The organism is Shewanella schlegeliana, assembly GCF_016765635.1.
In the GTDB taxonomy this organism is placed as follows: Bacteria; Pseudomonadota; Gammaproteobacteria; order Enterobacterales; family Shewanellaceae; genus Shewanella; species Shewanella schlegeliana.
On record NZ_JAESVD010000009.1, the window covers coordinates 1 to 57671 of the forward strand.

A 57671-nucleotide genomic window follows, 5' to 3' on the forward strand; every position below is an offset into this window, starting at 1 on the left:
TCACCCGTCCGCCGCTCGTCACCTCAGGAGCAAGCTCCCTTGTGTTACCGCTCGACTTGCATGTGTTAGGCCTGCCGCCAGCGTTCAATCTGAGCCATGATCAAACTCTTCAATTAAAGTTTTTTTGCTTCACCTCGAAAGGGTCAGCGGCTCAACGAATTCTGTATTACATATTGCTATGAACACTCATTCATTAAGTAAATTTTTGATTGCTTCGTTAGAAGCAATTTCGAATAACTTAATCTCTGTGAGTGTCCACACAGATTTGCTTGTCATATTGTTAAAGAGCGTGAAGTCATCTTTCAGACTTCGCCTTAGACGCTTAGGTCGTTTGGCTGAGGAGGCGTATTCTACACTTCCCGTTGTTGGCGTCAAGCGTTTATTTTAAGAAGTTTTTCAAGCGTTGAATTCTTAATCAGAAGTCTTCACCGAAGGTCCTTAAACCGCTTGTCACGAGAGTTATCTTTCCGAAGAAGGTTAACTTACTAACTCTGCTTGCTAGGCGTGTTGCCTGCTGCGCCGTGTCAGTGGGGTCGCATTATAGGGAGATTCAAAAAGAGCGCAAGCGCTTTTTCCTATAATTTCAGACTTTTTTTAAGGTATTTAGTTAGGCACAATTTAGTCACTAGTTACCCTCAGAGTTATCCACAACCAGCTTCAAAGTTGTCGTTTTTTCGCACTCCTAAGCGATTCTAGCCCTGCATCTAAATAGTACGAACACTCGATAAGGTACAGACTCTGGCAACACTTAGAGCATATTGGCCACTTTAATCTAGCCAGTATATATAGCTTAACTTACTCTAAACCGCCAATGCGCTCTGTAACAGCTCACTTTGCTGAATATAGATAAGAGTAATAAAAAAGGGGGACTTATATTAAGTCCCCCTTCTATCTATACCATTGTAGTGCGATTATTAGCTTAGCTTACCATGGCACTGTTTATACTTTTTACCAGAACCACATGGGCATGGATCGTTACGGCCAACTTTCTCACCATCACGAACAACGGGTTGAGTCGCTGCGAGTGCCGCACTCTCTTCTGCACCAACCAAAGCTTCAGCTTCGGCATGCTGGTAGTCACGACGGATCTTTGCATCTTCTTGACGACGACGCTCTTCCATCTCTTCTACATCAGATTGTGCCTGCACTTGTACTTTAGACAAGATACTAATGACATCGTGCTTTAATGACTCAAGCATTTGCTGGAATAGCTCGAACGACTCGCGCTTATACTCCTGCTTTGGATTCTTCTGTGCATAGCCACGCAAGTGGATGCCTTGACGCAGGTGATCCATCGCTGAAAGGTGTTCCTTCCAAAGACCATCTAAGGTTTGTAGCATTACCGCTTTTTCGAATTGACGTAGTACTTGCTCGCCTACCATCTCTTCTTTAGCTTTATATGCATTAACCCACGTCTCAACAATACGCTCACGCAATGTCTCTTCGTGTAGGTCGTCTTCCTTATCTAACCACTCTTGAATAGGCAAATTCATTGCATATTCTTGCTGAAGACGCTTCTCTAGACCTTCTACGTCCCAAAGTTCTTCTACAGACTGGCGCGGAATATATTGATCGACTAGACCATTAACCACATCTTCCTGAATATTGGTAATTGTATCTTGGATGCTATCAGCATCCATCAACTCGTTACGCTGTGCGTAAACAACTTGACGCTGGTCATTAGCCACATCATCGAATTCAAGTAGCTGCTTACGGATATCGAAGTTACGAGCCTCAACTTTACGTTGTGCGTTTTCGATAGCACGTGACACCCATGGATGCTCAATCGCTTCACCTTGTTCCATACCCAACTTCTTCATCATTGAAGAAACACGGTCAGAAGCAAAGATACGCATTAAGCTATCTTCCATAGACAGATAGAAACGAGATGAACCCGCATCACCCTGACGGCCAGAACGACCACGTAACTGATTATCGATACGGCGAGACTCGTGACGCTCAGTGCCTAGGATATGTAGACCACCCGCCTCAACCACTTCATCATGACGAATCTTCCAGTCAGCCTTAATCTTAGCCTTCTGTTCATCAGTAGGGTTGGTTAGTGCTTCGATCTCCATGTTCCAGTTACCACCTAACACGATATCGGTACCACGACCTGCCATGTTAGTTGCTACCGTTACCGCACCAGTACGACCCGCTTGAGCAACGATGTCCGCTTCACGCTCATGGAACTTAGCGTTCAAGATCTCGTGAGGGATCTTTTCCTTCTTCAATAAGCTGTGTAGTAGTTCTGACTGCTCAATCGAAACGGTACCAACCAATACTGGCTGGCCACGTTCACGACAACCAACGATATCTTTTACGATAGCGGCATACTTCTCTTCAGCTGTAAGATAAACCAGATCCGCATGATCCTTACGAACCATAGGGCGGTTAGTCGGAACAACTACCGTATCAAGACCGTAGATGTGTTGGAATTCGAATGCTTCGGTATCAGCAGTACCCGTCATACCGGCAAGCTTTTCATACTGACGGAAGAAGTTCTGGAAGGTAATCGATGCCAAAGTTTGGTTTTCATTCTGAATATGAACGCCTTCTTTCGCCTCAACCGCTTGATGTAGACCTTCAGACCAGCGACGACCCGGCATAGTACGGCCAGTGTGCTCATCGACAATAATAACTTCGTTGTCTTGAACGATATAGTCGACATCTTTTTCAAATAATGTGTGTGCACGTAGTGCTGCATTCACATGGTGAAGTAGAGAGATGTTGGCTGCCGAATACAGTGAGTCACCTTCTGCAAGCATACCGCGTTCAGTCAGTAAGACTTCAACCTTCTCTTGACCACGTTCAGTCATGTGCACTTGCTTTGACTTCTCATCAACTGAGTAATCGCCTTCACCAATATACTCTTCAGTATCTTCTTTCTCTTGAGCAATAAGGTTAGGGATCAGTGTGTTGATCTTGATGTACAGCTCAGAGCTATCTTCAGCGGCACCAGAAATAATTAACGGCGTACGTGCTTCATCGATAAGGATCGAGTCGACTTCGTCGATTAGAGCGTAATGAAGCGGACGTTGTACACGCTCTGCAGGTGAGAACGCCATGTTGTCACGTAGGTAATCGAAACCGAATTCGTTGTTTGTGCCGTAGGTGATATCAGCATCATAAGCAGCTTTCTTTTCAACCTGTCCAAGACCCGCTACGTTAACACCAACTGTTAGGCCTAGGAATTCAAAAAGAGGGCGGTTATTTTCAGCATCACGTCCAGCAAGGTAATCGTTCACTGTAATAACGTGTACGCCTTTACCTGTTAGACCATTTAGATAGGCTGGCAGAGTTGCCGTTAAGGTTTTACCTTCACCGGTACGCATTTCTGCGATACGGTTACTATCCAAAATCATACCACCGATAAGCTGTACATCGAAGTGACGCATCTCAAAGACACGCTTCGACGCTTCACGTACCGTAGCAAATGCTTCTGGTAAAACACCATCTAATGATTCACCACCGTCTAAACGCTCGCGGAAGTGGGCGGTTTTTGCTTTTAATTCTTCATCCGATAGCTTTTCATACTCAGCTTCTAGTGCGTTAATCTTGTTAACGACTTTACCAAACGCTTTAAGTGTACGATCGTTGCGACTACCAAATACTTTTGTCAGTAATTTACCAAACATCTGAACCACTTCTATGTTATTGGCCAAGTCCCTTTTAGAGCCTGAAAGCCGATTTTACGATTACCCTGCCTTGCGGTAGACATATTTTTGCGGATCTATCTGTTGTCCACCGCGCAACACTTCATAGTGTACATGAGGCCCTGTTGAGCGCCCAGTACTCCCCATAACAGCGATTTTATCGCCTTTAGCGACCACATCACCCACATTTACTGACAAAGCTTTATTGTGCCCATAGCGAGTACTGAGACCATTTCCATGATCAATTTCGACTAACTCACCATAACCAAACATCTTGTCCGCCCATGTAACCACGCCACCTGCTGTTGCGATTACATCGACGCCCTCTTTTCCGGCAAAGTCGATGCCTTTGTGCATCGTGCGTTTACCGTTAAAAGGATCATTACGTAAACCGTAGGGCGAAGATAACCAACCTTTTTGAATTGGTCGCCCAGATATATAACGTTCTTCATCTATATGGAGATTAGATGCTACCGTTTCAAGTAGTGAAAGCTGAACATTATTATTATCTATTCGAGATACCAGCTTATCCATATCGGCGATAAGCTGATCGAGTTCGATGTTAGTACCTAATTCACTGATACCACCAACACCGACTTCTGAAGAGAAATCAAATTGATCTTCTAATTGATTATTTACTGCAACTTGCTGACCCAAAGCTTCTAAACGCGTGAGTTTAGCCTGCATACGGGCGACATGAGCCACCAACATCGAGAGTTGAGTTTCCGTTGCACTCTTCAGCGCGATTAACTCATCCTTTTGTTCTTCACGAGCCGTACGCTCGCTATCGACATTAGCTTGTTGCTGTGTAAGTTGCTTAGCATTGTGCTGATAAAGGCCCGCACCTGCTGCAATGAGCAGTATAGGCAATAGCAGCCAACGCTTTCCTGGTTGCCAGCGGGTGGCACCATTTCGACCTTGAATAAAAACTGTTACACTCATAGCCTAATTAAGCCATTTTATTATCATATGAAAAAGCCCCCTCAGGATCTCAGTCAATTACTGCATCAGCAAGGCACTATGCCCAATTTAGCTGAAAAGGCAGAACTGTTATTACACTTAGATCACTACGTGAAACAAGTGCTAACTGGTCCAGTGACAGAGCAACTAAAGGTTGCCAATTTACGTCAAGGGATCTTGGTTATTGAAACAACTACGGCTGCATGGGCGGCGAGAATTAACTTCCAAAAACCCAAAATACTACAATTGCTACAAGCCGAAACGCTACCCATGCTTACCGCAATCGAGGTTAAAGTCAACCCAAGCTTGTTAATGTATGAAACAAAACCCAAGGCCGCTCACAACCTTATTAGTGAAAATGCCGCCGCTCATATTGAGGCATTAGCTGAACATACTGAGGGGACATTAGCGGTAAAACTAAAACGGCTGGCTGCATTAGCCAGCCGTTCAAGGCAATCTTAATTCGCCGTTAAGCGAATACAGCACCTGCTGGTACTGAGAAGCTGACGGGAGCGTCGGCTTCTTTTTCAAAACTCACGATTTCCCATGCATCTTGCTGTGCAAGCATGGCACGTACCAACTGGTTGTTTAGTGCGTGCCCTGTTTTGTATGCGCAGAATTCGCCAACAATGGCGTGACCTGCGACATACAGATCACCAAAAGCATCAAGGATCTTGTGCTTAACGAACTCGTCCTCATAACGCAGGCCATCGGGGTTGAGGACGCGATATTCGTCAAGTACAACAGCATTTTCCATGCTGCCGCCTAGTGCAAGATTATTGGCTCTTAGATACTCGATATCTCGCATAAAACCAAAGGTTCTTGCGCGGCTGATATCTTTAACAAAAGCTGATGATGAAAAATCCATAACCATATGCTGTTGGCTACGAGCGATCTCTGGGTGATTAAAGTCAATTGCAAAATCGACTCTGAAACCTTTAAATGGTTTCAACTCAGCCCACTTATCACCGTCTTCAACACGAATTGGTTTAGTGATTTTGATATATTTCTTAGCTGCGCTCTGCTCTTGAATACCAACTGATTGCAGTAGGAATACAAACGGACTCGCACTGCCATCCATAATTGGAATTTCAGGCGCGTCAACTTCGATAACGGCGTTATCAATACCTAATCCGGCTAGCGCTGCAAATAGATGCTCAATTGTTGAGATACGAACACCATCGTCATTTACCAAAGCTGTACACATAGTCGTCTCACGCACTTGCTCGGCAACAGCGGGAATTTCCACTGCTGGCGTCAAATCGGTACGAACTAGCTTAATGCCGGTATTAACTGGTGCGGGCTTAATGATCAAAGTCACCTTGTTGCCGGAATGCAATCCAACACCAGTAGTCTTAACCATTTCTTTGACAGTTCTTTGAAAAATCATGTATTTACCCGTTTATAATCTCAACAAAAAAGCACTAACCACACACTTTTTAGACGTGTGTAGGCTATGCTGGTCGGATATCTTAGCATATCTTTGCAAATTCACCAAAATTCACTCAGCTTTTCGACAACACTTTAGTATTGCCTTATATTTCTTAACTATTTATTAACACTTAAGTTAATCAGCTTGCTTACGCAAAAATGCTGGAATATCTAAGTAGTCAAGTTCGTTCTTTTTCTCTGTCACAGGTGTCGCCACTTGTGCTTGAGCTGCCGGTGCCGTATTACCATGAGATATAGTTGGTGCAATCGTATCTTCTGGTTCAATGCGAGTCTCGACCGGTACGATTGGCTCTGGACGCGGAGCTGGCTTAGAGACAAGCTGAATATCAGGCTTTTTCTCTGCACCGATACCCGTTGCAACAACGGTTACACGTAGCTCGTCAGACATCTCTGGATCGATAACCGCACCCACAACGACTGTCGCGTTATCAGACGCATAAGCCTTAACATGGTTACCTACAGTTTCGAATTCTTCGATACTCATATCCATACCAGCAGTAATATTAACCAGTACGCCGCGAGCACCAGCAAGATCGATATCTTCTAGTAGCGGACTAGCCACAGCAGCTTCTGCCGCTTCTTCTGCGCGATCTTCACCACTTGCTACACCTGTGCCCATCATGGCATTACCCATTTCTGACATCACGGTTTTTACGTCGGCGAAATCGACGTTGATTAGGCCTGGACGAGTAATTAGCTCTGCAATACCTTGAACAGCGCCAAGTAGTACGTTGTTAGCAGCAGCAAACGCATCTAATAACGAGGTTCCACGGCCTAGCACTTTAAGTAGCTTTTCGTTTGGAATAGTAATTAACGAGTCCACATGCTTAGCTAGCTGCTCAATACCTTGATCAGCATAAGTCATGCGCTTCTTGCCTTCGAATGGGAAAGGCTTAGTTACTACTGCAACGGTCAGAATACCTTCTTCACGTGCAATCTCTGCAACCACTGGTGCAGCACCGGTACCAGTACCACCGCCCATACCCGCAGCGATAAAGATCATGTCCGATCCTTTAATCGCATTACGAATGCTTTCTTTGTCTTCTTCTGCCGCTAGACGACCGATTTCAGGGTTTGCGCCAGCCCCTAAACCTTTAGTTACATCGCGACCCAATTGAATTGTGGTTGATGCAGCAGACTTACGCAGCGCTTGTGCGTCAGTATTTGTTGCCACAAACTCAACACCTTCGATGTTGTGTTTAACCATATGCTCGACAGCGTTACCGCCACCGCCACCGACACCGATGACCTTAATCACCGCTTCGTCTGAATGACTATCCATGATCTCAAACATGGTCTTTTCTCCGTTCTGCCTGCGTTATTAACTAAAACTCGCCTTTAAACCAACTTTGGACCCGATTCCAAAGACTGGTGACCCCTTGTCGCTCAGGACGCTCGAACTGACGCTCGATCACTCTGCGCGCACCATAGTGAAGCAGCCCTACTCCGGTAGAGTAAATTGGCTGATCCACATATTCATGCAAACCTTTAACTGGCAACGGCTGCGCCATTCTTACTGGCATGCCAAACGTTGCCTCGGCAATATCTACCGCACCTTCAATCGATGCCGTACCACCGGTAATAACAATGCCTGCCGCAACTTGATCTTCGAGTCCGCTGTCACGTAACTGCTTTAAGATCAGTTCAAATAACTCTTGGTATCTCGGCTCAACCACTTCCGCCAGCGTGTGACGTGACATGCTACGTGAAGGGCGACCACCAACTGAAGGCACTTCAATGCTGTCTTCACGGCTCACCATAGCGCTACGAGCGCTGGCGTGCTGTACCTTAATCTGTTCTGCGTGAGATAAAGGTGTACGGAATATCTTGGCGATATCGTTAGTCACCTGATTACCCGCAACCGGCACCACTGCGCAATGACGCAATGCACCATTGGTATAAACTGCAATATCCGTTGTTCCGCCGCCCATATCGACCAAGCAGACACCTAAGTCTTTCTCATCATCAGTTAGCACAGAGTCGGCCGAAGCAATTGCTGAAAACACGAGGTCATCGACTTTTAAGCCACAGCGCTCAACGCTCTTAGTGATGTTCTTAGCCATATCATTGGCACAAGTCACAATATGTACCTTAGCTTCCATACGCATGCCTGACATGCCAATAGGGCTCTTAATGCCGTCTTGCACATCGATTGCGTACTCTTGCGGCAGCACATGCAAGATACGACGTTCCGTTGGGATCTTAACCGAGCGCGCCGTATGGATCACATTGTCAACGTCTTCCTGAGTCACCTCTTCGTCGTTGATAGATACCATGCCGTTTTCATTCTGACACTCGATATGCTTACCAGAAATACTCAAGTAAACCGAAGAGACTTGGCAATCTGCCATTAACTCGGCTTGATCCAGTGCTCTTTGCACACTGCGGACGATAGAGTCGAGATCGTTAACGCCACCTTTATCCATGCCTCTTGAAGGATGGTTTCCCAGGCCGACAATACTAATCTCACCGTCAGGCAACACTTCACCAATGATCACAGCGACCTTTGATGTCCCTATGTCCAATCCCACGATCAGATTTCTATCTAGATTCTTGGTCATTAATTAACGGCTCTCTTTCTTTGCATCATCCCAACCTACGGCCAAACCTGTGTCGTAGCGCAAATCCACAATCGCTACCTGTTTATCTTGCTTAGCAAGTTGCGGGTAGACGTGGATAAATCTTTGTATCCTTGCCATCTTGTCTTCGCGACCCAACTCCAACTTAATACCGTTATTGAGTTGTGCGTGCCAAGCATGTCTCGGGCTCAAACTTAAACTCTGTAAGTTAAAGCCATTAATTCTTAATAGTTCACCTAACTGCTGGTAAGTAGTTAGCACCGACTTACTTTGCTCTTCAGGCCCGGTCAACAAAGGTAAGTTAGGTATACCTTCTTTTGCTGGTGCATCAAACACTTCGCCATAAATATTGAGCCAATCATCACCATTCCAATGTGCAACTGGCTTTTGTTCCACCAGGTAGACCTTCAATTTAGCAGGCCACTCTCGTCTTACTGAGGCTTGATACACCCAAGGCAAGGCTTCTAACGCATCTTGCACTTGATTAACGTCGGCGGAGAAAAAGCTTCGCTGCATTAAATCCTGCAGTGCAACTTGGATCTCCTTGTCATCGGTGTATAACCGCTCTCCGCTAATCGCAACTGCTTCAATAGGTAGCGCATCGGCATCGTTTAGCACGGAATCTAGTTTCATTACTGCCATCGATAAACCTACCAATACACACAGTAAAAACCCCACCCCGAAACACAGATACCAATCGGCTTGCGAAAGCAAAACTCGAACACGCTGACCTTTCTCGCGCCAAGACACCTTTAGGCTTCCTTTTGCAACCGTAACCTCGGAAAACCGGCCATTATATAGCCCTTATTCCAAGCGTCAAAATTTGATGTGTAACTAAAGCTATATTGCTCAAAATTACGCATTTTTTTCATCTGTTGCCGCACTATCAAAACCTAGATTTGACTCGGCAAGACTACGTGACAACAATCCAATACTACCTGCCCCTTGAGTCAGCAGTAGGTCACCATCTTGTAAGATCTCTGGCAATACCGTTTCTAACTGCTCGGTGCTGGCAACGAACACAGGCTCAACCTGACCACGCACTCGAATAGAGCGACATAGAGCACGGCTATCGGCACCTGGAATTGGCGCTTCACCCGCTGCATAAACATCAAGCATCAACAAGCAGTCGACTTGCGATAAGACTTCAACAAAGTCTTCATACAGATCGCGAGTACGGCTATAACGATGTGGCTGATAAATCATTACTAAGCGGCGCTCTGGCCAACCTAGTCTTGCAGCCTTAATGGTTGCTGCAACTTCGCTTGGGTGATGGCCATAGTCATCAACCAACTTAATCTCGCCCTTGCTTGTCGCGAACTCACCGATCTGCTGAAAGCGACGGCCGATACCTTGAAACTCAGCCAGAGCAGCAATAATCGCTTCATCTTCAATGTCATCTTCAGTCGCAACCGCAATCGCAGCCAGCGAATTCAATACGTTGTGCTCACCCGGCAGGTTAACCGATAACTGCAGATCTTCGAGACCTGCACGTCTAACGGTAAACTCGCAGCTATAGCCTGTCTGCTTGAAATCTAACGCACGAACATCTGCATCTTCACTAAAGCCGTAAGTCACGATACGACGACCAATACGCGGAATAAGCTCACGCACGATAGGATCATCGATACAAACAACCGCAACACCATAGAAAGGCAGGTTATGCAGGAAGTCGACAAACGTCGTTTTAAGCTTCTCTAGATCGCCTTCATAAGTGTCCATATGATCGGCTTCGATATTGGTTACTACGCTAACCATCGGCTGCAGATGCAAGAAACTCGCATCGCTCTCATCCGCTTCGGCGATAAGATAACGACTGTGACCTAATCTGGCGTTGGTGCCCGCACTATTAAGCAAGCCACCGATCACAAATGTTGGATCGCGCTCAGCTTGGCCGTAAACACTAGCGATCAAACTGGTCGTGGTCGTTTTACCGTGAGTACCCGCAACGGCAACACCGTGACGGTAACGCATCAGCTCCGCTAGCATCTCAGCGCGGCGTACCACAGGGATCCTTAGCTCTTTTGCTGCCACTAGCTCTGGGTTATCAGCACTAATCGCCGTAGAAACAACGACGACATCGACATCTTTTACCTGACTGGCATCATGGCCAATATAGATAGTCGCGCCAAGTTGAGTTAATCGCTCAGTTACCGCGCTCGGTGCGATATCAGAACCACTTAACTTGTAACCTTCATTAACAAGCACTTCCGCTATGCCGCCCATACCTGCACCACCTATTCCAACGAAATAGATGTGCTTAACCCTGCGCATTTCAGGGATCATGGATCTTAGCTGCGAATACTTCTCTGCTTTGTTACTCATCTCAACCCTTTTGTGCTAATCGAATACAGACGTTTGCGACTCTTTGCGTTGCATCTAAGATCGCGACGTCTCGAGCACGTCGGCCCATATTGCATAATTCTTGTTTATCAGAAGCCAGCATCGACAATTTTGTCATCAGCTTGCTAGTATCTACTATCGGCTGTGGCAACAGGAAAGCGGCCCCAGCGTTGACTAAAACTTTGGCATTCTTGGTTTGATGATCATCTACCGCATGTGGGTAAGGCACCAATAAGCTCGGTAAGCCTACGGCCGCCAACTCAGATACGGTTAATGCGCCAGAGCGACATACCACCACATCAGCCCAACGGTAAGCCGCTTCCATATCATCGATAAACTCGGCAACACTGACACTGCCATCTTGGCCAAGTCGCTGGTATTCCGCCTTCACTGATGCGAGGTTATCACGGCCAACTTGATGCCAAACCGTCATAGAGTGAGTCTTGCTAACCCCCTCTAACACACTCGGCATCACATCGTTAAAAATCTTCGCCCCTAAGCTACCGCCAACAACGAGTACCTTTAATGAGTCATCGTCACAGGAGTATTCACGCTGCTCCCCTAAGGCGATCAGCTCTTTACGGATGGGGTTACCAACGGTTTCCGCCTTAACATCGGTAAAGGTGCCTTCAAAGGCACACAAAACCTCTGATGCAATGCGCGAGAGCAGTTTATTGGTCATGCCTGGGATAGCATTTTGCTCATGTAACACCAGTGGGATACCGCACAGTTTTGCCGCTACACCACCAGGACCACTGGCAAAGCCGCCCATGCCCATCACCACATCGGGTTTAAAGTCTTTGATCACCGCACGCGCTTGCATCACCGAACGCAGTATCTTAAAAGGCGCCGCCAACTTACGCATTAAGCCATTACCACGCACACCCTTAATATCGATAAAGTTGATATCAAAGCCATGTTGAGGCACAAGCCTCGCTTCCATTCGCTCAGCCGTGCCTAACCAACGTACTTTCCAGCCTTGCTGGCTTAAATACTTAGCTACTGCTAACGCAGGAAACACATGACCGCCGGTACCACCAGCCATGATTAAAATGCGTTTTTCTTCAGCTTGGTTAGTCATCATTTCACTCATTATTTGCTTGTCCGGCCTTCGATGGCCTGGATAACACTCAATCTTCTTTCATGGTCAATTCGGATAAGCATCATCGCTGCCGCCGTCATCACCCATAAACTACTACCGCCATAACTGATAAATGGCAGGGTTAACCCTTTGGTTGGCAACATACCGATACTGGCACCGACGTTAACCACCGTCTGGAAACAGATCCAGATCCCGATGCCATAGGCTAAATAGCCTTCAAATGCACGCTCCAGTGCCAAACACATGTTGCCCAGTTTGATAGCCCGTAGTGCCACAAACAGCAACACAGATAACACGGCAATAATGCCGATAAAACCAAGCTCTTCGCCAATTACCGCGAAGATAAAGTCGGTATGCGCCTCTGGCAGATACTCCAACTTCTGAATACTGTTACCTAGGCCCTGACCAAACCAATCGCCGCGCCCATAGGCCATCAGTGACTGTGTAAGCTGGTAACCGCTACCAAACGGATCCTGCCATGGGTCAAGAAACGAGGTAACTCGTCGCATACGATATGGCTCGAGTAACACCAGAGCTACGAATGCCAAGATCCCCGTAAGAATCAAGGCAAAGAAATCCAGTAATCGTGCTCCAGCTAAAAACAGCAAACCAACTGTGCCAACAAACAGCACCACAACCGTCCCTAAGTCAGGCTGCATCAAAATCAAAAACGCATACACGGCAAAAACGGCAATCGGCTTATAGAAACCTTTAGCATTTTCCCTGATCTCTTGGTGGCGTCTTACTAAATAACCTGCCATATAGATGGCAAAAGCAAACTTAGCTATCTCGGCCACCTGAATACGGATTGGCCCGATAGACAGCCAACGGGTCGCCCCGTTTACCGTAGTACCGACAATCAGTACAGCCACCAGCATGATGCCCACGACCAGCAACAGCAGGGGGCTAAAATTTTGCCAATGGCGCATCTCAACCTGCAATACCACTGCGGCAATGATTACACAGCCCACAAGGTAGGCGCCATGACGCCAAACAAAATGAAACGGGTTTCCCGTTAAAGTCTGCGCCTCTGGCATGGAGGCTGACATCACCATAACAAAGCCAAAACAGATCAACGACAATACAGCAAATAACAATGCTCTATCGTACAACTGCATCCCTGGCGCAGAGTTATCACTAAACAGATTCGGCAACGACCATTTCAGCCGATTGCCAAACAGGCTTAATTGCTTCTCACTACTCGCCATGGAGCGCATCAACTAAGCTGCGGAACTCATCTCCACGAGCCATAAAGTTGGGGTACATATCTAAGCTTGAGCAAGCGGGTGACAAAATAACAATATCACCAGCCGTAGCTAACTCATTGGCCTTTGTCACGGCCTCAGCCAAGGTGGTAACTTTTATCGCCCCAGGTTTTAATGCTGCGATTTTGTCACCGTCTTTACCTAAAACGATTAGCTGGCTCACCTTCTCTAGCACCGGCTCTAGCGGTTTAAAGTCTGCGCCTTTACCATCGCCGCCAGCGATTAAAATTAATTCGCCTAAGTGCTCGCTTAAGCCGTCAATGGCCGCAACCGTAGCACCGACGTTCGTCGCCTTAGAGTCATTGACATAAGTCACACCGGCAATATCAGCAACCACTTCGCAGCGATGAGCAAGGCCTAAAAATGACTTGGCAACCTCTATCTGAAAATCACGCTCAATCCCCGCAGCAGTGGCTAACGCCATCGCAGCGATGATATTGGCATGGTTATGGCTACCAACCAGTGAAACATCGCTGACAGGCATTATCTGGCTACTACCTTGCACTATCATGCCGCCAGCAATCCCCCAATCATCAACCTCTGGAGCATCTAAACCGAAGCTTTGTTGATTGGTTGGGTTGTTCGGTATCGTTAGCGCATCTTCACGATTAAATAGCACCATTTTGCTCTGCTTATAGAGCTTAAGCTTGGCCTGACGATATGACTCAAGATCGCTATAGCGATCCATATGGTCTTCGCTAATATTCAGACAAGTTGCCGCAACGCACTGCAAGCTATGGGTCGTTTCTAACTGGAAACTCGATAGCTCTAGGATATATAGATCTTTAGGCTCGAGGAGTAGATCCAGTGCTGGCACACCGATATTGCCACCAACGGCATAGGAGCAGCCACTGGCTTTAGCCATCTCACCCACTAAGGTGGTGACTGTGGTTTTGCCGTTAGAGCCAGTGATACCGATAACCTTGGCTGATGTTTCGGCCACCGCACGAGCAAACAGCTCGACATCACCGATCACCTCAATTCCCATATCAAATGCAACCCTAACCTCTGGGGTTTCGCACGCAATACCTGGGCTAATGATGATCTGCTGTGCCTGCACCAAGTAACGACAGTCAAAGCCACCAGTGACTAACTCAACCTGAGGAAACTCTGCTGCCAAGCTATCAGCGCCTGGCGGTTGAGTTCGACTATCCATGACTAAAGGAACAATCCCTTGCCCACACAGGTAACGCACAACAGACAAACCTGTTGCACCCAAACCTAAAACTATGTGTGAATATTGCTGCGCCATATCAGACCTATCTAATCCCGTTATTTAAATTAAAATCTGTAATCTAATTTAAGTCAGTTATCTCAATTTCAAGGTTGCTAGTCCAAGTAGAACTAGGAACAAAGAGATAATCCAAAAACGAACAATGACTCGTGGCTCCGGCCAGCCCTTCAACTCATAATGATGATGAATAGGTGCCATACGGAAGATGCGCTGGCCGCGTAACTTGTACGAACCCACCTGCAAGATCACCGACACCGTCTCCATCACAAAGACGCCGCCCATAATCACCAATAAGATCTCTTGACGTACTAGTACTGCGATAGCACCTAGTGCCGCGCCTAAAGATAGTGAGCCTACGTCACCCATAAATACTTGTGCTGGGTAGGTGTTAAACCATAAGAAGCCTAAGCCTGCGCCCACAATCGCCGTACATACAATCACGAGTTCACCCGCTCCCGGCAGATAAGGCAGGTGCAAGTAGTTAGCAAACTGAACGTGACCAGAAAGGTAGGCAATCAAGGCAAATGCTGCTGCAACCATAACCGTTGGCATAATAGCCAAGCCGTCTAAGCCATCGGTTAAGTTCACCGCATTACTTGAGCCGACAATCGTGAAGTAAACCAGTACGATAAAGAATCCGCCAAGCTGTGGCATCACATCTTTAAAGAATGGCACCACTAATTGGGTCTCTCCTGGGCTTTGCGCCGATGCGTAAAGGTAAACAGCAATCACCAGAGCAGCCAAAGACTGCAGCAGATACTTCCACTTAGCGATCAGTCCCTTGGTGTCCTTTCTAACAACTTTACGGTAATCATCGATAAAGCCAATTAGGCCGAAAGTTGCCAAAACGAATAGCACAACCCACACATAGCGGCTACCAAGATCGCCCCAAAGCAATACACTGATAAACACACCAGCAAGGATCAGTAACCCCCCCATAGTCGGCGTGCCACGCTTACTGAAATGCGATTCAGGGCCATCGTTACGTACGACCTGACCAATCTGCATCAGCTGCAAACGTTCGATCATCTTTGGTCCCCACCAAAGACTAAACACCATTGCCGTCATCAAGCCTAAAATGGCTCGAAAGGTCACATATGAAAATACATTAAACCCTGTGTAAAATTGGGTTAAATACTCAGCCAGGTAAACCAGCATTAAACAAACTCCCCGCGACCATAGGCCGTTGTTAAAGCTTCTACTACACGTTCCATTCTCGCACTACGAGAACCTTTCACTAACACGGTAATTTCGGCAGGTAATTCGTTAATGTATTGAATTAAGCCTGCAACTAAATCGTCTATATCGTGGTAATGGTTGGAACCAAAAGCATGACTCGCACCCTCGCTTAGCGTGCCGACACAAAATAGCGCATTAACGCCTTTCGCTTTGGCTAACTCCCCAAGCTCACGATGCAAAAGGGCGGCATTGTCGCCTAATTCGCCCAAATCGCCCAGTACTAAACAGCGATTTCCTTTAATTTCTTGAAGCCAGTCAATTGCTGCCCCCACCGATGCAGGATTTGCGTTATAGCTATCATCAATCACGGTCACTCGACCAAGAGCGTTTGGTAACATACGCCCCTTGACCGGTTTTAGCTGGCTAAGTCCTTGGCAAATTTGGGACAAAGACAAACCTAATGCCAGACAGATACTGGTTGCCGCTAGTGCATTTGAAACCTGATGACGCCCAGCTAAAGGCAACGAAACCTGCTGCGCCTCGTTATGATGATTAATGGTAAAGCTGTAGCGACCATAGTTGTCACTGCTCAGCTCACTCGCCCAAATATCAAGCTCTCGACTAAACTCATTCTCTACGCCAAAGCGCAGCTGCTTGAGATGAGCCGATGCCGCTAACATCACATCGGCAAATGGATCATCGGCATTGATCACCGCAGTACCACCACTTGCGACATGGTTAAAAATTTCAGATTTCGCCTTGGCAACACCTTGCAGCGAACCAAAACCTTCAAGATGAGCCGAAGCGACGTTATTCACCATGGCCACACAAGGCTTTACTAGGCTAGAGGTGTAATCAATTTCGCCTGCATGGTTAGCACCAAGCTCGAATACACCAAACTCATCACCTTGTTGTAATCTCAACAGGGTTAATGGCACCCCTATTTCATTATTAAAGTTGCCCGCGGTATAGAGCACTTGATGCTTTTGCGACAAGATTGTCGCTATCATCTCTTTAACGCTGGTTTTACCATTAGAACCCGTTAGTGCCACACAAATGGGCTCAAGTTGTTCACGTACATAGGCGCCAATTTCACCCATAGCGCGCTGACTATTAGCCACGACAATTTGTGCAGCCTCTATCGGTAACGCCCTTTCCACCAACAATGCATTTGCACCGGCATCGACCGCCGCTTGTGCAAAGTTATGGCCGTCAAAATTCTCACCCTTCAACGCAACGAAAAGCGTTTTGCTATCTACCGCTCGACTGTCGCTAGAAACATTATCGATTGGCAGATCGTCGCCAATCAGCTGGCCATTTAGGCGCGCCGCTAACTCGGCTAAAGAAACCCTGATCATGCATCACCTTCGGCAAGCGCTTTTGCGAATGCCCTTTCATCGTAATTCAATTTTTTACCATTAACTTCTTGGTAGGTTTCATGGCCCTTGCCTGCAAGCAACACCATATCGCCAGCACTCGCCTGCTCGACAAGCTCTTTAATCGCTAGCTGACGATCTACCTGAGACAAAGCTACCTCGGGGCGCTGTAATCCAGTAAAAATATCGGCAATAATTGCGTTAGGATCTTCACTTCTGCAGTTATCGCTGGTCACCATGACGCGGTCGGCAAACTGTTCGGCACTCGCCGCCATCATTGGGCGCTTACCTTTATCTCTGTCGCCACCACAACCGAACAAACACCAAAGCTGGCCTTTGCAATGAACACGCAGCGCTTTTAATGCCTGTTCGATAGCATCTGGGGTATGGGCGTAGTCAACCACAAGTGTGACCCCCTGTTTGCTAGTGAAACGCTCCATTCGTCCTGCAACAGGCTCAAGCTTGGCCGCAAGCGCAACAAGGGTGTGCATGTCTTCACCTAGTAGATAAAGTGCACCGAGTGCGGCAACCAAATTGGAAAGGTTAAAATCACCGAGTAATGGCGAGTTCAGCTGAGCTTCACCTGTTGGCCACACTAAAGTGCAAGACACGCCGCCATCATGAAAATGACAACCTTTGGTATAAATCGCAGCAGTAGCGTCACCTTTAACACTAAAACCTAATAACTTGTCAGACGCCAAATCGGCCAACCATTCACGGCCCACAACGTCATCGACATTGATTAAACCACCACCTAGATTAACGAACTGGAATAAACGCTTCTTGGCGATACCATAAGCTTCCATCGTATGATGATAATCGAGGTGATCACGGCTTAAGTTAGTAAACACCGCTACATCAAACGGAACGGCTTCCACTCGACCTTGCACTAGGCCGTGGCTAGAGACTTCCATCGCACAGGTATCTGCACCCCTTTGCTCAAATTCCTGCAACTGCTTGATAAGGGTGATGGGATCGGCGGTAGTGTTGCCGCTATCGACAAGTTCACCCCATAGGCCATTGCCTAGGGTACCCATTACCGCGGTTTGCTTACCCTGCAGTAACTGCAGCTGAGCAATCAGCTGTGTCACCGAAGTTTTACCATTGGTCCCAGTCACGCCAACAATCTGCGGCCGCGCTTGAGACAGTGGGTAAGCCTGTGCCGCTAAAGCTGAAATTTGTCGATTAAGCTGGAAAAACAGGATCTGTAATCCACCATCGTTAATCACGGTACCGTGCTTTTCGGGTGAATCTGTGTGCACAAGCGCTGCTTTCGCGCCGCGCTCCAATGCACCTGCAATAAACTGCCTGCCATCGACTTGATAGCCAGGAATCGCGACGAATAGATCGCCCTCTCTTACTGCGCGACTATCCAAGGTAATATCCAAGAAATCTTCAGATCCTGAATAGTGAAACCATGGCGCCAACAGATCGCGGATCAGCATTATTCTACACTCCTAGAATGTGCCGCTAAACGCACCTTCTCTCGATTTGAAATCGGTTCTACATTGAGCATCTGCAATGCACCAGACATTACAGAGGCGAATACTGGTGCCGCCACATCACCACCATAATAGCGATCGCCTTTAGGCTCATTCACTACCACAGCAATGGCTAACTTTGGATTATGTACTGGCGCAACGCCGGCAAATAACGCAACGTAATCTTCACCATAGCCACCCGCAACGGCTTTACGTGCTGTACCTGTCTTACCCGCTACGGGATAACCTTCGATATGCGCCTTGCGTGCGGTGCCACCTTTCTCGGTAACGCCCACCAGCATCTCCATCACGCCTTGCGCCACTTCAGGTGAGAGCACCTGGGTGCCTTGCGGTTCTTGCTTAAGCTTTAAAATTGAAACCGGGTAGAGTACGCCCTTGTTTCCTAAAATTGAGTACATTCTGGCAAGCTGCAGTGGCGTGGCCATCAAGCCATAACCAAATGATAAGGTAGCACGCTCAAACTCAGACCAGCGACGTCGGTCATGGATAAGCCCCGCGCTTTCACCTTCTAAGTTGATGCCAGAATAGTTACCTAACCCCATAGTCTGGTAGGCACCTAATAGCTCTTGCACTGGCATAGATAGTGCGATCTTGGTCATACCGACGTTACTGGAGTGCACCAAGATACCGCTAAGGGACAGATCGCCATAGTTGCGACCATCACGGACAATTTTACCACCGATACGCATACGACCAGGGTTGGTCTTAATAATCTGATCCGCTTTAATGGTGCCAGCTTCAAGTGCGGCAGCCACCACAAACGGCTTAATGGTTGAGCCGGGTTCGTAAGAGTCGGTTAACGCACGATTTCGCATGCGGTAGCTCTGCAGACCTTCACGAGAATTAGGGTTATAGGAGGGCGTATTTGCCATCGCTAACACTTCGCCCGTGTGCACATCTAACACCACAATCGAACCGGACGTTGCTTGGTTGATCTCAGTGGCCTTCTTCAGTTCACGATAGGCAAGCTGCTGAATACGTTGATCAATACTCAACACTAAATCATTCGGGCTTTCGCCCTCTTGCACCATATCTAGACGTTCAACCACATGACCGTCTCGAGATTTACGCACTTTCTGCTTAGTTGGCGTTCCGGTGAGCCAATCGTTATAGGTGTTTTCTATCCCTTCGATGCCTTTGTCATCGATATTGGTAATACCGACTAACTGCGCCGAGATCTCACCGGTTGGGTAGTAACGACGAGACTCGGATTTAAGGTAGACACCGGGCAGCTTTAGTTGCTTGATATAGTCGGCAACAGCCGGGGTCACTTGACGCTTAAGGTAGGTAAAACGCTTACGCGGATTAGACTGAACACGCTCGAGGATCTCATCTTTTGGCTCGTGCAAAACATCTGCCAGCGCTTGCCAGCGACGCATATCGGCAAAACCATTTTTATCATGCACCACTTTAGGGTCGGCGTAGACAGCCTTTACTGGTACGCTAACCGCCAGCATCTCGCCATTGCGGTCGGTAATAAGTCCCCGCTGCACTTCACGACTGGTGGTACGCAGGGTACGCATATCGCTTTCGTGACGGAGTTTTTCAGGCTCTATGATCTGAATATAAGCCGCGCGCCCCACCAAGCTGGTAAACATCAGGCAGACAAAAGCCACAACGACGTATAGACGCCATTGGATCAACTGTGGTTTTTGTTTACGCTTCGCCTGTTTACTCATGGTATTCTTACCACAACCTCATCTTTTGGTAATGGACGATTCATGTTGAGCTCTTTAGTCGCTATCCGGGTTATCCGGCTATGCTCTGAACGAGACTGCTCCTCTAAAAGCAAGTTACGCCACTCAATATCTAGCCTGTCCCGCTCTTGTAATAACTGCTCCCATTGACTGGTGTACCTTCTGCCTTCATAGCTGGTATACACCACCGCAATCGCATTCATCATGACCAGCAGTGCTAGCATCATGATCCATTTGTGATGCCACAGATCGAGCAGCACAATGCGGGTTAAATTCAATTGAGCTTTACTCACCTAAGCCTCTTAATCGCTTACGCTTCGTATGGCAAACGCTCGCCGATACGCAGCACTGAGCTGCGCGCTCTTGCATTACGCTCAACCTCTTCTGCCGATGGCTTTATCGCCTTACCCACAGCCTTCAGTTTGCGAGATTTGTTAATTTCAGCTTCAGTAATTGGCAAACCATGAGGCACGCTCTCACCTTGACTATTTCGGCGAATAAATCGCTTCACCATACGATCTTCAAGTGAATGGAAGCTGATCACAGACAAACGCCCTTCTGGCGCTAATACCGTCAATGCACCTTCTAGGGCTTGGTCGATCTGCTCTAACTCACTGTTGATATAAATACGGATCGCCTGGAATACACGAGTCGCAGGATGCTTATTACGCTCCTTGCTCTTAGTGATCCGAGCGATTAAGTCTGCCAGCTCTTTGGTGCGCAGAAATGGAGTCTTATCACGATCGGCTGCGATACAACGAGCAATATGACGAGCATTTTTCTCCTCGCCATAGGTCTTAAATACCCATGCCATATCTTCAATTTCTGCGCGAGCAAGCCACTGTGCAGCGGTCTCACCTTGAGAGTTGTCCATACGCATATCCAGTGGACCATCACGCAAGAAACTAAAACCACGCTCGGCATCGTCTAACTGCGGCGATGACACGCCAAAATCAAGCAGTACACCATCGATTTGGCCTTTCAAGCCTAAATCTTCAACATACTCAGCTAACTGGCCGAAACCACCATGAACGATCTGAAAGCGACTATCGTCTTTAAACTGCTCTGCCGCGGCAATAGCCTGCGGATCGCGATCGATAGCAATCAGCCTTCCATTCGGTCCAAGCTCTTCAAGAACTTTTCGAGAATGACCACCGCGACCGAATGTACCATCGATATAGATACCATCGGGTCTTATGTTTAAGCCTGCAACGGTTTCCGTTAACAGCACTGATAGGTGTTCAAATTCTTGTGTCATGGTTTTCTTCTACTTTTAAGTATCACTCGTTAAAGTGAAAAATCTGCTAAACGTGCGTTAGCAGCCAAGTCTTCATTAAGAATCGCTTCGCGACTCTGCTCAATCTGTTGCTGCCATGCAGCTTCGTCCCACAACTCAAATTTATTGAGCTGACCGACTAACATTGCCCGCTTATCCAAATTGGCATATTTGCGCAATGGGGTCGGTAGCAACATGCGACCATTACCATCGAGTTCACACTCATGGGCATATCCGAGCAATAATCTTTTCATCGCTCGTTCGGTAGGCTGTGTATCGGAAAGGGATGCGAGTTTAGCAGCTACCTTCTCCCATTCATGAATGGGATATAGCAGTAAACAAGAGGATTGAATATCTACAGTGATCACAAGTTGATTATTATGGCGGGCATGCAAGGTCTCACGGTATCGCTTAGGTATAGCGATCCGGCCTTTTGCATCTAGATTAATAGCGCTTGCCCCTGAAAACACCTTATATCATCCCTGTTGCTCTATAAAATATCCCACAAATATCCACATTTCCCCACAACAGCTAAGTTTAGGGATAGAACGCAAGGCTTGTCAAGGAAAGGCGCTTATTTAAAAATCCAGTAACCAAGCGGGCTAGCAGCCAATTTTGTTTCATTTCAACCAAAGCTGATAAAAGGGATTTATGTGGAGAATCGCAGCCTCTTGCGACTTAAAAAGTAGCAAAAACAGGCAGAAGAGTGGTGTAAAGTATGACAACTGAGACCATGTAGTGGACTTTTTACCCATAACGCTTGTGCTAGTAAAGGAAAGAATTAACTCAATAAACCACTCACCTCATAGAAGCTGCGCTAGAAATACAGAAAATATTAAACATAATTAATTAACTAACTAACTAACTAACTAAATTCATTTCCAGTTCTCGCTCACGACCTCCACACACAACAAACGGCTAAATTTTAACCGCGAGCTGCCGATATATAGGTAACCCCATTGAAAATGAGGAGCACTGAATGATTAGCTTAGATAGTGTTTACGCTATGCTTGCGAGGCCCGTCTCACCGAAGGTGAAGTCAAAGAAAAAAGTTAAAAAAATTGATAATAGTGCCCAGATAGCAGCGGATAGTCATGAGTCGCCACAGTCACAGCTACCACCACACTTAGAGAGGCGTACCTCTACTGACGATAGGCGTAAGAATCAGCAAATTGCTTATCAACTGGATCCTAGCCTCGAGCGAAGAAAAGGCTCAAGGCGGGATAAGTGCGTCCAAGAAGAGCAAGATCAAAAGTTAGAGCAAGAGCCATCACAGTCGAGCAAAGTCAGAGAGGATTCGGAGTCGACTCATACTCGAATAGACATCGATGTCTAACTTAGATCTCGCTGCAGTATTAACGAGTTCTGGCCACCGCACTAAGCCAACCTTGATACAGAGTTTCTCGTTTTTGCACACTGATCTGCGGTGTGAAGTTACGCTCGATTCCCGCCTTATTCTTTAGCTCATCGGTCGAATTCCAAAACCCTACCGCGAGACCCGCAAGGAACGCGGCTCCCAGCGCAGTGGTTTCAGTCAATTCCGGACGCATCACCTCAACATTGGTAATGTCCGCCTGAAACTGCATTAAGAAATCATTCGCCACCGCACCGCCATCGACCTTAATCTGCTTAAGCTCGACACAACTATCTTTAGACATGGCATCTAATAGATCGCGGCTCTGATAGGCTATCGCCTCAAGCGCCGCTCGGATAATGTGGTTACGATTAGCACCTCGGGTTAACCCCACTAACGCCCCTCTCGCCTCAGGATCCCAATAGGGTGCTCCCAACCCAACAAACGCAGGGATCAGGTACACGCCATTGGTATCTTCCACCTTTTTAGCGAAGTATTCGGTATCTTGCGCATCACGGATCAGCCCCAGCTCATCTCTAAGCCACTGCACCGTTGCGCCGCCCATAAATACCGAGCCCTCTAGCGCGTAGTTAACTCCGCCATCGGCACCGATCGCTATGGTGGTTAATAGTCCATGCTGAGATATAACGGCTTCAACACCAGTATTCATCAGCAGGAAGCAGCCAGTGCCATAGGTATTTTTCGCCATGCCCTCTTCGATACAGAGCTGACCAAACAGTGCCGACTGCTGATCGCCTGCTATTCCCGCAATCGCAATATGACTGCCTTCACCTGCGATTCGGGTATAACCATAAATGGCAGATGAGGGCTTAACTTCAGGAAGAAGTGACCGGGGAATATCAAACGCCTGCAATAGCTTTTCATCCCACTCTTGGGTATGAATATTAAATAACAGTGTACGTGAAGCATTAGTCGGGTCAGTGACATGCACCTTTCCCTCGGTAAGCTTCCACACGAGCCAAGTATCTATGGTGCCAAACAACAGCTCACCTTTTTCTGCTCGCTCACGCACACCTTCGACGTTATCTAAAATCCACTTTATTTTTGTGCCAGAGAAATAGGGATCGAGCAATAATCCCGTGGTTTGCTTAACGTAATCCTCAAGCCCCTGAGCCTTAAGTTCATCACAAATCCCACTGCTGCGACGGCACTGCCATACAATCGCGTTATAGACAGGCTTACCTGTTAGCTTGTCCCAAACAACCGTGGTTTCTCGCTGGTTGGTAATACCAATAGCCGCCACATCTTCACTGTGAATGTCAGCCCGAGCTAAGGCTTCGATAAGTGTCGAGCTTTGAGATGCCCAGATCTCCATAGCATCATGTTCTACCCAACCTGGTTGGGGATACATTTGACTAAACTCACGCTGTGAGCTGGCAACCATCTTGGTATCGTGATCGAACACGATCGCTCTAGAGCTCGTTGTCCCTTGGTCGAGTGCTATGATGTATTTCTTTGACACTGATGCTTTTCCTTATTGGCGGGTTTCTTTCAATAAGCCAATCTCTGGCTGAACGATTTCAGGGCTTACCACTTCTACCCAAGGCGTCTCATCACAGACATGGCTCGGATAGAACCATACTGCGTTAATTTTATCACCGCTTAACTGATAAATACCGAGACTACATTGGCTATGTAGCTCACCATCATGACGCCAAGTCACTTCCTCAACCGTACTCACGTAGTTCGCCGAAACCAAGATCTGCCTTAAGCTAGCCTTAGCATCTGTGAGGCTAGCAAAGTAATCGGTCATCGCTGCGCCAAGCTCCTGCTGAGTGGATGTTTCGATGTCCATCTTAGTTCCAGATAGATTAAACCAGTGCACATTTGGTGTCGTATGTTGTAGCAACTGCTCTACGCTATGGTTATTAAAGCCTTGGATAAACTGCTTTACTACCTGCACTGACTTAGGCTGCTTCTCTGCTGATTGCTGCTCTACAGCATTCGCCAGCGGTGATAGCGTCATAAATACAGAGCCTACGGCGAGTAACCAAATTTTGGGTTTCATGGTGAACCTCTTGTTTATTTCGATACGTTAGGAATAGGTATTAATAGCACAGCCAGGACATATAGACAGTGAAGCATCTTTCCAGCCAGGCCTTATCTTTTTACCATGAAACCGGACAACCAATCCAACTCAAGCGTAGCTTCGCCAAAGAGCAGGTACAAACCCTCTCCTATGCCGTCCATGACATTCGAGGATTCATAAATAGATAAGTACTTCCTGTACAAAAAAGCCCCGCTAATGCGAGGCTTTATTTACAACTTTTGAGTCTGAAACAACTTAGTTTTTATTTACAGCTGCCTCAAATCGTACGCTCAATTAGAAACGGTAAGTCGCTTGAACACCAACAAGGGCAATGCTGCCGCTAGTTGTGCCAGAGAAAGTACCGCCAAATGGCGCAGAAGATAGGTCAGAGTCGATACCTGGGCGCGGCTCAACTACTGGAGATTCATCTGCAAAAATATAGGTAAAGCCTAGATCCATGTCGAAGTTCTCGCTGAAGGCATAACCCATACCAGCACTTAACCATAAACGATCCATTTCTGGGATAGTTAGAGTACGGTTTGCATCAGATACGGCAGACTTATCGTAAGCCACACCACCGCGTAGAGAGACCTTCTCATTTAACTGATAAGTCGTACCCACTGCGAAACGGTAGCTATCTTTCCAGTTTTCCTGCTTAACCAATTGAGTTGGATTTGAAAGCGCAGGGATCTGTGCTTCTAGCTTTTCAAATGAACTCCAATCTGTCCAGTTAACACTAGCGTGAATGGCTAACTTGTCTGTTAACTGATGGAATGACGCTAGCTCAGCCGTTGCAGGTAAAGACAGCTCCATTGAACCATCTAGCTTCATGTTAGGGTCAAAAGGATTAAAGGCTAAACCGTTTGCTTCACCTTCAAGATTTAGATCCACAGCAGAACGATAGTTTAGGCCGATACGGTTGTTAGCATTGATCTGCCAAGCACCGCCTAACTGCCAGCCCCATGCCGTGTCATCACCTTCCATATACTTAAGGGTGGTGCCTTTTGGAAGAATCGCGTTACCTAACTCTGGTGGAAGAGTGACATCTGCAGAACTCTTAGCGCCAATACTACCTTCACCAAGAACGAAGCGAATACCAGCGCCAACACTGAACTGTTCGTTAATGCGGTAAGCCACATTTGGGTTAATTTCAACGGTAGTTACAGACGCTTCGTTACCAAACTGAGTGCCACGGAAACTATCATCTAGCTCAGTCGCCATACCGAAGTTACTACCAATACCTAAACCTAGGAACCACTGCTCATTTAACTGGTGTGAAACGTAGAAGTTAGGTACAACCGCATCACCAGCAATATCTTTTGCAGAAGTCGGGTTAACACCGTCAACGTATGTCACTTCACCGTTGATATCGATGTTTGGCATAACCAAAATCGCACCCGTAGTCATTTGCGTACCTTGAAGGTAAGTCAGCATCGCTGGGTTACGATTTTGCACTGCAGCGTTATCGGCCATCGCAGCTTCACCAGCATACGCACGACCTAATCCTGTTGCAGAGTATTCAGCTAATTGAAAACCAGCCGCTTGAACCTGTGTAACTGTCCCCAAAAGTGCTGTACTAACAGCAAGAGTAATTAAACGCTTATTCATTGGTCATCTCTAATTATGTTAACAAGAAGTAGAGTATTAACTCCACTTTTTAATGGCGGCGATTTTACAACTGCAGAATATCTTTACAAGTACTTTATAAAAAACAGCATAAAACACTACCAAATATAAGATAAAACAGGCTCAAACAGAGATGCGTCACATTTCAATAGAGAAACACGAGGTACAAACTCAGCATTTTCGTCGCTGAACATTGGTGAGACAGCTAAAGCAAATACAAATAATAAGCTTTAAATACAATGAGATAAAAACCAAAAACCACAAGAACAGGTGTACACCTATTTTACAGTCAATTTACAGCACAAATCACTAGCGCATTTCATCAAATCAAATGAAAGTTGAAAACCACAAATAAAAAACAATTAAAACAACAGTTAATACCAAGTCAAAACATAAGATAAGTAAAAGCCATTTAGATAAATATCTAAATGGCTTTTACAAAACACACTACTGGTACAGATGTACGCTAAATTACTACACTAATTATACTCTCCATTGCGGGATGCTTTTTTCATAATTAGCAATTGTATCTGCATGTGACAGGGTCAACCCAATCGCATCCAAACCATTGAGTAGGTTATGCCTTGCAGACTCGGCAATCTCAAAGTTAAATACGCTCCCCGAAGGTGACGTCACCGTCAGTGTCTCAAGATCGACATTGATCTCTGCCCCCTGCTGCGCTTCAACCTCCGCCATAAGCTGCTTTACCTCGGCATCGGTTAATCTAACTGGCAGCAAGCCATTGTTGATTGAATTACCATAAAAGATATCGGCAAAACTCGGCGCGATAATCACTTTTAGACCAAAATCGGCTAAGGCCCACGGTGCATGCTCTCTGCTTGAACCACAGCCAAAGTTTTCCTGAGATACAAGAATTGAAGCACCCTTATAGCGTGGCTTGTTCAGATTAAAATCTGGATTTGGCTTATCACCAGCATCATCTAAATAACGCCAATCATGAAAAAGGTGTATACCAAAACCGTCACGAGTCACCTTAGAGAGAAACTGCTTAGGGATAATCTGATCGGTATCCACGTTTGCACTATCAATAATAACCGCAAGCCCTGTATGTGAGATAAATGGTTGCATGTCCTGCTCCTAGTATGGTTTGCGAATATCAACAAAGTGACCGGCTACCGCAGCAGCGGCGGCCATAGCAGGACTCACCAAGTGAGTACGGCTGCCACGCCCTTGTCTGCCTTCAAAGTTACGATTACTGGTCGATGCACAGCGATCGCCCGCTTCCAACTTATCGTCATTCATCGCCAAACACATTGAGCAGCCCGGTAAGCGCCACTCAAAGCCCGCTTCTAAGAAGATCTTATCCAAACCTTCCGCTTCCGCCTGCTCTTTAACTAGCCCCGAGCCCGGTACCACAATGGCCTTAACGCCAGCAGCAACCTTACGCCCCTTGGCGTGAACTGCTGCAGCACGTAGATCCTCAATACGGGAGTTAGTACAGGAACCAATAAAGACTTTATTGATACTGACATCTGTCATCAAGGTGCCCGCGGTTAAGTCAACGTACTCTAGCGCCTTCTCGATACTGCTACGCACGGTGGCATTTCTGGCGTCTAATGGATTAGGCACTAATTGATCGATCGCAACAACTTGGCCTGGATTCGTTCCCCAAGTCAGCTGCGGCGCAATCTCTTTAGCATCTAGCACCACTGCTGCATCAAATACTGCCCCCTCATCTGTTTTTAGCTGCTCCCAAGCGGCAATGGCTTGGCTCCAGCCTTCACCTTTAGGTGCAAACTCTCGACCTTCTAGGTATTCGGCAGTTGTTGCATCTGGTGCTATCATGCCCGCCTTCGCGCCCATCTCGATGGCCATGTTACAGACTGTCATCCGTCCTTCCATCGACAAGGCTTCTATCGCCTCACCGCAGAACTCGACCACATAGCCTGTGCCACCATCCATACCTATCTTACCTATGATGGCAAGCACGATATCTTTAGCGGTGATCCCTGGAGCAACATGACCACGCACTTCTATCTTCATGGTTTTGGCTTTTAGCTGGCGCAGTGTCTGCGTCGCCATCACATGCTCCACCTCAGAGGTACCAATACCAAATGCTAACGCACCAAAGGCGCCATGAGTGGCTGTATGCGAGTCACCACAAACAATCACAGTCCCGGGTAGAGTAATCCCAAGCTCAGGCCCCATGACATGCACAATACCTTGGTTTTTATGATGAATATCGTAAAGGCGTACACCAAACTCTTTACAGTTTCGCTCTAAGGTTTCAACCTGAGTACGCGCCATTGGGCTTAGCGCCTCTAAACTGGCACTGGTGGTCGAAGTATTGTGATCCATAGTGGCGAAGGTTTTCTCTGGTGCACGTAACTTACGGCCAGCCACTTTTAAGCCACTGAATGCTTGCGGCGAGGTCACCTCATGCACTAAATGCCTATCGACATAGATAATCGGTGCTTCGCCTTCTGCTGCGACAACCACATGACTGTCCCATACCTTCTCATAAAGTGTCTTAGCCATGATTACACTCCCTCTCTTACTAGCCCAGAGATGTAATCCCCCATCTCATTGGTCGATTTGGCATTTTGACGCTCATCACTTGGCAGCAGTTCGCCTGTTAGGTAGCCGTCACTCAAGGCTTTCGCTACGGCATTTTCTATTGCCATTGCAGCCTCTTCCAGTTTAAGACTATGGCGCAGTAGCAAGGCTGCCGACAGGATCTGTGCCACAGGGTTGGCAATACCTTGACCCGCAATGTCTGGTGCGCTGCCGCCAGCGGGCTCATAAAGACCAAAACCTGAACTGTTCATGCTAATTGAAGACAATAAACCCATAGAACCAGTCAGCATGGCGATTTCATCGGAGATAATGTCACCGAAAAGGTTTGAGCACAGCATCACATCGAACTCGTCTGGGCGACGTAACAACTGCATGGTCGCATTATCGATATAAATGTGTTCTAGCTCGACATCAGGGTAATCCTTAGCAACCTCTTCAACTACTTCGCGCCATAGCACAGAGCAGGCCAGTACATTAGCCTTATCTACCGAAGTCACTTTCTTACGACGACCTTGGGCCGTCTCGAAGGCAATTTTTGCGATACGAGTGATCTCTTTGCGACTGTAGCGCATGGTGTCGAAGGCTTCTTCATTCTCACCTTCACCTTGGCGTCCTTTCGGCTTACCAAAATAGATCCCACTTGTCAGTTCACGAACACAGACTACATCGAAACCACGAGAAGAGATATCACTACGCAGCGGGGACATATGCTCAAGCCCGGCATGTAGTTTTGCTGGACGCATATTACAGAAAAGCTCGAAATGACCACGAAGAGGCAACAGCGCACCACGCTCAGGTTGATCATTTGGCGCCAAATGCTCCCACTTTGGTCCGCCCACTGAGCCAAATAAGATCGCATCTGCAGCTTCACAGCCTTTTAGGGTGGCCTCTGGAAGTGGACAACCATGATTATCGATAGCGGCGCCACCTACATCGTACTCAGAATATTCGATAGAAAGCGCAAAGCGCTCCTCTACCGCTTTTAACACCTTACGTGCTTCAGCCATCACCTCTGGCCCAATGCCATCTCCAGCCAGTACTGCAATCTGATAACTCATACTTCGGCTCACTCCTGTGGTTTATTCTTCAATTTTATTCTTTAACTGATATGTATTAGGTCGACTCGCCAGCTTACACGCCGCCGAACTCTTGCTTATTCTGTTTAATACGCTGCTTACAATCGGCAACCTTATCGGCGCGCCAAGTTAGGTTCATCACATGGATTAACGCCTTGGCCGATGCTTCAACCACATCGGTCGCAAGACCGACACCGTGGAAGTTTTGCTGCTGATAGTTAGCGGTAATATCAACCTGACCCAAGGCATTCTGCCCCTCGCCTTTTGCGCTTAATTGGTAACTAGTGATATTGATATCACAGCCACTGGCACGAGCTACAGCCTTATAGGCGGCATCGACAGGCCCATTACCCGTCGCGGCTTCGGTTATGGTTTCACCGTCGATCATGACTTTAACCGTTGCCGTCGCGCTGCCCTCAGTTGAGTCTGAGTGCACCACTAACTGCTGCAGTTTAAAGTGATCGTCCGTTTCAGCCTGCGCCTCCATAAAGGCCAGCGCCTCAAGATCGTAATCAAACACCTGACCCTTCTTATCAGCTAGCGCCAAGAACTCTTCATACAGCACATCCATATCGTAATCTTGCTCAGCATAACCAAGCTCTGTCATACGGTGCTTGATAACATGACGTCCAGAACGTGAAGTCATATTTAAGTTATTACGGTTTAAGCCAATACTTTCAGGCGTCATAATTTCGTAGGTATTTTGCGCTTTTAGCATGCCATCTTGGTGAATACCCGAAGAGTGGGTAAACGCATTAGCGCCAACGATCGCCTTATTAGCCTGAACCGGCATATTGCATAGCTGACTGACTAAGCTTGATGTGCGGTGGAGCTCTTTGGCGTTAATGCCCGTCTCTAGCCCTAACTCGCCTTTACGGGTCGATAAGATCATGGCGATCTCTTCTAGCGAACAGTTACCCGCACGCTCGCCAATGCCATTAACGGTACACTCGATTTGACGAGCACCATGCTGCACAGCGGTAATAGAGTTAGCAACCGACAAGCCTAAGTCATCATGACAATGCACCGAGATCACCGCTTGGTCGATATTGGGTACGCGATTAAACAGCGTCTGAATGATGCCGCCAAATTCACTCGGCACAGTGTAGCCCACTGTGTCGGGGATATTAATGGTGCGTGCGCCAGCCTTAATGGCTTCCTCTACCATACGACACAAATTGTCGATAGGCGTCCGCCCGGCATCTTCACAGGAGAACTCCACATCATCGGTAAAGCGGCGAGCATACTTTACTGCGCCAACCGCCATATCGAGCACCTGATCGAATGAGCGCTTCAATTTACTCTCAACATGAATCGTCGAGGTAGAGATAAAGGTATGAATACGGAACTGCTCGGCTACCGACAAGGCCTGCGCCGCGGCATCGATATCTTTCTCCAATGCCCGCGATAGTGCACATACACGGCTATTTTTAACAGTCTTAGCAATCGTTTGCACCGACTCAAAATCCCCTGGAGAGGAAACAGGAAAACCCACTTCCATCACATCGACACCTAGACGCTCTAACGCGAGTGCAATCTGAAGTTTTTCCTTAACCGTTAAGCTTGCTGCTAATGCTTGTTCACCATCACGTAGGGTGGTATCAAATATAATCACTCGGTTAGACATCTATCTCTCCATTGAACATCACTGTTCCGTTATGTGTTCACTTTGCTTGTTACGATTAAAATACAAAAAACCCCGCTCTATATGCGGGGTTTATTAATGCTGGCTTATTTTAAAGCGTATAGCACTAAGTCCTCCGCGCAGGATCTGCGAGAATGAGAATAAGGAGTCCTAGTAGTGCACTGAAATTATTAATCACTTTTTTATTCAACCTAATTAAATAAATATGCTCAACACCGCCGTTGAGTCGATTAATTTTTAACTTGCTTGGACATCGGTGTCAACCATAAATTCGCTTACTAAAGTTATTTTCAAGCTTATTATTGCTCATAAAAACCACCAAAAAGATAGAAAATGGCGCATAAATAAACTTACACGACTTTTTTCATCAATAGAGCAGGCATTATGCAGATATGTCGCAATATTCTCGCGCCTCAAGCTTTTTATGCATCTTTTATTTAGATTGGTTATAATGCGGCCCAAGTTGGAAAAAGCGGATAAGGATTCCCTACTGAAGCGTTTTAAAATGGACTTTCGCCTCATCACCCTCAGCTTTATGCTGTGGCTTTCGCCTGCGCATTCCTTAACTCTAGAGCAGCTAGACCAACTTAATATCTCAGTATTTCAATATCCCAGTGAAGCGTTAAATAGCATTAATGAGATAGAACAAAGCCTCCATACTAATTTAAATCCTAACGCCACTGCGTTACGCATAAATGCATTTAAGTGCGAAACCTATCTACAACTTGGTGAGAATGCGGCTGCATTAAACTTAGCCCGGCTCAATCAAGCAAAAGCGAAGCAATTAAGACTCGATGAAGCCCGCCCCTATTTTCTCAACTGTATGGCTCAGGCCTATCTGAATTATGGCAACTACCAGCAAGCATTACCGCTAATTCACTCGGCTATCGCCATGTCACGTCGCTTAGAGCAGCCTCAAGCACTCATTAATGGGTTATGGATCAGAAGTCAGCTTGACGCACAGGTACAACACAATAACACCGCAATTGAGGATCTACGCCTAGCGCTGGATCTCTACCCGCAAGTCAGTAAGCAAAATGAGCAGTGGTTGCTAACCCCCATTCCCTATTTAAATATTGCCATGGCGAAATTGATGATAAGGGTGGGAGAACCCAAAGAGGCACGACTCTTCTTAGATAGAGCGCTAACAGATCCACTCTCGGGAGGAAAAATAGCCCTGAACTTGTCGATAGATGCCGCTAAGATCGCTCAACTCAACCAGCAAACCGAGCTCAGAGAGGAGTACATTCAAGCTGCACGTAGCAAGCTAGCCGAGTTGGGCAGCTCATTTGAGCTCGCCAACGCCTATCAACAGATCGCCTTTATCGACTTTAGCAGTGGTAAATACAGCAGTGCAGAGCAGTTATTACGTCTCAGCATCAACACCTTCAAGAAAGAGGCGAATAACAATGCAACCATAGGGGCATTGCGTCTGCTGGCACAAGTCAATCTAGCTCAACACCAAGAGAAGTTAGGTCTTGAACAGATGAACGAAGCGATTGGGATCGCGAAACAGAAGAAGCTATATACAGATCTTAAGCTCTGCTATGCCGTACTGGCAAAATACTTCGCCACAAAGCAGAATTATAAACAGGCCTATGATTATCAGCAGAAGCAGTTTCAAGCGGCTGAAAATGAAACGCTATTTATTCAGAGTATCTGGCTCTCCTATTTAAAATCAGATCTGAGCCGTCAAAAGCAGCTCTCCTACGAACAACAAAAAGTCACTGCAACGGTAATGCCCAACCCGTTTTTACCTGACTCGGTGCTACCCGCTATATTGATTCTGTGTAGCTTTGCTACCTTTATCGCCTGGAGTCGTAAGCGCTCATCTAGAGCTAGCCAAGTAATTGATAAGTCCATTGCGATAAAGCCTAATTCGACAGGAGAGCAGAAGCTCGAAGAGATGCTCAATATCAGTAAGCAAGCGGGCTACCCTCTGTCATTACTGGTTCTCGATACCGGCGCAATGTTAAGTCGCGAGCTGCCAACAATGATTGAGCAGTTAAAGGCAAAGTTGAGAGAGCAGGATCTAGTCCAATTAGGATCTGAAAAACAGCTGCTCATCATGTTGCCTCACACATCAGAAGTGAGGGCTAATAATGTCATTAAGCAGTTATCGGGAACCGTTGCGCTATGGAAAAGTGACTGTAAAATCAATATTGGCCTTGCTAGCATGCAGCAATTTGACAGCTTACAGTCGATGATTAAGCGTGCCCAAATTAGTCAATTAAGAAGGCAAAAGCCTGTCAGCTAGGACTGATAACCGACTAGCCTTCAGCAAGGTAATCGGCAATTTCATCTAAGAACTCACCACCAAAACGCTCGAGCTTTCGTTCACCGACACCATTTACCGCGAGCATCTCCCCCGGACTGGTTGGCAATATAGCTGCCATTTCCGCTAACGTTGCATCGTTAAAGACTAAGTAAGGCGGCACATCTAGCTCCTCAGCCAGTGTACGACGCAACAACTTAAGCCTAGCGAATAGCTTACGATCGTAATTTAGCGGCGCACGAGGATTTGAACCTCGACGCTTAGTGGTTTGAATCACGATTCTCGGCTCGGCAAGCAGTAACTCAACTTCCCCTTTTAGCACCGCCCTTGCCGATGGGTTTAATGTCACCGAAGAACCACGGGTAATATCTTGATTGGCGAGGCCTAAATGGATCAGCTGACGAATAACACTGAGCCAATGCTCATGACTCTTCTCCTTGCCAATTCCCCATGTCGATAACTTGTCGTGGCCACGCTCAATCACGGTCGCCGACTTTGAACCACGCAGCACCTCAATCAAATGATTAATACCAAAGCGCTGACCAATTCGATAAATACAAGACAGCACTTTTTGTGCATCTTGAATCCCATTGTATTTCTTCGGCGGATCTAAACAAATATCGCAGTTACCACAGGCCTTTTGCGCACTCTCATCAAAGTAATGCAGCAACACTTGGCGACGACAGGTCTGCGCCTCGGCAAAAGCAGCCATGGTATTAAGCTTATGAAACTCTACCTGCTGCTGTGGCCCTGGCTCTGATTGCTCAATCAGATGTCTGACCCGGCCAATATCGGCAGGATCAAACAGCATTAATGCCTCAGAATCTAAGCCATCTCGGCCTGCACGACCAGTTTCTTGATAATAGGCCTCTACGCTCTTAGGGATATCGTAGTGCACCACGTAGCGCACATTCGACTTGTTAATCCCCATACCAAACGCCACAGTGGCTACCACTATGTCTAACTGATCTTTAAGAAACTTATCCTGAACTTCCGCACGCTCTTCTTGAGTCTTACCCGCATGATAAGCCTCGGCTTGATAGCCCTGCAGGCGAAGACGCTCGGCGACCTCATCCACTCTGCGGCGACTACTGCAATAAACGATGCCACTACTGCCGTTTTGCGCTGCAATAAACTGACGCAATTGATTAGCAGCATTGAGCTTTTCAGCCACGGTATAGCGGATATTGGGGCGGTCGAAACTGGTCAGTAAAGAGTGTGGCGTAATGGTTAGTCGTTCACAGATATCGGTTCGCGTTGCCTTATCAGCTGTCGCTGTCAGTGCCATAATAGGCACCTGAGGAAACTGCTGCCGTAAACGGCCTAATGCGGCATATTCAGGCCTAAAGTCATGCCCCCACTGGGAGATACAGTGAGCCTCATCGATAGCAAACAGCGAGACATTGAGCTCATGTAGCCTGTCGATAAAACTCGCCTGTAGCAGACGCTCCGGTGACACATACAGCAGCTTAAGCTCGCCATAGCGCATCTTTTGTAGCACCTGCAGACTCTCCTCTCTTGGTTGCGAGGAGTTTAGGTAAGCAGCCGAGACACCAGTCTGGATAAGACTGTCCACCTGATCTTTCATCAAGGAGATCAAGGGAGAAACCACCACTGTCAGGCCCGGCAAGACGAGAGCGGGTAATTGATAACACAGGCTCTTACCGCCACCAGTTGGCATGATCACCAGACAGTCTTGTCCCGCACAGATCTGCTCAATCACCTCCCTCTGACCCTCTCTGAAAGTACGGTAACCAAATACCGACTGAAGGGTGGAAGATAACTGATCGACTGAATTATCGAGCGCGGCCTGATCCATAGTGAACCTGTGTTAAAAATAGGGTCGACTATTCTAATTGAGCGTGAGGCTATTGTCTCTCTAGATTGTCGTTACTGAATAAATTTTGAGCTTGCATCATCCTATCTATTAGCGATAGATTAAATACTCTAATAGGATTACTTATGACATAGGGACGCTAAATGAGTCAGCAAATTCAGCAAGAAACATTACGTAGAGTCGCCGAGATTTTTGACCAGCACGTCCCGTTTCATAACCTATTGGGTATGGATATTAAGCGCTACGATATGGATGGCGTCGAGATTCAAGTGACCATGAAGCCTGAGCTGATTGGTAATATCCACCAGCAGATCCTCCATGGTGGAGTAACGGCAACCGTGCTTGACGTTGTTGGCGGCCTCACCGCTTTTTCTGGCCTAGTTGCCAGTCGAGATGATTGGACAATTGAGGAGCTAGAACAGCGGATTAAAACCTTAGGTACCATAGATCTGCGAGTGGACTATTTACGCCCCGGTCGTGGCGAAATTTTTACAGGCACAGGTACGGTAATCCGTGCTGGCAATCGGGTATCGGTTTCTAGGATGGAGCTTCACAACGAAAAAGGTGACCATATCGCTTTTGGTACAGGCACTTACATGGTGGGCTAATCCATAGTGATTAGCCATCGCTAACCTTTTCAACGGCTGTCAGTATAACTTTCCTCTCTGTCAGTTTGGCATAACAGCAACCAACCCAACGAAAGCACTTGGTCGGCTTGAGTCTGTTGCTCTGGGGGACTACAATCTGCGGCTACTTTCCTATTTAGCACATTCCAATGCAAGAAATTGAATACCGTAAAGGCATAGTCTATGCAATTTGCGCCTATACACTTTGGGGATTTGCCCCCATTTATTTTAAATTGCTTGATAACGTCTCTGCTGCCGAGATCTTGCTACACCGAGTGATCTGGTCATTTTTCTTTGTCACTATTTTAATCGCGCTATTTGGTGGTTTTGCTCGTCTACGTCACCTACTTAAGCAACCCAAGCAGCTTGCGGTACTGTGCGTAACTTCACTGCTTATCGCAGGCAACTGGCTACTATTCATCTGGGCGGTCAACAACGACCATATGCTCGACGCCAGTTTAGGTTACTTCATTAACCCCTTGGTGAATGTTAGCTTAGCGATGATATTCCTCGGCGAACGCTTGCGTAAACTACAATGGGCAGCAGTCGCACTTGCAGCAACTGGCGTCATGATCCAGCTGATCTCTTTTGGCTCTATTCCGCTAGTGTCACTGGGTCTTGCCTGCTCCTTTGCCTTTTATGGTCTGCTACGTAAAAAAGTCAACGTGGATGCCAAGACAGGCCTATTGGTTGAGACTGCAATTTTACTGCCTATCGCACTCGTCTATCTGTTTGCTAACGTCGGTGATTCACTCACCCACTTAATAAACAATGATCTACAGCAGAACCTATTACTTATGGCTGCGGGTGTTGTTACTACGGTACCGTTGATCTGCTTTGCCTCCGCTGCCGTTAGGATCCCATTTTCAATGCTGGGCTTTTTCCAATACATAGGCCCAAGCATCATGTTTATCCTTGCTATCGTCTTGTTCAACGAACCTTTCGATGCAGAAAAAGGCATTACCTTCGCTTTCATCTGGGCGGCACTGTTTCTGTTCACGATCGATATGTTCTATAAACGAAAGCCTAAGCTATAACGCCTAACAAAAAAGCGAACCTTATTTGGGTTCGCTTTTTTATCGCTGTCGACTCAACAACTTATCCGGCTCTTGTAGACTCAAAATGATCCAGTATCCACGTAGTGTTGGGATCATCACCAAATTTTGTTCTTCGCTCATTGCGACAAAGGCTTTTTGTTTATTAGACAATCTAAACCAACCTAATTGATAACCAGCCATCCCGACACCATTTTGGCGAAAATCGAGTTTTAAATCGGGCTCCCGCTGCCAGTCGAGACGTTTAATGCCTTTTATCTCCACCTCAGAAAGTGGCAGAGTCATCGGATAAAAGGGGACATCAAGGGTTAACATCTCCTCGCCAATAATCAGTTTAGAATCATCTGCCTTATAGAACACCCAACTGAACGCAAACAGTGTGAGCATGAGTAAACCAATGCTAATGATTTTACTGATATTGGGGAGCGTACTGAAGTAGATAAAAGTCAACAAGCCGACTAAAATCGCAAACAAAGCAATGAAGCTCCAGTAACCCGTCGACGTGAGTGGTGCCAGTGCATAAACCTGAGACATGGGCGCTCCTAATTATACCAATCAGTATAAATATTTGGTCGCTCAGCGAGAGTTTAGCGGCACTGAGACAAGGTCATTAAGTGCTCCTCGGTAACTGCTCCTGCGTTACTCTACCTCCTATATCCATATAGTCGTGCTTTAATGACATTCACCACATCTGACCTCCATGGATGGAGGAAATGTCTTATGTATGTCTGGAACATACAAGACCATGTGGTTTGCAACGAGTGAAGAGCATAGTTGAACTAGGGTTAAGCTCCCTCTTTGTTTATTAAGAGTCACAGTATCAGAGCCGCTAAAACTCGCCATTCTGGAGCGTTTTTGGCTGCCTACTTCTGCGTTGAACAACTTCACAAGGGAGCAACCATTCTTTCAGTTATTCGCCTTGAATTAGTTTGCCAAAAACGTTCTGAGTAGACCAACTTCTTATACTGATTGGTATTAGCTATGGCATCCAGATTTTTAGATGGCAACACTCTCTGTCAGCCTGTAAACCCTTCCTCCACATGACTTATAAGTCTAGCGCTAATATCTTCGATTTGCGTTGATAGTTATACAGTTGCTTTTTCTTCTCTGGCAGCGCTTCGACCTCGACCATATTAAATCCATGCTCCAAGAACCAGTGAATACTGCGGGTCGTTAACGCAAACAAGCGCGAATAGCCTCTCACTCTTGCCTGACCAATAATATTTTGCAGTAGCAAGCTGCCTCTATCGGCATCGCGATAATCAGGATGCACCACAAGACAAGCAAACTCGCCCGCACTATCCTCTTCAAATGGATAAAATGCCGCGCAGCCAATAACCAAGCTATCGCGCTCAATCAACATAAACTGCTCGATCTCCATCTCTAGCTGCTCGCGTGAACGCCGCACTAAGATCCCTTTCTGCTCTAGCGGACGAATGAGGTCTAATATGCCACCGATATCGCTAATCGTTGCTCTACGCAGGCGTTCGGCGCTTTCGGTCACAATCTGCGTGCCGATACCATCGCGGGAGAAGAGCTCTTGCAACAGCGCACCATCGTCGAGATAGCTAACAAAGTGGCAGCGACTGACCCCATTACGACAGGCATCGATACTGGCCTCCAAGAAAGCCTTAGTGCCAACACATAATGGAGAGACCTCGGGGAATTCATTTAATATTTTTTGCGCTTCGGTGGGCATCAACTCCGGGACAACCTGACCATCGCTATCCAAAATACCTTTCTGAGCGCTAAAGCCTATCATCTTGTCTGCTTTGAGTTTTATTGCAATCTGGGTGGCAACCTCTTCAGCAGTAAGATTAAAGCTCTCACCCGTCACTGAGGCCGCTACAGGGCCAAGTAATACGATACCACCACTGTCGAGCTGACGCTTAAGGCCCTGACTATCGATACGACGCACCTTACCGCTAAGGCAATAGTCGACACCATCCTCGACTCCCAAAGGCTGAGCAATCACAAAATTACCACTGATCACATTGATCTGCGCGCCCTGCATAGGCGTGTTACTTAGGCTCATCGATAGCCGTGCAGTAATATCCAGATGCAAGCCTCCAACCACTTGCTTGATGACTTTAAGCGCATCTTCTTCAGTAACTCTCACGCCATTATAATATTCGGCAGCCAAACTGCGCTCGGCCAACGCTTCATCGATCTGCGGCCTAGCACCATGAACAAGCACTATCTTGATCCCAAGGCTGTGCAGTAGCGCAATATCGTTGATGATGGCGCGAAACTGTTGCTGTGCGATAGCCTCGCCAGCCAACATCACGACGAAAGTTTTCCCCCTATGGGCATTCACATAGGAAGCGGAATGACGAAATCCATCAACAAGTTCTGTGGTACGCACGCTAAATCACCTTAAAATAAATAGATATTCACCCGAACGACTAATCTTCACCGACTCAGTCAGCAACTTCAAGCAATCATATTGCATTTAAATTCACTTAAAAAGCATTTATTTTCACTTCAGGTGTTTTATTGAGTTTTACGCAGGCTGGTTTATCGCTGTGATGTAACAAACAAAGGAGAGAGTACTCATAGATACAGAGCATCAACTTGATGATTATGAGAGGGGAAAGGCGAGAAAACAGTGAATTTCAGACAAAAAAAAGCCTCTATAAATAGAGGCTTTTTCCAGATGCTTAAACAAGTAATTACTTGATTTTAGCTTCTTTGTACATAACGTGCTGACGAACAACTGGATCAAATTTCTTGATTTCCATTTTTTCAGGCATGTTACGCTTGTTTTTTTCAGTCGTGTAGAAGTGACCAGTGTTAGCGCTAGAAACTAGCTTGATCTTCTCACGATTACCTTTAGCTTTAGCCATGGTTTATTACACCTTCTCGCCGCGGGCACGAAGTTCAGCAACAACAACTTCAATACCTTTCTTATCGATGATACGCATACCTTTAGTAGATACACGTAGCTGTACGAAACGCTTCTCGTCTTCTAACCAGAAACGGTGGTTCTGTAGGTTAGGTAAAAAACGACGACGCGTTGCATTCTTCGCGTGCGAACGGTTGTTACCAACCATTGGTCGCTTGCCAGTTACTTGGCATACTCTTGACATGTCAATCTCTCCAAAACAATATTTAACGCTCGAGCATTAATGCACCTCGAACACGGCCGTCGCCTGAGGCACACAACAGAGGGCGCATTTTATACAGGATCTAAAATCAAAGATCAAGGGATAGTTAATCTATCCATCCCCGTTCAGCAAAAGAAACGATCTCTCGATCGCCCACAACCATATGGTCCAACAAGGGAACATCGATGGTTTGTAGGGCTTGTTTCAATCGCTCAGTAATTCGTCTATCGGCTGTACTAGGCTCTGCAATTCCAGAGGGATGGTTGTGACACACGATCACAGCCGCAGCCTTTCTTTCAAGCACCAAGCTCACCACATCACGCGGATAAACCGATGCCGAATTGATGGTCCCCCTAAATAATTCAACGAATTGAATCACTCTATGCTGACTATCTAACAGTAAAATAGCGAACACTTCGTAGGCACGATCAGACAATTGTCTCATTAAATAGTCCCGAGTTAAATCAGGATCAGATAAAATTTTTCCTCTTTGTAGTTTTTCTTGCGAAATTCGCGTGCCTAACTCCACTGCAGCCTGCATTTGCGCGAACTTAACAGGACCTATTCCATCTAGTCGACAAACTTGCGTCTGAGACGCGTTAAGCAAGCCTCTAAGGCCGCCAAACTCATTTATCATGGTTCTCGCCAGCTCTACAGCAGTAAAGCCTTTTAAGCCCACTCTGAGCAAAACTGCTAATAATTCAGCATCAGATAACTGTTTTACCCCTTGGCTCAATAATTTTTCTCGCGGCGCCTCGCCCTCAGGCCAATCCTTTATCGCCATACAACCTCCCTGTTGTTTTTATTATGTTTGAGTATGGTCTAGATTTTCTGAAGTTGTTCATCACCATTTTGCAGTTTGTGATATCTTAGCCCAACCTCTGCTGCGTGATGAAAACCATCATCGCCAACATGATTATGAAAAAGAGTTAAGTATGGGTCTCAATAACAAAAAGGTACTACTGGGTATTGGCGGCGGCATTGCCGCATACAAGTCGGCCGACCTGGTACGTAAGTTAAAAGAACGCGGCGCCGATGTCCGTGTTGTTATGAGTCAAAGTGCGCAGGAGTTTATTACCCCGCTAACTTTGCAGGCGCTATCAGGCCATCCGGTAGCAACCGATCTGCTTGATCCTACTGCCGAAGCCTCGATGGGACATATCGAGCTAGCACGTTGGGCTGACTTAGTCATCATTGCTCCAGCAACGGCCAATCTTATCGCTCGCATTAATGCGGGCATGGCCGATGAGCTAATCACCACCACCTGCTTAGCTACCGAAGCCCCAGTGGTGCTTTGCCCTGCTATGAACCAACAGATGTATCGCAATAGCGCAACGCAAGCCAACTTAAAGCAAGTGGCAGAGCGTGGACTCCACATCTGGGGGCCTGAATCGGGCTCACAAGCTTGTGGCGAAGTGGGCCCTGGCAGAATGCTTGAGCCTGTGACTATCGCAGACAAGGCGGTCGATTTCTTTGGCCCTAAACTTTTGCAAGGCATGTCGCTGCTGCTTACCGCTGGCCCGACCCGCGAAGCTATCGATCCGGTGCGTTATATCTCCAACCATAGCTCTGGCAAGATGGGCTTTGCGCTCGCCAAAGCTGCGGCACAGATGGGCGCAGAGGTCACGCTAGTTGCCGGTCCCGTCAATCTAGCGACCCCTAACGGCGTCAATAGAGTTAACGTTGAGTCGGCTCAAGAGATGCTCGATGCGGTGATGCCACGGGTTGAGAAAAACCAAATATTTATTGGCTGCGCTGCCGTTGCCGATTACCGCATAGCAGAAGTAGCGGAGAGTAAAATTAAGAAATCTGCCGAACAGATGCAACTTGCGCTAGTGCGAAATCCTGATATCTTAGCCAGCGTTGCCAGCCACGCATCTCGACCTTTTACCGTTGGATTTGCAGCTGAAACCAATGATGTAGAGCAATATGCACGCGGAAAGCTGACTCGTAAGAAGCTCGATATGATTGCCGCTAATGACGTATCAAATAGCGCCATTGGCTTTAACAGTGACTCTAACGCACTCAGCGTATTTTGGAGTGATGGTAGCACCGACCTACCCGCTGTCGATAAAGATACTTTAGCCAAGCAATTGCTTACTCTAATAGCGAACAAAATAAAAAACTGATGAAAACACCAATCGAATTAAAGATTTTAGACTCACGTATCGGTACCGAATTCCCACTACCCGCTTATGCCACCCCAGGCAGTGCAGGTATGGATCTTCGTGCCATCACTGATACCAAACTGGTCATTCAGCCGGGTGAAACTGTGCTGATCCCAACAGGTATCGCCATTCATGTGGCAGACCCAAGTCTAGCCGCGGTAATTTTACCGCGTTCGGGTTTAGGCCATAAGCACGGCATCGTTCTCGGTAACTTAGTTGGACTGATCGATTCAGACTACCAAGGACCATTAATGGTCTCTTGCTGGAACCGTGGCAGTGAGCCTTTTACGATCGAAATCGGTGACAGACTCGCGCAGCTGGTATTTGTACCGGTTGTTCAGGCTGAATTTAAACTTGTCGATGAGTTTGATCAGTCAGATCGCGGCGCAGGTGGATTTGGCCACTCAGGAACCAAATAACTGATTGGGTAACTTTTTACCCAATCACTTTTAATGGATAGCATGGAGCAATGTTTCCTTGCCGTCTCGCTCAGTAGTAATCGAGTGAAGGACAGATAAATGGCTGCAAGCCCGAAAATAAATCGTCGTGAGCATATCCTCCAATGCCTAGCGACTATGTTAGAAACAAGCCCCGGACAAAGGATCACCACAGCTAAACTAGCAGCTGAAGTCGGCGTTTCAGAAGCGGCACTCTACCGCCACTTCCCAAGTAAGGCGCGCATGTTTGAAGGACTTATCGAGTTCATCGAAGAGTCTTTACTGTCACGTATCAACCTAATCATGGATGAAGAAAAAGACACCATGAAACGTTGTCAGCAACTGCTGCAGTTACTACTGGTGTTTGCCGAGCGTAACCCGGGGATCTCTCGAGTCTTAAACGGTGATGCACTGCTAGGTGAAAACGAGCGCCTGCGTAGTCGTATTAGCCAGCTGTTCTCGAAAATCGAAACCCACTTAAAGCAGATTTTGCGTGAGAAAAGTCTGCGCGAAGGCAAGGCGTTTAATCTTGACGAAGCCGTATTAGCTAACCTACTACTTGCGGTGGCAGAAGGCCGAATCGCTCAGTTTGTCCGTAGCGAATTCAAGCTAAAGCCAACAAAGCACTTCAATGAGCAGTGGAATTTCATCCAACAGCAATTACTTCAAAGCTAAATAACCTATAAAAATGGCAGCAGACCAAACATGCTGCCTTTTCATACAAAAACTATTGTCTGCCCCCTGCTTTTAGTTTACTTTTCTTGTGACAAATACCAATAAAAAATAACATTTGTTTCCACAAGGAAGTTATATGAAACTCATCAAAGTCATTGGTCTAGCATGCTTTGCTTGGCTAAGTTGTAACGCATCTGCAAAAACAGATGACGCAGCCAATCTGTTCAGCCGCTCCGCTCAATTCTCACAAGTAAAAGTCTCCCCCGGCGGAGATTACCTAAGTGCCATCACCAAGAAAGATGGCAAAAACATGCTAATCATCTTAAATACCTCAGACAAAAAAGCCGTTCACGCAGTGTTTTTTGAAAGTAATGCTCAAGTGGGTCATTACGAATGGGTCAACGATGAACGCCTTGTAATGCAAAAAGAATATCTTAAAGGCTGGAGCGATCATCCTCTGTACTACGGCGAATTGATGGCCGTCAACGCCGATGGATCCAAAGCGACTTACCTTTTTGGTTATCAGGGAGGTGAACAACAAACAGGCTCAAAAATTAAAAAGAATACCCCTATTCGCGCCACCGCCTATATCCTTGACCCAATGCCGGAAGATGATCGCTATATGCTAGTACAAGCACTACCTTGGGCTGGTGGTGGCAGTAACATGGCTGAGAATACTCAAAAAGTTTATCGTGTCGATGTGTATAAAGGCAGGCGGAAAAAAGTCTCGACCTCCCCTATCCCCTATGCAAACTTCTTGACCGACCATGATGGTGATGTGCGTTTTGTCAGTGGAACTCGGGACTACATAAATACCAAGCTATATTACCGAGACGATGGCAAGTGGGTCGATACCGACAAGCTAAACCTTAAATTGGACGATATAAAACCCATTGCCTTTAGCGATAATAAAGACAGCGTTTATGTTATTGGCAGTGAGTCAGGTAAACCTTCAGGTGTTTATCTAGTCAATATTAAAACCGGTGACAAGAAGCTCGTCAGCCAAGATAAAGTGGTTAATCCAAGCAATATTTGGATCAATGAAACAACCAAGAAGCTGTACGCAGTCGAGTACGAGAACGGTTACCCAACCTATGAGTTTGTTGATTCAAAAGACCCTTCAGCAAAATATATCAAACAATTACTCGCATCTCTTCCGGGCCATCAGATCCACTTAGTGAGCCAAACAACTGATGCAGACAAACTCATCATTAAAGCCTTCAATGATCGTAATCCTGGCGACTATTACCTGTTTGACACTAAAACCGTCAAACTCGAATATCTCGTTTCACAAAAGAACTGGCTAGACCCAGAACTGATGGCCGAGATCAAGCCGATCCATTTCACCAGTCGAGATGGTGTCAAGATCCATGGCTATCTCACCCTGCCTCATGGCAAAGAAGCGAAAGACCTTCCTTTAGTGGTTAATCCCCATGGTGGCCCCCATGGTCCACGAGATTGGTGGGGATTCAACTCGCAGAACCAGATGATTGCGAGCCAAGGGGCTGCAGTCCTTCAAGTTAACTTCCGTGGTTCTGGCGGTTACGGTTCAGGGTTTGAAACTGCTGGCCATCAAAAGTGGGGCACAGAGATCCAATATGACATCATTGATGCGACTAAACATGTTATTGAACAGGGAATTGTCGATAAAGATCGGATCTGTATCGTAGGCGGCAGTTTTGGTGGCTACTCAGCCATTCAGAGCTCAACAATTGAGCCCAACCTGTTCAAGTGTGCAATCGGCTTCGCAGGCGTCTACGATTTACCTCTTATGTTTGACGAAGGCGATGTACAAGGCCGTCGTGCGGGTAAACGCTACCTAAAAGAGGTGCTAGGTGAAGATGAAGCGGTACTCAAGGCTATGTCACCGACACAAAATGTCGACAAGCTAAAAGCCAACATCATGTTAGTTCACGGTGGAGAGGACGAGCGAGCTCCTATCGAGCAATTCGAAGCACTCGAAGATGCTTTAAAAAAGCAAAACTATCCCTTTAAAAAGCTGGTAATGGACGATGAAGGCCACGGCTTCTATGATGATGCACACAGGGCAAAATACTATAATGAAATGCTTGGGTTCTTAAAAGAAAACTTGAATCTATAATCGCTCTGCAACCCAAAAAGCCGATAAGACCTATCGGCTTTTTTGCAATCTTACTACCGATTTATGGTGTATATTTACATCAAATAGCGGTATCCTCCCGTCCTCTCTTAATACAATGCGAATAGTTACCGCTCTAATTTTCATTTTTTATGAGATAAGCTAGTCTCTCAGTAAGACTTGTAGCCCTAGTACCAAGGATACGAATATCACCACTCATAGTTATGGTGGAGGAACTTATGACATCAAAACACGCAATCCTCAGTGAATCTGCTCAGATAGTACAATCTGCATTAATTGAGCGTGGCCTCGAGACGCCGATGTTGCCGAGCGAGCTAACTGCTGAAGAACGTAAAGACAAGATTGAGCACCATATGCGTGAGATCTTGACCTTAATGTCACTGGATTTGAGCGATGATAGCCTAGCCGATACGCCGCGCCGTGTCGCCAAGATGTATGTCGATGAAATATTCTCAGGCCTAGACTACGCCAATTTCCCTAAGATTACCGTTATCGAAAACAAGATGGGCTTCGATGAGATGGTAAAGGTTAACGGCATCAGCCTAACCAGTACCTGTGAACATCACTTGGTCACCATCGACGGACTTGCAACTGTGGCTTACTTGCCACGTAAGAACATTATCGGTCTGTCTAAGATTAACCGTATCGTACGTTTCTTTGCCCAGCGCCCACAGGTGCAGGAGCGTCTGACTCAGCAAGTACTCGTTGCGCTGCAAGCCCTGCTTGGCACTAAAGACGTTGCGGTTAAGATGGATGCGGTGCATTACTGTGTTAAATCACGCGGCGTGATGGACTCGACCAGTTCGACTACCACCACGGCACTCGGCGGCATCTTTAAGTCTAACCCAGCGACAAGAGCTGAATTCTTAAGTAACTAGGTTCTAGGTATAAAGCTAAGACGTAACAGCCGGAAAAATCTAAGACGGAAAAGCCAAGAGATAATTCGAAGACAGAACACTCGCAAGCTCGTTCACGGATAACGGAACGGCCTTCGGCCTTACGGTAAAAAGCCATAAAAAATGCCGCGACTATAGTTAACTATAATCGCGGCATTTATCTTTTCCGAGAGCGCAGCGTTCCGTTATCCGTGAGCGCAGCGTTCCGTCATCCTAAAAGCTTTAAATCCCGTACTGGTCACGGTATGCGCTTACCGATGCAAGCTGCTCTTCCATACCTGACTTTTCAGATAGGTAGTTAATCAAGTCTTCAAGCTTGATGATAGATACGATGTCACAGCCAAAGTCGCGCTCAACTTCTTGAATCGCAGACAACTCGCCCTTGCCCTTCTCTTGACGATCCAGTGCAATCAATACGCCTGCTAATGCCGCTTTATGTGCTTCGATGATCTCCATCGATTCACGAATCGCCGTACCCGCAGTGATTACGTCATCAACCAGCATTACGCGGCCTTGAAGCTCACTACCGACCAAGCTGCCACCTTCGCCGTGGTCTTTCTTCTCTTTACGGTTAAAGCAGTAAGGCATATCGATATCGTGGTGATCACACAGGGCTACCGCCGTAGTCGTAGCGATTGGAATACCTTTGTATGCAGGGCCAAATAGCAAGTCATACTCAATACCAGAGTCAACCAATGCCGCTGCGTAGAAACGACCTAAGCGCGCCAAGTCACGGCCAGTGTTAAACAGGCCAGCGTTAAAGAAATAAGGGCTAGTGCGGCCTGACTTTAACGTAAATTCGCCAAATCGAAGTACCTGACGTTCTAGGGCAAATTCAATAAACTCACGTTGATAGGCTTTCACAATCTCTCCTTAAAAAATGTAGGGGTAATACTCTATGTATTATTTCGTATTATTTGGTTTTCTATACTTACAAAAAGGACCCCGTAGGGCCCTAATAACAAAATAGCAATTAACTCAAAGCAGCTTTCTGAGTATCGACGATCTCGCGAATACCATGCTTAGCCAGTTCGAGTAGGCTTAATAGCTCTTCATGGCTGAATGGCTCACCTTCTGCAGTGCCTTGGATCTCGATGATCTTACCAGTCTCAGTCATTACCACGTTCATGTCAGTTTCAGCAGCGCTGTCTTCGATATATTCTAGATCGCAGATTGGCTCGCCTTTATAGATACCCACACTGACCGCAGCAATAAGGAACTTAAGTGGGTTAGTCTTCAAGATACCTTTACCACGAGCCCAGTTAAGCGCATCAACGAGTGCAACACATGCACCGGTAATCGCAGCGGTACGAGTACCACCATCGGCTTGGATCACATCACAATCGATAACGATAGTGTTTTCGCCTAGAAGCTTCATATCTACAGCAGCGCGTAGTGAGCGGCCAATTAGACGTTGAATTTCTTGAGTACGACCAGACTGCTTACCGCGAGCCGCTTCACGCTGCATACGGCTATGAGTCGAACGTGGCAACATACCATATTCAGCAGTTACCCAACCTTGGCCTTGTCCCTTAAGGAAACGTGGTACGCCTTCTTCAAAACTAGCGGTACACAGTACTTTAGTGTCACCAAACTCTACTAAAACCGAACCTTCGGCGTGAGCTGTAAACTGACGAGTGATAGTCACAGGGCGAGACTGTGCTGGAGTTCTGTTGCTTGGACGCATGATGAATTCCTGTATTTTAGGGCATGGGGTAATTTGGCTGCATATTATAGGGATATGTGCGCCACTATGCTATCTGAATCATTAAACTCCCTAGAAAACATCCTACCTATTTTTCTAACCCGTCAGCGCCAGTGAAATTTGCCAATAAAAGCACACCGACAGCGATTCAGCCCTCACTCACATCAAAGCTGCATGAGCAAAATTACCACTAAAGCCTGCACCTTGAATTTGTTTGGGTATATAATCACTGCTCACTTAGACGAACTACACTGGAAATCATCCATGATCCAAAGCATGACAGCCTACGCTCGCATCGAGCACAAAGCAGATTGGGGCACCGCCTCTTGGGAAATCCGTTCAGTTAACCAGCGCTACCTAGAAACTTACCTGCGCCTACCAGAACATTTCCGCAGCTTGGAGCCTGTTCTTAGAGATCGTCTACGTAAACGCCTAAACCGCGGTAAAGTTGAAGTAAACCTTCGCTATGACCTAAACGAAAAGAACGACAGCGAGCTACAACTTAACCAAGAGCTAGCCAAGCAGATCATCAATGCCGCTAACTGGGTTAAGAATGAAGCCGGCCAAGGCGAGCTAAACGTAGTTGATGTACTACGCTGGCCGGGTGTGATGTCAGGCTCAGAGCAAGACATGGATGCACTAGGTAAAGAGTTGTTAGTCGCTTTTGATGCAGCTATCGATCAGTTCATCGAAGCCCGTGGCCGTGAAGGCGATGCCATCAACACCATGCTACAAACCCGCCTTGACCAAATTGTTGAGCAAGTCGCCATTGTACGTGAGCACATGCCACAAGTAATGCAGTGGCAGCGTGACAAGCTAACTAACCGCCTAGCGGAAATCACTGGTGAACTCGACCCTGCTCGTATGGAGCAAGAGATGGTACTACTGGCGCAGAAGATGGATGTTGCCGAAGAGATGGACCGTCTTGACGCTCACGTAGCAGAAACTCGCCGCATTCTTAAGAAAGGTGGCGCACAAGGTCGCCGTCTAGACTTTATGATGCAAGAGTTTAACCGTGAGTCAAACACGCTAGCGTCTAAGTCTATCAGTGCAGAAGTGACCGCAGCAGCGGTAGAGCTTAAAGTGCTTATCGAGCAGATGCGTGAGCAGATCCAGAACGTAGAGTAAGCTATTCAGTGTTTTGAAAAGATATGAAGAGCCCAGCTAAATGCTGGGCTTTTTGTTGTCTGAAAATCAGTATTACAAGTTCAGATGATAAGTTTGAACACAACTACTTATTTCTACTAATCAATTCAGTTATTCTTAGCTAACTTCAAATAATAAAAGCATTTTTCATGAACCAAACCGGCATATACGAGCAACTGATAACTCAATTGGTTGAACAAAAGTTAGATCGAAAAGCTTTCTATGTTGGCGAACGTTCATTAGAAAATGGTGAAGCCGCCTCTTGGCTCTCTCGCTTTCTGACTCGAATAATCGAAATAGCAATAGACTCTGTGCCTAATGGCAATGATCGCGTTTTTGAGCAAATAAGTTTAGCCAATAAAGTCATCGAGTGGCTTAGCGCTAATATTGGTGATCGTGAGCTAATCACCGAAAACTTGATTGATACCCAAGGGAAAATTCTGACAGCATTGCTCAACAAGAAAAATCCAATATCATCAGATTTTCCAAAGTATATTGAAGGCATCATGCCACTAACTGGTCTCACGCAAAGCGAGTTGTTTTGTGGGAGCAATGCTGGTGTATCTCTTGAAACCGAAATAAAACGCGAAATCCAGTCATCCGATAAGATCTATTGGCTAGTCTCATTTATTAAATGGGCTGGGATCAGGATCTTTAAAAAAGAATTAGAAGAGTTTACTCGCAGCGGTAAGCAGTTAAAAGTTATCACTACCTCCTATATGGGGGCAACTGATGCAAAAGCCGTTGAGTTTTTAGCGTCTTTGCCAAACACACAAGTGAAGCTAAGCTACAACACCAATAGAGAACGCTTACACGCAAAATCCTATTTGTTCATGCGTAACTCTAGCTTTCATACTGGTTATATCGGTTCATCTAATCTTTCACACTCAGCTCTAACCAGTGGCTTAGAGTGGAACTTAAAGATCACCTCGCAAGAGATCCCACATATTATTGAAAAATCTCTCAGTACATTTGAAACCTACTGGGAATCACCAGATTTTGAATATTTTGATGGTAATAATCAGAGTAAAGAACGCTTAGTCAAAGCATTACAACTTGCGAAGGGAGCCTACGATACCTCTGCGCCGAGCTTTTATTTTGACATTAATCCCCACTCCCATCAGCAAGCTATTTTAGACAAACTAAAAGTAGAGCGTGAGCTACATGGTAGGTATAGAAACCTAGTTGTTGCAGCGACAGGAACAGGAAAAACTATCATTTCTGCTTTTGATTTCGCAGAGTTTTATGCCACCAATCCTCAAGCTAAGTTTTTGTTTTTAGCCCATAGGGAGGAAATTCTAAAACAAGCGAGGAATGCGTATCGCGGCGTTTTAAAAAATAACCAGTTTGGCGAACTACTCGTAGGACAAAATAAACCACAAAGGTTTAATCAGTTGTTCGCATCAATCCAAAGCTTAAACAATCAACTAGCGACCATTCTATTAACCGAAGATTATTTTGATTACATTGTTATCGATGAAGTCCATCACATAGCTGCAAACAGTTACCGTGCGATTCTGGAACACTTTACACCACACGTTTTACTCGGTTTAACAGCCACACCAGAGCGCCATGATGGAGCCGATATTCTTAAAGACTTTTGTAATGTCATTGCAGCTGAAATCAGATTACCAGAAGCTATTAATCAACGTCATTTATCACCGTTCCAATACTTCGCTGTTGATGATAATACCGATCTCACAAATATTTCATGGGCAAAAGGCCGCTATGATGTCGCTGAACTGACCAAGCTCTACACTTACAATGACCAAAGGGTCTTTCGAATACTGCAAAGCTTAGAAGAGATCATCACAGACATATCAAAGATGCGCGCATTGGCGTTTTGCGTAAGCAAAGATCACGCTAACTTCATGGCGCAAAAGTTCACTTTAAACAATATTCCTTGCGGCGTACTAACAAGTGACAATTCAAAAGAGCGAGACATTCAGCTGCAACGTTTAAAATCTAAAGAAATTAACGTGTTGTTTGTGGTTGATATATTCAACGAAGGTGTCGATATACCTGAGTTGGATACCTTACTATTTTTAAGGCCAACAGAAAGCCTGACTATATTTCTTCAACAGTTAGGGCGAGGCTTAAGACTAACTAAAGATAAAGAGTGCTGTACCGTCATAGATTTTGTTGGCAACTCTCGCCCTGAGTATGATTTTTCCCATAAGTTTAGAGCACTTATCGGCAAAACAAACCAATCTATTTCAAAAGAAATCAAACAGGGATTTCCACATTTACCTTTAGGATGTCGAATAGAGCTGCAAGAAAAAACACAGCAAATGATCTTAAAGAACATATCGCTAGCAACCTTAAACAAAAACAGGCTGCTTAACTTAATTTCAAACTACCCAAATGTGACAGATTTACCTCTCACACTAGCGAACTTTCTTCATATCTATCCTGACTTGTCATTAGAGGATCTTTATAAAGTTAAAGTGGGGAGGTTTGGCGGATGGCAAGCACTGGTTGCGACAAGTCATGGAGAAGATATACAGCAGGGCAAGTTAGACCTTTACGCCGCTTACTATCGCGCAATCAACAATCGCTTATTAAGTTGTACTTCTATCTCTTATTTGCGGTTCATCAAAGCATTATGTGAAAGCAACTTCTCACTGCCGACTCAAGCAGGTATTGAGTCTACTGCTGCACAACACAATCAGCTTTTCTCAACCATGTGCCATTATGACTTTTGGGACAAAACGGGCAAGCAAGCCGGATTTGATGCCATTGTTCAAAGCCTAATTGCGCTAAAACATAGCAAACTGCAAGACGAGCTTAGTGACGTTATTTCGCTGCTTATCGAACGCTTAGCAACACAAGAATTTAAGATGCCAGTAGTTGGCAATCCTGTTGTAGATGACTCTCCGCTAAAAATGCATGTGCGTTACCCAAAAGAACACATATTAGTCGCATTTGGCGATAGTACATTTGATAGGAAATCATCGAGCAGAGAAGGTGTGCTAAATATTGCAGATGCCAATACTGAACTGCTGTTTGTTACCTTGAATAAATGCGAAAAGCAGTTTTCAGCAACAACGATGTACCATGACTACGCAATTAGCACCACGCTATTTCATTGGCAAACCCAAAACAGCGCCAAGCCAACCACTGGCAGAGGGAAAGGCTATATAACGCAGAAAGAAAACAACAAGACATTCATCTTATTTGTTAGAGAACAAGCTAAAGATGAATATGGGAAAACCATGGGATTTGTCAATTTTGGCCCTGTGGACTTTGTTAAGTATGAAGGTTCCCAGCCAATGAATATTACGTGGAAGCTAAAACAACCGATGCCAGCATATATGTGGCATGACACTGCTAAGCTAGCTGTTGGCTAATAGATAGCTTTGCTAAACGCACCGCAAGCCTGATTCCCAACCATTAAACGAGTGGCTTTATGCCACTTGTTTATCCAAGCAAACGCTAATTCACCCCGTTTTTCTCACTCTCCAGCCTCAACTCAACCCCAATCCGGCCCCACTAACTAGCCTGTTTTTTTAAACACTGTTTTCTAATTTAAAATCATTGCCCGACGTCGCGAGTTCAACAAATAAGCTCTTTTTGAAATATCCTTACAAAACAAGCATTAACAAAACTTCATAATTACATAATTCGACCAACGATCGTACAGTTTTTAAGCCACCGAAACAGCAACAAGTATTTTACTTTTCATTTCGTTGTTTAGCCTAAATCCCATTGTTACTATCCGCGCACTTTCCATTTGAAGTTATTTGTCATGCCAACTTGCGAGCAGCGAACAGCTGAAAAGTTAAACTCTGAACACTTAAACTCTGAACAGCTACACAATGAAAAGTTACCCTCAAAAATGCTAAATCCTATCTTAGTTCAAGGCGCGATGGACGTTGAAGTCGAGACTCTTGTTGCCGCTCTAAACGATGTAAAACAAAAGACATATGGTGCGTGGACTTTCTGGGAAGGTCTATTAGATGGCTACCCAGTTGTGGTATCTCGTACCGAGATTGGTTTGGCTAACGCCGCCGCCTCAACCACTTTGGGCATTGCGCACTATCAGCCAAAAGTGATCATCAATCAGGGCACCTCTGGTGGCCACGATCCAAAGCTATTCCGCTCTGACATCGTGATTGGTGAAACCAGCTTTAATATGGGCGCTTACAAAATTGAGTTCGTTGAAAAAGGCCAAGGCATACACCCAACCACTTGGCAGAACTTCGATATGCCAATGTATCTGCGTGAAAACGGCGTGGTGGTCGAGCACAATCACTTTAAAGCCGACCCAGCCCTAGTTGAAATAGCCCTTTCGCAAGCAAGCAGCTACACCCAAGGCAAAGTGGTTGTGGGTAGAATTGGTAGCTGTGACGAATGGAACCGAGAAGTTGACCGCATTAACTGGTTCCACGAAACCATGGGCACCTCAGTTGAAGAGATGGAAACCTCAGCGGCTGCGCAAGTCGCCGAAGCTTACAAGCTACCTTTTGTGAGTATTCGCGTGCTGTCTAATACCGACCAACATAAGCAAGACTTTGAGCCGCAAACGGCGATCGACTGTCAGGTTTATGTACTTGATGTCATCAAGGCGTTAATCAAGACCTTTTAAAGCCAGTTTTAGCTCTGGTTTTACTAGCCGTTTTACAAAGTACCTAAGCGACAGGATTAGTGACGGGAATAACAATGCTATTCCCGCCCGCTTTCGCTCGCTTTAAAAACGCTAATTTAACGCTTCTAAAGATTGCTTTAAACATCGGGGAGAACATTAGCCTCCCCCTTACTTCAACTTATTTAAGTTATTAACTTATCAAGTAATAGACAAAATAAATGCAAATTTTAATCAGTATTGTTGGCATCATCACCCTACTTGCAGTGGCTTTTTTGGCGTCTGAAAACCGTAAAGCCATTAACTACCGCACGGTTGGTTTGGCGTTTTTACTGCAGTTAATTATGGGTGCGTTTGTCATCTATTCATCGTTCGGCCAAGCCGTTATTTTTAATATGGCTGAAGCGGTATCGACCGTGATTGGCTATAGCAACGAAGGCATGTCGTTTATGTTTGGCGGCCTAGTTAGCGATAAGATGTATGAATTGTTTGGCCCAGGCGGCTTCGTTATCGCCTTTAAGGTATTACCGATTATCGTGTTTTTCTCGGCAATTTCGGCGATTCTATATTACCTAGGCATTATGCAATGGGTGGTTCGCATCGTTGGCGGCGCACTGCAAAAAATCCTTAATACCAGCAAAGCGGAATCTATGTCTGCCAGTGCTAACATCTTCTTAGGTGTGACTGAGGCACCACTGCTGATTAAGCCTTATATTCCTAAGATGAGCCGTGCCGAGCTGTTTGCGGTAATGTGCGGTGGTTTAGCTTCGATTGCAGGCACCATGCTAGCGGGTTATGCCCAGCTAGGTATTAAGATGGAATATCTGTTAGCAGCCTCGTTTATGGCGGCGCCGGGTGGTTTACTGTTTGCTAAGTTATTAATCCCGCAAACCGAGAAAGTAAACGATCAAGACCTAACGGTTGTAGAAGAAAATCCACCAGCCAACATTATTGATGCTGCGACAACGGGCACCATGAACGGCCTATCGTTAGCCATGGCAGTGGGCGCAATGCTGTTTGCCTTTGTCAGCTTAGTGGCGCTAATGAATGGCATGCTAGGTGGCATTGGTAACTGGTTTGGTTTTGACGGACTAAGCTTGCAGCTGATTTTAGGCTACTTGTTTGCCCCTGTTGCTTGGTTGATGGGTGTGGCTTGGGATGAAGCGCTATTAGCGGGTTCGTTCATCGGCCAGAAGATTGTGATTAACGAGTTCTTTGCCTATATCAACTTAGCACCCTACCTAAGCGGTGATGCGATTGTTGAAGCAACTGGCATGCCGATGTCTGAGCGTACACAAGTGATTCTATCGTTTGCACTGTGTGGCTTTGCTAACTTAGGTACGGTTGCGATTGCGATTGCCGGTATTGGTGGCTTGGTGCCAGAGCGCCGCTCTGAGATTGCCTCACTAGGCTTAAAAGCACTGTTTGCGGGTATTCTATCGAACTTGATGGCAGCGACCATTGCAGGCTTGTTTATGAGTTTGGCTTAATCAGCCCATTTTCATCTGCTAGTTAGCAAACAGGCCCATATGGCGTAACGTCATATGGGCCTGTTTGTTTTGCAACATCTCAATCTATGTCAGGCAGAAAAGCTCAATTTGCTTACACTACATCAGCACCACGGAGCATAGGGGTGATATTAGCTCTTGCTTGCTGGGCTGCGGTTTCAGCATCACCAGCGCAGATGGCTTGTACTAGGGCTTGGTGACTAGAGGCGCTGTCTGACAGGTCGTAGTCTTGGTGAGTAAGTGCAATGTACGCCTGCAGTGGGTATAGAATCTGTTTATATTGGTTTAGCATGCGCTCGCTACCACAGATCTTAATAATCATCAGGTGTAACTGCCAGTCCATCTCACTAATACGGCGAGTGTCGTCACCGTGTTGTAAACACAGCAATTGGTACTCTTGAAAGAAATCCGCTAAACCTGCTTTATCATCAGCGCTTGCCCATTTGGCAGCCATCGCGGCCGCTTCGCTCTCAAGGGCTACACGTAAATGGTATAACTCCCACAGATCCTGCTGATTAATCTCAACCACTTGCCAGCCTGAATAAGGCTTTTGGATCACTAAGCCTTCGTTCACTAATGAGTTCAGCGCCATACGCACTGTGCTGCGGGATAACTCAAGCTGCTTAGCTAACGCGCTTTCCACCAACTTGTCGCCTAACTTGATATGGCCTTCTAAAATATGCGTTCGCAAATAACGGACCGCTTGAGACTCCAAACTTTCTTTAGTAATTTTCATATTTTTAATGACGGCTCGACAATTTAGCTTAACAGATTAGAGCGATAGATTACCTTAACCACTTGTTAATTCAACAGCTTAATCCAACACCGCTTCTCGGACAAACTCCATAAAACTGACGGCTTGTGGCGATAACGACTTATTCTTTCGCGTTAAAATATAATAAGCGCGCTGATGGCGCACCTTTAACTCTGGAAACGGCATCACCAAACGGCCATCGGCTAGCTCCTCTTGGATCTGCTGATAGGCACAAACGGCAACACCTAAACCACTCATAGCTAGCGACATCACTACTTGGCTTTCACTGGCATAATGACACTTTTGCAGCTCAAGCTTTGCTACCGGATAATAATTAAGCCAATATCTCCAGTCGAAGTTATCTCGGTCATGGATAATATTTGCATTAGCTAAGTCTGCTGGCACTGCCAAAGGTTTACGCTTAAGGTACTCTGGCGAGCAAACAGGTACATAATCAAGGCTGCACAAAAACTGTGATTCAAAGCCTTCCCACTCACCATCGCCCCACTTTATCGCCAGCTCGGTTTGCGGTAAAAAATCAAGATGATTAGTCGTCAGCATCTGGCCGACCAATAATTTAGGATATTTAGCCAAAAACTTCGGTAATAATTTGCTAATAACTTGGCGGCTAAACACTGGCTCCATCTCAATGTGCAGCGTGTAATGCTCGGCATCATTATGAAAGCCATCAACCACGCCCATTAACTCTTGGATCGGTTGATTGATCTGTAACAGTAATCGCTGGCCGTCTTCGGTTAATTGGATCTGCCTGCCACCGCGATAAAACAACTTGGTACGCAGTACTGCTTCCAGCTTGGCCACTTGTTGGCTAATGGCTGACTGGGTAAGACACAGTTCACGGCTGGCC

At 46.3% G+C, this 57671-nt stretch carries 48 protein-coding genes and 1 rRNA gene (1 of these 49 running past the window's edge); 14 read left to right on the forward strand and 35 right to left on the reverse strand.

Annotated elements, in window-relative coordinates; translation table 11 throughout:
* The 3 genes from JMA39_RS15130 to JMA39_RS15140 all read right to left on the reverse strand — a co-directional run.
* Positions 1 to 116, reverse strand: a 16S ribosomal RNA gene (locus JMA39_RS15130); the annotation flags it as partial.
* Positions 117 to 914: 798 nt separating this feature from the next.
* Complete coding sequence (secA, locus tag JMA39_RS15135) at positions 915 to 3638, reverse strand: preprotein translocase subunit SecA (RefSeq protein ID WP_202722697.1); 2724 nt, start codon at positions 3636 to 3638, stop codon at positions 915 to 917.
* Positions 3639 to 3698: 60 nt separating this feature from the next.
* The gene (locus JMA39_RS15140) at positions 3699 to 4598 is read right to left on the reverse strand and encodes a M23 family metallopeptidase (RefSeq protein WP_202722698.1); all 900 of its coding nucleotides are present in this window, start codon (positions 4596 to 4598) and stop codon (positions 3699 to 3701) included.
* 27 nt (positions 4599 to 4625) lie between these two features.
* On the opposite strand from JMA39_RS15140, the gene JMA39_RS15145 reads away from it, so the two are divergent.
* Positions 4626 to 5078, forward strand: coding sequence for a DUF721 domain-containing protein (locus tag JMA39_RS15145; protein ID WP_202722699.1), 453 nt, complete (start codon positions 4626 to 4628; stop codon positions 5076 to 5078).
* 7 nt (positions 5079 to 5085) lie between these two features.
* Here the strand turns inward: JMA39_RS15145 and lpxC are convergent, their stop codons facing one another.
* The 15 genes from lpxC to mraZ form a co-directional block, all read right to left on the reverse strand.
* On the reverse strand, positions 5086 to 6006 hold the full coding sequence (lpxC, locus tag JMA39_RS15150; protein WP_202722700.1) for a UDP-3-O-acyl-N-acetylglucosamine deacetylase: 921 nt from the start codon (positions 6004 to 6006) through the stop codon (positions 5086 to 5088).
* Between the two features lie 177 nt (positions 6007 to 6183).
* Positions 6184 to 7362, reverse strand: a complete 1179-nt coding sequence (gene ftsZ / locus JMA39_RS15155) for a cell division protein FtsZ (protein WP_202722701.1) — start codon at positions 7360 to 7362, stop codon at positions 6184 to 6186.
* Between the two features lie 31 nt (positions 7363 to 7393).
* Complete coding sequence (gene ftsA / locus JMA39_RS15160) at positions 7394 to 8629, reverse strand: cell division protein FtsA (RefSeq protein WP_202722702.1); 1236 nt, start codon at positions 8627 to 8629, stop codon at positions 7394 to 7396.
* Between the two features lie 3 nt (positions 8630 to 8632).
* Entirely contained in the window at positions 8633 to 9397 is a 765-nt protein-coding gene (locus JMA39_RS15165; RefSeq protein WP_202722703.1) for a cell division protein FtsQ/DivIB, read from the reverse strand.
* Between the two features lie 105 nt (positions 9398 to 9502).
* A complete protein-coding gene (gene murC, locus JMA39_RS15170) occupies positions 9503 to 10972 on the reverse strand; it encodes a UDP-N-acetylmuramate--L-alanine ligase (protein WP_202722704.1) in 1470 nt (489 codons plus the stop codon).
* A gap of 1 nt (position 10973) precedes the next feature.
* Positions 10974 to 12071, reverse strand: coding sequence for an undecaprenyldiphospho-muramoylpentapeptide beta-N-acetylglucosaminyltransferase (gene murG, locus JMA39_RS15175; RefSeq protein ID WP_202722898.1), 1098 nt, complete (start codon positions 12069 to 12071; stop codon positions 10974 to 10976).
* 11 nt (positions 12072 to 12082) lie between these two features.
* Positions 12083 to 13300, reverse strand: a complete 1218-nt coding sequence (gene ftsW / locus JMA39_RS15180) for a cell division protein FtsW (protein WP_202722705.1) — start codon at positions 13298 to 13300, stop codon at positions 12083 to 12085.
* Positions 13290 to 14609: a UDP-N-acetylmuramoyl-L-alanine--D-glutamate ligase gene (gene murD, locus JMA39_RS15185; RefSeq protein ID WP_202722706.1), complete on the reverse strand. Its 1320-nt coding sequence runs from the start codon at positions 14607 to 14609 to the stop codon at positions 13290 to 13292. The genes ftsW and murD overlap by 11 nt, the downstream gene beginning before the upstream one ends.
* A 57-nt stretch (positions 14610 to 14666) precedes the next feature.
* Positions 14667 to 15749 carry a phospho-N-acetylmuramoyl-pentapeptide-transferase gene (gene mraY, locus JMA39_RS15190; protein ID WP_202722707.1) on the reverse strand — a complete coding sequence of 361 codons (1083 nt, stop codon included), beginning with the start codon at positions 15747 to 15749 and terminating at the stop codon, positions 14667 to 14669.
* Positions 15749 to 17128 (reverse strand): UDP-N-acetylmuramoyl-tripeptide--D-alanyl-D-alanine ligase, encoded by a 1380-nt coding sequence (locus JMA39_RS15195; RefSeq protein WP_202722708.1) that lies wholly within the window; start codon positions 17126 to 17128, stop codon positions 15749 to 15751. The genes mraY and JMA39_RS15195 overlap by 1 nt, the downstream gene beginning before the upstream one ends.
* Positions 17125 to 18591: a UDP-N-acetylmuramoyl-L-alanyl-D-glutamate--2,6-diaminopimelate ligase gene (gene murE / locus JMA39_RS15200; RefSeq protein ID WP_202722709.1), complete on the reverse strand. Its 1467-nt coding sequence runs from the start codon at positions 18589 to 18591 to the stop codon at positions 17125 to 17127. The genes JMA39_RS15195 and murE overlap by 4 nt, the downstream gene beginning before the upstream one ends.
* Positions 18591 to 20327, reverse strand: coding sequence for a peptidoglycan D,D-transpeptidase FtsI family protein (locus JMA39_RS15205; RefSeq protein ID WP_202722710.1), 1737 nt, complete (start codon positions 20325 to 20327; stop codon positions 18591 to 18593). Before JMA39_RS15205 ends, murE begins: the two co-directional genes overlap by 1 nt.
* On the reverse strand, positions 20324 to 20638 hold the full coding sequence (gene ftsL / locus JMA39_RS15210; protein WP_202722711.1) for a cell division protein FtsL: 315 nt from the start codon (positions 20636 to 20638) through the stop codon (positions 20324 to 20326). The genes JMA39_RS15205 and ftsL overlap by 4 nt, the downstream gene beginning before the upstream one ends.
* Before the next feature lie 17 nt (positions 20639 to 20655).
* Entirely contained in the window at positions 20656 to 21603 is a 948-nt protein-coding gene (gene rsmH / locus JMA39_RS15215; protein ID WP_202722712.1) for a 16S rRNA (cytosine(1402)-N(4))-methyltransferase RsmH, read from the reverse strand.
* A 29-nt stretch (positions 21604 to 21632) separates the two neighbouring features.
* Positions 21633 to 22091, reverse strand: a complete 459-nt coding sequence (mraZ, locus tag JMA39_RS15220; protein WP_202722713.1) for a division/cell wall cluster transcriptional repressor MraZ — start codon at positions 22089 to 22091, stop codon at positions 21633 to 21635.
* A 509-nt stretch (positions 22092 to 22600) separates the two neighbouring features.
* On the opposite strand from mraZ, the gene JMA39_RS15225 reads away from it, so the two are divergent.
* Positions 22601 to 22957, forward strand: coding sequence for a hypothetical protein (locus JMA39_RS15225; RefSeq protein WP_202722714.1), 357 nt, complete (start codon positions 22601 to 22603; stop codon positions 22955 to 22957).
* Positions 22958 to 22976: 19 nt separating this feature from the next.
* Here the strand turns inward: JMA39_RS15225 and glpK are convergent, their stop codons facing one another.
* The 7 genes from glpK to leuA form a co-directional block, all read right to left on the reverse strand.
* The gene (glpK, locus tag JMA39_RS15230; protein WP_202722715.1) at positions 22977 to 24458 is read right to left on the reverse strand and encodes a glycerol kinase GlpK; all 1482 of its coding nucleotides are present in this window, start codon (positions 24456 to 24458) and stop codon (positions 22977 to 22979) included.
* Positions 24459 to 24470: 12 nt separating this feature from the next.
* Positions 24471 to 25004, reverse strand: a complete 534-nt coding sequence (locus tag JMA39_RS15235; RefSeq protein ID WP_202722716.1) for a nuclear transport factor 2 family protein — start codon at positions 25002 to 25004, stop codon at positions 24471 to 24473.
* A gap of 315 nt (positions 25005 to 25319) precedes the next feature.
* Complete coding sequence (locus JMA39_RS15240; protein ID WP_202722717.1) at positions 25320 to 26633, reverse strand: outer membrane protein transport protein; 1314 nt, start codon at positions 26631 to 26633, stop codon at positions 25320 to 25322.
* A gap of 501 nt (positions 26634 to 27134) precedes the next feature.
* On the reverse strand, positions 27135 to 27740 hold the full coding sequence (gene leuD / locus JMA39_RS15245; RefSeq protein WP_202722718.1) for a 3-isopropylmalate dehydratase small subunit: 606 nt from the start codon (positions 27738 to 27740) through the stop codon (positions 27135 to 27137).
* A 9-nt stretch (positions 27741 to 27749) separates the two neighbouring features.
* Complete coding sequence (leuC, locus tag JMA39_RS15250) at positions 27750 to 29150, reverse strand: 3-isopropylmalate dehydratase large subunit (RefSeq protein ID WP_202722719.1); 1401 nt, start codon at positions 29148 to 29150, stop codon at positions 27750 to 27752.
* 2 nt (positions 29151 to 29152) lie between these two features.
* Positions 29153 to 30247, reverse strand: coding sequence for a 3-isopropylmalate dehydrogenase (gene leuB, locus JMA39_RS15255; RefSeq protein ID WP_202722720.1), 1095 nt, complete (start codon positions 30245 to 30247; stop codon positions 29153 to 29155).
* A 73-nt stretch (positions 30248 to 30320) separates the two neighbouring features.
* Positions 30321 to 31892, reverse strand: a complete 1572-nt coding sequence (gene leuA, locus JMA39_RS15260) for a 2-isopropylmalate synthase (RefSeq protein ID WP_202722721.1) — start codon at positions 31890 to 31892, stop codon at positions 30321 to 30323.
* Positions 31893 to 32415: 523 nt separating this feature from the next.
* Between leuA and JMA39_RS15265 the strand changes: the two genes are divergently transcribed.
* Positions 32416 to 34167, forward strand: a complete 1752-nt coding sequence (locus JMA39_RS15265; RefSeq protein WP_202722722.1) for a tetratricopeptide repeat protein — start codon at positions 32416 to 32418, stop codon at positions 34165 to 34167.
* Between the two features lie 13 nt (positions 34168 to 34180).
* Here JMA39_RS15265 and recQ read toward each other — a convergent pair whose 3' ends face one another.
* Positions 34181 to 36004, reverse strand: a complete 1824-nt coding sequence (gene recQ / locus JMA39_RS15270; protein WP_202722723.1) for a DNA helicase RecQ — start codon at positions 36002 to 36004, stop codon at positions 34181 to 34183.
* A gap of 161 nt (positions 36005 to 36165) precedes the next feature.
* Between recQ and JMA39_RS15275 the strand changes: the two genes are divergently transcribed.
* Both JMA39_RS15275 and rarD read left to right on the forward strand, forming a co-directional pair.
* Entirely contained in the window at positions 36166 to 36630 is a 465-nt protein-coding gene (locus tag JMA39_RS15275) for a thioesterase family protein (protein WP_202722724.1), read from the forward strand.
* A 167-nt stretch (positions 36631 to 36797) separates the two neighbouring features.
* Positions 36798 to 37685 (forward strand): EamA family transporter RarD, encoded by an 888-nt coding sequence (rarD, locus tag JMA39_RS15280; RefSeq protein WP_202722725.1) that lies wholly within the window; start codon positions 36798 to 36800, stop codon positions 37683 to 37685.
* 39 nt (positions 37686 to 37724) lie between these two features.
* On the opposite strand, the gene JMA39_RS15285 is transcribed toward rarD, so the two are convergent.
* The 5 genes from JMA39_RS15285 to radC form a co-directional block, all read right to left on the reverse strand.
* Positions 37725 to 38237 (reverse strand): hypothetical protein, encoded by a 513-nt coding sequence (locus tag JMA39_RS15285; RefSeq protein ID WP_202722726.1) that lies wholly within the window; start codon positions 38235 to 38237, stop codon positions 37725 to 37727.
* Between the two features lie 511 nt (positions 38238 to 38748).
* The gene (gene argA, locus JMA39_RS15290; RefSeq protein WP_202722727.1) at positions 38749 to 40068 is read right to left on the reverse strand and encodes an amino-acid N-acetyltransferase; all 1320 of its coding nucleotides are present in this window, start codon (positions 40066 to 40068) and stop codon (positions 38749 to 38751) included.
* A 307-nt stretch (positions 40069 to 40375) separates the two neighbouring features.
* The gene (gene rpmG, locus JMA39_RS15295) at positions 40376 to 40549 is read right to left on the reverse strand and encodes a 50S ribosomal protein L33 (RefSeq protein ID WP_012275560.1); all 174 of its coding nucleotides are present in this window, start codon (positions 40547 to 40549) and stop codon (positions 40376 to 40378) included.
* 6 nt (positions 40550 to 40555) lie between these two features.
* On the reverse strand, positions 40556 to 40792 hold the full coding sequence (gene rpmB, locus JMA39_RS15300) for a 50S ribosomal protein L28 (RefSeq protein ID WP_028769274.1): 237 nt from the start codon (positions 40790 to 40792) through the stop codon (positions 40556 to 40558).
* 124 nt (positions 40793 to 40916) lie between these two features.
* Entirely contained in the window at positions 40917 to 41594 is a 678-nt protein-coding gene (radC, locus tag JMA39_RS15305; RefSeq protein WP_202722728.1) for a RadC family protein, read from the reverse strand.
* Positions 41595 to 41745: 151 nt separating this feature from the next.
* On the opposite strand from radC, the gene coaBC reads away from it, so the two are divergent.
* The 5 genes from coaBC to folE all read left to right on the forward strand — a co-directional run bounded on the left by coaBC (position 41746) and on the right by folE (position 47087).
* A complete protein-coding gene (gene coaBC, locus JMA39_RS15310; protein WP_202722729.1) occupies positions 41746 to 42939 on the forward strand; it encodes a bifunctional phosphopantothenoylcysteine decarboxylase/phosphopantothenate--cysteine ligase CoaBC in 1194 nt (397 codons plus the stop codon).
* Positions 42939 to 43397, forward strand: coding sequence for a dUTP diphosphatase (gene dut / locus JMA39_RS15315; RefSeq protein WP_202722730.1), 459 nt, complete (start codon positions 42939 to 42941; stop codon positions 43395 to 43397). The genes coaBC and dut overlap by 1 nt, the downstream gene beginning before the upstream one ends.
* Positions 43398 to 43496: 99 nt before the next feature.
* Positions 43497 to 44090 carry a nucleoid occlusion factor SlmA gene (slmA, locus tag JMA39_RS15320; RefSeq protein WP_202722731.1) on the forward strand — a complete coding sequence of 198 codons (594 nt, stop codon included), beginning with the start codon at positions 43497 to 43499 and terminating at the stop codon, positions 44088 to 44090.
* A gap of 136 nt (positions 44091 to 44226) precedes the next feature.
* A complete protein-coding gene (locus tag JMA39_RS15325) occupies positions 44227 to 46191 on the forward strand; it encodes an alpha/beta hydrolase family protein (protein ID WP_202722732.1) in 1965 nt (654 codons plus the stop codon).
* 236 nt (positions 46192 to 46427) lie between these two features.
* Positions 46428 to 47087 carry a GTP cyclohydrolase I FolE gene (gene folE, locus JMA39_RS15330; RefSeq protein WP_202722733.1) on the forward strand — a complete coding sequence of 220 codons (660 nt, stop codon included), beginning with the start codon at positions 46428 to 46430 and terminating at the stop codon, positions 47085 to 47087.
* A gap of 240 nt (positions 47088 to 47327) precedes the next feature.
* Here folE and pyrE read toward each other — a convergent pair whose 3' ends face one another.
* Both pyrE and rph read right to left on the reverse strand, forming a co-directional pair.
* Positions 47328 to 47969: an orotate phosphoribosyltransferase gene (gene pyrE / locus JMA39_RS15335; RefSeq protein ID WP_202722734.1), complete on the reverse strand. Its 642-nt coding sequence runs from the start codon at positions 47967 to 47969 to the stop codon at positions 47328 to 47330.
* A 109-nt stretch (positions 47970 to 48078) separates the two neighbouring features.
* Positions 48079 to 48792, reverse strand: a complete 714-nt coding sequence (gene rph, locus JMA39_RS15340) for a ribonuclease PH (protein WP_202722735.1) — start codon at positions 48790 to 48792, stop codon at positions 48079 to 48081.
* Positions 48793 to 49074: 282 nt separating this feature from the next.
* Between rph and JMA39_RS15345 the strand changes: the two genes are divergently transcribed.
* The 4 genes from JMA39_RS15345 (at position 49075) to JMA39_RS15360 (ending at position 56031) form a co-directional block, all read left to right on the forward strand.
* Entirely contained in the window at positions 49075 to 49938 is an 864-nt protein-coding gene (locus tag JMA39_RS15345; protein WP_202722736.1) for a YicC/YloC family endoribonuclease, read from the forward strand.
* A gap of 167 nt (positions 49939 to 50105) precedes the next feature.
* Positions 50106 to 53306 carry a DUF3427 domain-containing protein gene (locus JMA39_RS15350; RefSeq protein WP_202722737.1) on the forward strand — a complete coding sequence of 1067 codons (3201 nt, stop codon included), beginning with the start codon at positions 50106 to 50108 and terminating at the stop codon, positions 53304 to 53306.
* Between the two features lie 488 nt (positions 53307 to 53794).
* Positions 53795 to 54544: a 5'-methylthioadenosine/S-adenosylhomocysteine nucleosidase gene (locus JMA39_RS15355; protein ID WP_237732854.1), complete on the forward strand. Its 750-nt coding sequence runs from the start codon at positions 53795 to 53797 to the stop codon at positions 54542 to 54544.
* Positions 54545 to 54762: 218 nt separating this feature from the next.
* Positions 54763 to 56031, forward strand: a complete 1269-nt coding sequence (locus JMA39_RS15360; RefSeq protein WP_202722739.1) for a NupC/NupG family nucleoside CNT transporter — start codon at positions 54763 to 54765, stop codon at positions 56029 to 56031.
* 112 nt (positions 56032 to 56143) lie between these two features.
* On the opposite strand, the gene JMA39_RS15365 is transcribed toward JMA39_RS15360, so the two are convergent.
* On the reverse strand, positions 56144 to 56785 hold the full coding sequence (locus JMA39_RS15365; RefSeq protein WP_202722740.1) for a GntR family transcriptional regulator: 642 nt from the start codon (positions 56783 to 56785) through the stop codon (positions 56144 to 56146).
* Between the two features lie 78 nt (positions 56786 to 56863).
* On the reverse strand, positions 56864 to 57671 hold the 3' portion of the coding sequence (locus tag JMA39_RS15370) for a LysR substrate-binding domain-containing protein (protein ID WP_202722741.1). Its footprint extends 98 nt past the window's final position; 808 of the gene's 906 nt are visible here — the last part of the coding sequence; its start codon lies beyond the right edge, outside the window; its stop codon occupies positions 56864 to 56866.

What these genes read in the sequence shown, in the direction of transcription:
- leuC (WP_202722719.1), bottom strand. Translation starts at nt 29,150, where the DNA reads ATGGCTAAGACACTTTATGAGAAGGTATGGGACAGTCATGTGGTTGTC.
- murD (WP_202722706.1), bottom strand. Translation starts at nt 14,609, where the DNA reads ATGGCGCAGCAATATTCACACATAGTTTTAGGTTTGGGTGCAACAGGT.
- JMA39_RS15360 (WP_202722739.1), top strand. Translation starts at nt 54,763, where the DNA reads ATGCAAATTTTAATCAGTATTGTTGGCATCATCACCCTACTTGCAGTG.
- recQ (WP_202722723.1), bottom strand. Translation starts at nt 36,004, where the DNA reads ATGGATCAGGCCGCGCTCGATAATTCAGTCGATCAGTTATCTTCCACC.
- coaBC (WP_202722729.1), top strand. Translation starts at nt 41,746, where the DNA reads ATGGGTCTCAATAACAAAAAGGTACTACTGGGTATTGGCGGCGGCATT.
- mraY (WP_202722707.1), bottom strand. Translation starts at nt 15,749, where the DNA reads ATGCTGGTTTACCTGGCTGAGTATTTAACCCAATTTTACACAGGGTTT.
- rpmG (WP_012275560.1), bottom strand. Translation starts at nt 40,549, where the DNA reads ATGGCTAAAGCTAAAGGTAATCGTGAGAAGATCAAGCTAGTTTCTAGC.
- rpmB (WP_028769274.1), bottom strand. Translation starts at nt 40,792, where the DNA reads ATGTCAAGAGTATGCCAAGTAACTGGCAAGCGACCAATGGTTGGTAAC.
- JMA39_RS15285 (WP_202722726.1), bottom strand. Translation starts at nt 38,237, where the DNA reads ATGTCTCAGGTTTATGCACTGGCACCACTCACGTCGACGGGTTACTGG.
- JMA39_RS15140 (WP_202722698.1), bottom strand. Translation starts at nt 4,598, where the DNA reads ATGAGTGTAACAGTTTTTATTCAAGGTCGAAATGGTGCCACCCGCTGG.
- folE (WP_202722733.1), top strand. Translation starts at nt 46,428, where the DNA reads ATGACATCAAAACACGCAATCCTCAGTGAATCTGCTCAGATAGTACAA.
- JMA39_RS15195 (WP_202722708.1), bottom strand. Translation starts at nt 17,128, where the DNA reads ATGATCAGGGTTTCTTTAGCCGAGTTAGCGGCGCGCCTAAATGGCCAG.
- JMA39_RS15350 (WP_202722737.1), top strand. Translation starts at nt 50,106, where the DNA reads ATGAACCAAACCGGCATATACGAGCAACTGATAACTCAATTGGTTGAA.
- JMA39_RS15225 (WP_202722714.1), top strand. Translation starts at nt 22,601, where the DNA reads ATGATTAGCTTAGATAGTGTTTACGCTATGCTTGCGAGGCCCGTCTCA.
- JMA39_RS15275 (WP_202722724.1), top strand. Translation starts at nt 36,166, where the DNA reads ATGAGTCAGCAAATTCAGCAAGAAACATTACGTAGAGTCGCCGAGATT.
- murG (WP_202722898.1), bottom strand. Translation starts at nt 12,071, where the DNA reads ATGACTAACCAAGCTGAAGAAAAACGCATTTTAATCATGGCTGGTGGT.
- rph (WP_202722735.1), bottom strand. Translation starts at nt 48,792, where the DNA reads ATGCGTCCAAGCAACAGAACTCCAGCACAGTCTCGCCCTGTGACTATC.
- murE (WP_202722709.1), bottom strand. Translation starts at nt 18,591, where the DNA reads ATGCTGATCCGCGATCTGTTGGCGCCATGGTTTCACTATTCAGGATCT.
- leuB (WP_202722720.1), bottom strand. Translation starts at nt 30,247, where the DNA reads ATGAGTTATCAGATTGCAGTACTGGCTGGAGATGGCATTGGGCCAGAG.
- lpxC (WP_202722700.1), bottom strand. Translation starts at nt 6,006, where the DNA reads ATGATTTTTCAAAGAACTGTCAAAGAAATGGTTAAGACTACTGGTGTT.
- ftsZ (WP_202722701.1), bottom strand. Translation starts at nt 7,362, where the DNA reads ATGTTTGAGATCATGGATAGTCATTCAGACGAAGCGGTGATTAAGGTC.
- JMA39_RS15240 (WP_202722717.1), bottom strand. Translation starts at nt 26,633, where the DNA reads ATGAATAAGCGTTTAATTACTCTTGCTGTTAGTACAGCACTTTTGGGG.
- ftsW (WP_202722705.1), bottom strand. Translation starts at nt 13,300, where the DNA reads ATGGCGAGTAGTGAGAAGCAATTAAGCCTGTTTGGCAATCGGCTGAAA.
- murC (WP_202722704.1), bottom strand. Translation starts at nt 10,972, where the DNA reads ATGAGTAACAAAGCAGAGAAGTATTCGCAGCTAAGATCCATGATCCCT.
- secA (WP_202722697.1), bottom strand. Translation starts at nt 3,638, where the DNA reads ATGTTTGGTAAATTACTGACAAAAGTATTTGGTAGTCGCAACGATCGT.
- JMA39_RS15145 (WP_202722699.1), top strand. Translation starts at nt 4,626, where the DNA reads ATGAAAAAGCCCCCTCAGGATCTCAGTCAATTACTGCATCAGCAAGGC.
- leuA (WP_202722721.1), bottom strand. Translation starts at nt 31,892, where the DNA reads ATGTCTAACCGAGTGATTATATTTGATACCACCCTACGTGATGGTGAA.
- ftsA (WP_202722702.1), bottom strand. Translation starts at nt 8,629, where the DNA reads ATGACCAAGAATCTAGATAGAAATCTGATCGTGGGATTGGACATAGGG.
- JMA39_RS15345 (WP_202722736.1), top strand. Translation starts at nt 49,075, where the DNA reads ATGATCCAAAGCATGACAGCCTACGCTCGCATCGAGCACAAAGCAGAT.
- radC (WP_202722728.1), bottom strand. Translation starts at nt 41,594, where the DNA reads ATGGCGATAAAGGATTGGCCTGAGGGCGAGGCGCCGCGAGAAAAATTA.
- dut (WP_202722730.1), top strand. Translation starts at nt 42,939, where the DNA reads ATGAAAACACCAATCGAATTAAAGATTTTAGACTCACGTATCGGTACC.
- rsmH (WP_202722712.1), bottom strand. Translation starts at nt 21,603, where the DNA reads ATGACACAAGAATTTGAACACCTATCAGTGCTGTTAACGGAAACCGTT.
- JMA39_RS15325 (WP_202722732.1), top strand. Translation starts at nt 44,227, where the DNA reads ATGAAACTCATCAAAGTCATTGGTCTAGCATGCTTTGCTTGGCTAAGT.
- JMA39_RS15355 (WP_237732854.1), top strand. Translation starts at nt 53,795, where the DNA reads ATGCTAAATCCTATCTTAGTTCAAGGCGCGATGGACGTTGAAGTCGAG.
- rarD (WP_202722725.1), top strand. Translation starts at nt 36,798, where the DNA reads ATGCAAGAAATTGAATACCGTAAAGGCATAGTCTATGCAATTTGCGCC.
- JMA39_RS15265 (WP_202722722.1), top strand. Translation starts at nt 32,416, where the DNA reads ATGGACTTTCGCCTCATCACCCTCAGCTTTATGCTGTGGCTTTCGCCT.
- JMA39_RS15235 (WP_202722716.1), bottom strand. Translation starts at nt 25,004, where the DNA reads ATGAAACCCAAAATTTGGTTACTCGCCGTAGGCTCTGTATTTATGACG.
- slmA (WP_202722731.1), top strand. Translation starts at nt 43,497, where the DNA reads ATGGCTGCAAGCCCGAAAATAAATCGTCGTGAGCATATCCTCCAATGC.
- JMA39_RS15365 (WP_202722740.1), bottom strand. Translation starts at nt 56,785, where the DNA reads ATGAAAATTACTAAAGAAAGTTTGGAGTCTCAAGCGGTCCGTTATTTG.
- JMA39_RS15205 (WP_202722710.1), bottom strand. Translation starts at nt 20,327, where the DNA reads ATGAGTAAACAGGCGAAGCGTAAACAAAAACCACAGTTGATCCAATGG.
- leuD (WP_202722718.1), bottom strand. Translation starts at nt 27,740, where the DNA reads ATGCAACCATTTATCTCACATACAGGGCTTGCGGTTATTATTGATAGT.